The 56,757-nt window shown below is 58.4% G+C and carries 53 protein-coding genes, 3 tRNA genes and 1 other RNA gene (1 of these 57 only partly in view); 27 read left to right on the top strand and 30 right to left on the bottom strand.

The window, feature by feature from the left end; genetic code table 11:
* The 3 genes from lipB to ABRP88_RS00275 form a co-directional block, all read left to right on the top strand.
* Positions 1 to 717, top strand: the 3' portion of a protein-coding gene (lipB, locus tag ABRP88_RS00285; RefSeq protein ID WP_349835629.1) for a lipoyl(octanoyl) transferase LipB. It extends 87 nt beyond the left edge of the window; 717 of the gene's 804 nt are visible here — the last part of the coding sequence; the start codon falls outside the window, past its left edge; it ends in the stop codon at positions 715 to 717.
* A 136-nt stretch (positions 718 to 853) separates the two neighbouring features.
* Positions 854 to 1,918 carry a lipoyl synthase gene (lipA, locus tag ABRP88_RS00280; protein WP_284819338.1) on the top strand — a complete coding sequence of 355 codons (1,065 nt, stop codon included), beginning with the start codon at positions 854 to 856 and terminating at the stop codon, positions 1,916 to 1,918.
* 83 nt (positions 1,919 to 2,001) lie between these two features.
* Positions 2,002 to 2,787 carry a DUF4191 domain-containing protein gene (locus ABRP88_RS00275; protein WP_284819305.1) on the top strand — a complete coding sequence of 262 codons (786 nt, stop codon included), beginning with the start codon at positions 2,002 to 2,004 and terminating at the stop codon, positions 2,785 to 2,787.
* Between the two features lie 144 nt (positions 2,788 to 2,931).
* On the opposite strand, the gene ABRP88_RS00270 is transcribed toward ABRP88_RS00275, so the two are convergent.
* A complete protein-coding gene (locus ABRP88_RS00270; RefSeq protein WP_284819304.1) occupies positions 2,932 to 3,405 on the bottom strand; it encodes an RDD family protein in 474 nt (157 codons plus the stop codon).
* 118 nt (positions 3,406 to 3,523) lie between these two features.
* Between ABRP88_RS00270 and glnA the strand changes: the two genes are divergently transcribed.
* From glnA to ABRP88_RS00255, 3 genes are all read left to right on the top strand, one after another.
* Positions 3,524 to 4,957 carry a type I glutamate--ammonia ligase gene (gene glnA, locus ABRP88_RS00265; RefSeq protein ID WP_284769474.1) on the top strand — a complete coding sequence of 478 codons (1,434 nt, stop codon included), beginning with the start codon at positions 3,524 to 3,526 and terminating at the stop codon, positions 4,955 to 4,957.
* Positions 4,958 to 5,766: 809 nt separating this feature from the next.
* Complete coding sequence (locus ABRP88_RS11440) at positions 5,767 to 6,132, top strand: SLAC1 family transporter (protein WP_502879830.1); 366 nt, start codon at positions 5,767 to 5,769, stop codon at positions 6,130 to 6,132.
* A 31-nt stretch (positions 6,133 to 6,163) separates the two neighbouring features.
* Positions 6,164 to 6,538 carry a hypothetical protein gene (locus tag ABRP88_RS00255; RefSeq protein ID WP_284897716.1) on the top strand — a complete coding sequence of 125 codons (375 nt, stop codon included), beginning with the start codon at positions 6,164 to 6,166 and terminating at the stop codon, positions 6,536 to 6,538.
* Here the strand turns inward: ABRP88_RS00255 and ABRP88_RS00250 are convergent.
* Genes ABRP88_RS00250 through thrC form a run of 4 tightly spaced genes read right to left on the bottom strand, consistent with a single transcriptional unit; the run spans position 6,535 to position 9,527 of the window.
* Positions 6,535 to 7,080: an NUDIX hydrolase gene (locus ABRP88_RS00250; RefSeq protein WP_284769471.1), complete on the bottom strand. Its 546-nt coding sequence runs from the start codon at positions 7,078 to 7,080 to the stop codon at positions 6,535 to 6,537. The genes ABRP88_RS00255 and ABRP88_RS00250 overlap by 4 nt on opposite strands.
* Positions 7,081 to 7,110: 30 nt before the next feature.
* A complete protein-coding gene (locus ABRP88_RS00245; protein WP_349835627.1) occupies positions 7,111 to 7,902 on the bottom strand; it encodes a trypsin-like serine protease in 792 nt (263 codons plus the stop codon).
* A 28-nt stretch (positions 7,903 to 7,930) separates the two neighbouring features.
* Positions 7,931 to 8,077 (bottom strand): hypothetical protein, encoded by a 147-nt coding sequence (locus ABRP88_RS00240; protein WP_005278279.1) that lies wholly within the window; start codon positions 8,075 to 8,077, stop codon positions 7,931 to 7,933.
* 7 nt (positions 8,078 to 8,084) lie between these two features.
* The gene (gene thrC, locus ABRP88_RS00235; RefSeq protein ID WP_349835625.1) at positions 8,085 to 9,527 is read right to left on the bottom strand and encodes a threonine synthase; all 1,443 of its coding nucleotides are present in this window, start codon (positions 9,525 to 9,527) and stop codon (positions 8,085 to 8,087) included.
* Positions 9,528 to 9,565: 38 nt separating this feature from the next.
* On the opposite strand from thrC, the gene ABRP88_RS00230 reads away from it, so the two are divergent.
* On the top strand, positions 9,566 to 10,873 hold the full coding sequence (locus tag ABRP88_RS00230; RefSeq protein ID WP_349835623.1) for an MFS transporter: 1,308 nt from the start codon (positions 9,566 to 9,568) through the stop codon (positions 10,871 to 10,873).
* Positions 10,874 to 10,877: 4 nt separating this feature from the next.
* On the opposite strand, the gene ABRP88_RS00225 is transcribed toward ABRP88_RS00230, so the two are convergent.
* The 6 genes from ABRP88_RS00225 to ABRP88_RS00200 all read right to left on the bottom strand — a co-directional run bounded on the left by ABRP88_RS00225 (position 10,878) and on the right by ABRP88_RS00200 (position 17,394).
* Positions 10,878 to 11,654 (bottom strand): AAA family ATPase, encoded by a 777-nt coding sequence (locus tag ABRP88_RS00225; protein ID WP_349835621.1) that lies wholly within the window; start codon positions 11,652 to 11,654, stop codon positions 10,878 to 10,880.
* Between the two features lie 47 nt (positions 11,655 to 11,701).
* Positions 11,702 to 11,899: a hypothetical protein gene (locus tag ABRP88_RS00220; protein WP_349835619.1), complete on the bottom strand. Its 198-nt coding sequence runs from the start codon at positions 11,897 to 11,899 to the stop codon at positions 11,702 to 11,704.
* A 161-nt stretch (positions 11,900 to 12,060) separates the two neighbouring features.
* A complete protein-coding gene (locus ABRP88_RS00215; protein ID WP_284796354.1) occupies positions 12,061 to 12,528 on the bottom strand; it encodes a hypothetical protein in 468 nt (155 codons plus the stop codon).
* Positions 12,521 to 12,892 (bottom strand): Cgl2226 family protein, encoded by a 372-nt coding sequence (locus ABRP88_RS00210; protein WP_284769465.1) that lies wholly within the window; start codon positions 12,890 to 12,892, stop codon positions 12,521 to 12,523. The genes ABRP88_RS00215 and ABRP88_RS00210 overlap by 8 nt, the downstream gene beginning before the upstream one ends.
* A 97-nt stretch (positions 12,893 to 12,989) precedes the next feature.
* Positions 12,990 to 16,049 carry a bifunctional [glutamine synthetase] adenylyltransferase/[glutamine synthetase]-adenylyl-L-tyrosine phosphorylase gene (locus ABRP88_RS00205; protein WP_349835617.1) on the bottom strand — a complete coding sequence of 1,020 codons (3,060 nt, stop codon included), beginning with the start codon at positions 16,047 to 16,049 and terminating at the stop codon, positions 12,990 to 12,992.
* 7 nt (positions 16,050 to 16,056) lie between these two features.
* Complete coding sequence (locus tag ABRP88_RS00200; RefSeq protein WP_284769463.1) at positions 16,057 to 17,394, bottom strand: glutamine synthetase family protein; 1,338 nt, start codon at positions 17,392 to 17,394, stop codon at positions 16,057 to 16,059.
* Between the two features lie 195 nt (positions 17,395 to 17,589).
* Between ABRP88_RS00200 and ABRP88_RS00195 the strand changes: the two genes are divergently transcribed.
* Together ABRP88_RS00195 and ABRP88_RS00190 are read left to right on the top strand one after the other, a co-directional pair.
* Positions 17,590 to 18,630 (top strand): DUF2786 domain-containing protein, encoded by a 1,041-nt coding sequence (locus tag ABRP88_RS00195; protein WP_349835614.1) that lies wholly within the window; start codon positions 17,590 to 17,592, stop codon positions 18,628 to 18,630.
* A gap of 175 nt (positions 18,631 to 18,805) precedes the next feature.
* The gene (locus ABRP88_RS00190) at positions 18,806 to 20,563 is read left to right on the top strand and encodes a CYTH and CHAD domain-containing protein (RefSeq protein WP_349835612.1); all 1,758 of its coding nucleotides are present in this window, start codon (positions 18,806 to 18,808) and stop codon (positions 20,561 to 20,563) included.
* 70 nt (positions 20,564 to 20,633) lie between these two features.
* Here the strand turns inward: ABRP88_RS00190 and ABRP88_RS00185 are convergent, their stop codons facing one another.
* On the bottom strand, positions 20,634 to 20,828 hold the full coding sequence (locus ABRP88_RS00185) for a hypothetical protein (RefSeq protein WP_284784576.1): 195 nt from the start codon (positions 20,826 to 20,828) through the stop codon (positions 20,634 to 20,636).
* Positions 20,829 to 21,079: 251 nt separating this feature from the next.
* Between ABRP88_RS00185 and ABRP88_RS00180 the strand changes: the two genes are divergently transcribed.
* The gene (locus tag ABRP88_RS00180) at positions 21,080 to 22,354 is read left to right on the top strand and encodes a galactokinase family protein (RefSeq protein WP_349835610.1); all 1,275 of its coding nucleotides are present in this window, start codon (positions 21,080 to 21,082) and stop codon (positions 22,352 to 22,354) included.
* 3 nt (positions 22,355 to 22,357) lie between these two features.
* Here the strand turns inward: ABRP88_RS00180 and rnpB are convergent.
* The 4 genes from rnpB to ABRP88_RS00160 form a co-directional block, all read right to left on the bottom strand.
* Positions 22,358 to 22,812, bottom strand: an RNA gene (rnpB, locus tag ABRP88_RS00175) — RNase P RNA component class A.
* A 15-nt stretch (positions 22,813 to 22,827) separates the two neighbouring features.
* The gene (locus tag ABRP88_RS00170; RefSeq protein ID WP_349835863.1) at positions 22,828 to 24,003 is read right to left on the bottom strand and encodes a bifunctional RNase H/acid phosphatase; all 1,176 of its coding nucleotides are present in this window, start codon (positions 24,001 to 24,003) and stop codon (positions 22,828 to 22,830) included.
* On the bottom strand, positions 24,000 to 24,719 hold the full coding sequence (locus ABRP88_RS00165; protein ID WP_349835608.1) for a zinc ribbon domain-containing protein: 720 nt from the start codon (positions 24,717 to 24,719) through the stop codon (positions 24,000 to 24,002). The genes ABRP88_RS00170 and ABRP88_RS00165 overlap by 4 nt, the downstream gene beginning before the upstream one ends.
* The gene (locus ABRP88_RS00160) at positions 24,720 to 25,862 is read right to left on the bottom strand and encodes a Nif3-like dinuclear metal center hexameric protein (protein WP_349835606.1); all 1,143 of its coding nucleotides are present in this window, start codon (positions 25,860 to 25,862) and stop codon (positions 24,720 to 24,722) included.
* A gap of 93 nt (positions 25,863 to 25,955) precedes the next feature.
* Here ABRP88_RS00160 and ABRP88_RS00155 point away from each other — a divergent pair, with 93 nt between their 5' ends.
* On the top strand, positions 25,956 to 26,447 hold the full coding sequence (locus tag ABRP88_RS00155) for a low molecular weight protein-tyrosine-phosphatase (RefSeq protein WP_284624754.1): 492 nt from the start codon (positions 25,956 to 25,958) through the stop codon (positions 26,445 to 26,447).
* A 10-nt stretch (positions 26,448 to 26,457) separates the two neighbouring features.
* Positions 26,458 to 27,417 (top strand): SURF1 family cytochrome oxidase biogenesis protein, encoded by a 960-nt coding sequence (locus ABRP88_RS00150; protein WP_349835603.1) that lies wholly within the window; start codon positions 26,458 to 26,460, stop codon positions 27,415 to 27,417.
* Positions 27,418 to 27,500: 83 nt separating this feature from the next.
* Here the strand turns inward: ABRP88_RS00150 and ABRP88_RS00145 are convergent, their stop codons facing one another.
* The 4 genes from ABRP88_RS00145 to ABRP88_RS00130 form a co-directional block, all read right to left on the bottom strand.
* Positions 27,501 to 27,782 carry a hypothetical protein gene (locus ABRP88_RS00145; protein WP_349835602.1) on the bottom strand — a complete coding sequence of 94 codons (282 nt, stop codon included), beginning with the start codon at positions 27,780 to 27,782 and terminating at the stop codon, positions 27,501 to 27,503.
* A gap of 95 nt (positions 27,783 to 27,877) precedes the next feature.
* A complete protein-coding gene (locus ABRP88_RS00140) occupies positions 27,878 to 28,207 on the bottom strand; it encodes a hypothetical protein (RefSeq protein WP_237791676.1) in 330 nt (109 codons plus the stop codon).
* Between the two features lie 310 nt (positions 28,208 to 28,517).
* A tRNA-Val gene (locus tag ABRP88_RS00135) sits at positions 28,518 to 28,593 on the bottom strand.
* Positions 28,594 to 28,660: 67 nt separating this feature from the next.
* Complete coding sequence (locus ABRP88_RS00130; protein ID WP_284782375.1) at positions 28,661 to 29,059, bottom strand: DUF3052 domain-containing protein; 399 nt, start codon at positions 29,057 to 29,059, stop codon at positions 28,661 to 28,663.
* A 358-nt stretch (positions 29,060 to 29,417) separates the two neighbouring features.
* Between ABRP88_RS00130 and aceE the strand changes: the two genes are divergently transcribed.
* From aceE to ABRP88_RS00115, 3 genes are all read left to right on the top strand, one after another.
* Positions 29,418 to 32,162, top strand: a complete 2,745-nt coding sequence (gene aceE / locus ABRP88_RS00125) for a pyruvate dehydrogenase (acetyl-transferring), homodimeric type (protein ID WP_349835599.1) — start codon at positions 29,418 to 29,420, stop codon at positions 32,160 to 32,162.
* 154 nt (positions 32,163 to 32,316) lie between these two features.
* Positions 32,317 to 32,616 carry an acyl carrier protein gene (locus ABRP88_RS00120; protein ID WP_296090724.1) on the top strand — a complete coding sequence of 100 codons (300 nt, stop codon included), beginning with the start codon at positions 32,317 to 32,319 and terminating at the stop codon, positions 32,614 to 32,616.
* Positions 32,613 to 33,401: an HAD-IIA family hydrolase gene (locus ABRP88_RS00115; RefSeq protein WP_284830784.1), complete on the top strand. Its 789-nt coding sequence runs from the start codon at positions 32,613 to 32,615 to the stop codon at positions 33,399 to 33,401. Before ABRP88_RS00120 ends, ABRP88_RS00115 begins: the two co-directional genes overlap by 4 nt.
* Before the next feature lie 78 nt (positions 33,402 to 33,479).
* On the opposite strand, the gene ABRP88_RS00110 is transcribed toward ABRP88_RS00115, so the two are convergent.
* Both ABRP88_RS00110 and ABRP88_RS00105 read right to left on the bottom strand, forming a co-directional pair.
* The gene (locus ABRP88_RS00110; protein WP_349835597.1) at positions 33,480 to 33,896 is read right to left on the bottom strand and encodes a hypothetical protein; all 417 of its coding nucleotides are present in this window, start codon (positions 33,894 to 33,896) and stop codon (positions 33,480 to 33,482) included.
* An 806-nt stretch (positions 33,897 to 34,702) separates the two neighbouring features.
* Entirely contained in the window at positions 34,703 to 35,497 is a 795-nt protein-coding gene (locus ABRP88_RS00105) for a serine hydrolase domain-containing protein (RefSeq protein ID WP_284796359.1), read from the bottom strand.
* Between the two features lie 145 nt (positions 35,498 to 35,642).
* Between ABRP88_RS00105 and ABRP88_RS00100 the strand changes: the two genes are divergently transcribed.
* Positions 35,643 to 37,343: an alkaline phosphatase D family protein gene (locus ABRP88_RS00100; protein WP_296090713.1), complete on the top strand. Its 1,701-nt coding sequence runs from the start codon at positions 35,643 to 35,645 to the stop codon at positions 37,341 to 37,343.
* A 124-nt stretch (positions 37,344 to 37,467) separates the two neighbouring features.
* On the opposite strand, the gene ABRP88_RS00095 is transcribed toward ABRP88_RS00100, so the two are convergent.
* On the bottom strand, positions 37,468 to 38,556 hold the full coding sequence (locus tag ABRP88_RS00095) for an alkene reductase (protein WP_296090711.1): 1,089 nt from the start codon (positions 38,554 to 38,556) through the stop codon (positions 37,468 to 37,470).
* A 155-nt stretch (positions 38,557 to 38,711) separates the two neighbouring features.
* On the opposite strand from ABRP88_RS00095, the gene ABRP88_RS00090 reads away from it, so the two are divergent.
* Entirely contained in the window at positions 38,712 to 39,299 is a 588-nt protein-coding gene (locus tag ABRP88_RS00090; protein WP_349835595.1) for a hypothetical protein, read from the top strand.
* Positions 39,300 to 39,302: 3 nt separating this feature from the next.
* Here ABRP88_RS00090 and ABRP88_RS00085 read toward each other — a convergent pair whose 3' ends face one another.
* Positions 39,303 to 40,901: a mechanosensitive ion channel family protein gene (locus tag ABRP88_RS00085; protein ID WP_349835593.1), complete on the bottom strand. Its 1,599-nt coding sequence runs from the start codon at positions 40,899 to 40,901 to the stop codon at positions 39,303 to 39,305.
* A 106-nt stretch (positions 40,902 to 41,007) separates the two neighbouring features.
* Complete coding sequence (locus ABRP88_RS00080; RefSeq protein ID WP_349835592.1) at positions 41,008 to 42,063, bottom strand: trimeric intracellular cation channel family protein; 1,056 nt, start codon at positions 42,061 to 42,063, stop codon at positions 41,008 to 41,010.
* A 132-nt stretch (positions 42,064 to 42,195) separates the two neighbouring features.
* Here ABRP88_RS00080 and ABRP88_RS00075 point away from each other — a divergent pair, with 132 nt between their 5' ends.
* Positions 42,196 to 42,603 (top strand): hypothetical protein, encoded by a 408-nt coding sequence (locus ABRP88_RS00075; protein ID WP_349835591.1) that lies wholly within the window; start codon positions 42,196 to 42,198, stop codon positions 42,601 to 42,603.
* Positions 42,604 to 42,777: 174 nt separating this feature from the next.
* On the opposite strand, the gene ABRP88_RS00070 is transcribed toward ABRP88_RS00075, so the two are convergent.
* Positions 42,778 to 42,851: transfer RNA gene (locus tag ABRP88_RS00070), tRNA-Ile, on the bottom strand.
* A gap of 261 nt (positions 42,852 to 43,112) precedes the next feature.
* Here ABRP88_RS00070 and ABRP88_RS00065 point away from each other — a divergent pair.
* From ABRP88_RS00065 to ABRP88_RS00030, 8 genes are all read left to right on the top strand, one after another.
* Positions 43,113 to 43,898, top strand: a complete 786-nt coding sequence (locus tag ABRP88_RS00065) for a DUF5067 domain-containing protein (protein WP_349835590.1) — start codon at positions 43,113 to 43,115, stop codon at positions 43,896 to 43,898.
* Positions 43,899 to 43,985: 87 nt separating this feature from the next.
* Entirely contained in the window at positions 43,986 to 44,813 is an 828-nt protein-coding gene (locus ABRP88_RS00060; RefSeq protein WP_349835589.1) for a PTS sugar transporter subunit IIAB, read from the top strand.
* Positions 44,814 to 44,824: 11 nt separating this feature from the next.
* Positions 44,825 to 46,414: a PTS ascorbate transporter subunit IIC gene (ulaA, locus tag ABRP88_RS00055; RefSeq protein ID WP_349835587.1), complete on the top strand. Its 1,590-nt coding sequence runs from the start codon at positions 44,825 to 44,827 to the stop codon at positions 46,412 to 46,414.
* Between the two features lie 154 nt (positions 46,415 to 46,568).
* Positions 46,569 to 46,988, top strand: a complete 420-nt coding sequence (locus ABRP88_RS00050) for an organic hydroperoxide resistance protein (RefSeq protein WP_349835585.1) — start codon at positions 46,569 to 46,571, stop codon at positions 46,986 to 46,988.
* Between the two features lie 125 nt (positions 46,989 to 47,113).
* Positions 47,114 to 48,583, top strand: a complete 1,470-nt coding sequence (locus tag ABRP88_RS00045) for a DUF3375 domain-containing protein (protein ID WP_349835583.1) — start codon at positions 47,114 to 47,116, stop codon at positions 48,581 to 48,583.
* Positions 48,583 to 49,233 (top strand): DUF4194 domain-containing protein, encoded by a 651-nt coding sequence (locus ABRP88_RS00040; protein ID WP_284629238.1) that lies wholly within the window; start codon positions 48,583 to 48,585, stop codon positions 49,231 to 49,233. Before ABRP88_RS00045 ends, ABRP88_RS00040 begins: the two co-directional genes overlap by 1 nt.
* A complete protein-coding gene (locus tag ABRP88_RS00035; protein ID WP_349835582.1) occupies positions 49,226 to 52,597 on the top strand; it encodes an ATP-binding protein in 3,372 nt (1,123 codons plus the stop codon). Before ABRP88_RS00040 ends, ABRP88_RS00035 begins: the two co-directional genes overlap by 8 nt.
* Entirely contained in the window at positions 52,584 to 53,717 is a 1,134-nt protein-coding gene (locus tag ABRP88_RS00030; protein WP_349835581.1) for a DUF3322 domain-containing protein, read from the top strand. The genes ABRP88_RS00035 and ABRP88_RS00030 overlap by 14 nt, the downstream gene beginning before the upstream one ends.
* A 134-nt stretch (positions 53,718 to 53,851) precedes the next feature.
* Here the strand turns inward: ABRP88_RS00030 and ABRP88_RS00025 are convergent, their stop codons facing one another.
* From ABRP88_RS00025 to ABRP88_RS00015, 3 genes are all read right to left on the bottom strand, one after another.
* Positions 53,852 to 54,232, bottom strand: coding sequence for a hypothetical protein (locus ABRP88_RS00025; protein ID WP_349835580.1), 381 nt, complete (start codon positions 54,230 to 54,232; stop codon positions 53,852 to 53,854).
* 62 nt (positions 54,233 to 54,294) lie between these two features.
* Positions 54,295 to 55,464 (bottom strand): aminotransferase class I/II-fold pyridoxal phosphate-dependent enzyme, encoded by a 1,170-nt coding sequence (locus ABRP88_RS00020; protein ID WP_349835578.1) that lies wholly within the window; start codon positions 55,462 to 55,464, stop codon positions 54,295 to 54,297.
* On the bottom strand, positions 55,461 to 56,177 hold the full coding sequence (locus ABRP88_RS00015; protein ID WP_349835576.1) for a 6-carboxyhexanoate--CoA ligase: 717 nt from the start codon (positions 56,175 to 56,177) through the stop codon (positions 55,461 to 55,463). The genes ABRP88_RS00020 and ABRP88_RS00015 overlap by 4 nt, the downstream gene beginning before the upstream one ends.
* A 254-nt stretch (positions 56,178 to 56,431) precedes the next feature.
* Here ABRP88_RS00015 and ABRP88_RS00010 point away from each other — a divergent pair.
* Positions 56,432 to 56,504: transfer RNA gene (locus tag ABRP88_RS00010), tRNA-Asn, on the top strand.
* A 131-nt stretch (positions 56,505 to 56,635) separates the two neighbouring features.
* Here ABRP88_RS00010 and ABRP88_RS00005 read toward each other — a convergent pair.
* Positions 56,636 to 56,757, bottom strand: a 122-nt coding sequence (locus tag ABRP88_RS00005; protein WP_349835862.1) for an IS3 family transposase, incomplete at its 5' end; no start/stop codon positions are given.

Here is a 56,757-nt window from a genome sequence, read left to right as displayed (position 1 = left end):
ATGGATTACCAAGAGGCATGGGATTACCAGGCGGAGGTGGCGGCGGCGCGCGCGCAGGGCACGCAGGACGATGTGGTCTTAGTGGTCGAACACCCCAATATCTACACCGCGGGCAAGCGCACGCAGCCTGAGGATATGCCGGATAATGATCTGCCGGTTATCACCGTGGACCGCGGCGGGCGCATTACCTGGCATGGCGAGGGGCAGTTGGTGCTCTACCCCATCATCAAGCTGGCAGAGCCTGTCGATGTCGTCGATTATGTCCGCCGCCTCGAGGAGGCCACCATCCAGGCAGTGCGCGAGATGGGCGTGACTACCGCAGGCCGCATCGACGGCCGCTCTGGGGTGTGGGTGCCTTCTACCACCCAGGCTAAAGATCCTTCCGCCTCGCAGCGCGATCGCAAGATTGCGGCGCTGGGAATCCGCATTACCCGCGGGGTTACCATGCACGGCCTGGCGCTCAACTGCAGCAATACACTGGAGTATTACGAGCACATCGTGGCCTGTGGCATCGATGATGCAGACATCACCACGCTGTCGCTGGAACTCGGCCGCGAGGTCACAATGGAAGAAGCCGCACAGCCGCTTTTGCGGGCACTTGATGATGCCCTCTCGGGCCGCCTCATCGTTGCCGATCACAGTTTCGGTTCCGCGCCCGATCCCACGAAGCTTGCGAATGAGAAGGCGCGGGAGCGGCGTCGGCAAGCGCAGGCTTAATCGCGGTGGCCCTAGTTTGGGGCTAGCGTGGAATAGTTGCGCGCCCGCGCGCCTTGTACCAAGAAGAGCTATTAGCCATCACCATCTTTGATCGATAAAGTGAGTATTTGTGACTGTAAAGCCTGAAGGACGCAAGATGCTCCGCATTGAGAAGAAAAATGCGGAGTCGCCCATCGAACAAAAGCCGCGGTGGATCCGCAACCAGGTTCGCACCGGACCGGGCTATGAGGACATGAAGTCCCGCGTGGCCGGCGCTTCCCTGCACACCGTCTGCCAAGAAGCCGGTTGTCCGAATATCCACGAATGTTGGGAATCCCGCGAGGCAACCTTCCTCATCGGCGGCGATAAGTGCACCCGCCGTTGCGACTTCTGCGATATTGCAACCGGCAAGCCGGAGCCGCTTGACCGCGACGAACCGCGCCGCGTGGCCGAAAACATCCAGGAAATGGACCTCAACTACACCACGATTACCGGTGTGACCCGCGATGACCTCCCAGATGAGGGCGCGTGGCTGTATGCGGAAATCGTGCGCAAGATCCACGAGCTCAACCCACACACCGGCGTAGAAAACCTCACCCCGGATTTCTCTGGCAAGCCGGACCTGCTCGAAGAGGTCTTCGAGGCACAGCCGGAGGTATTCGCTCACAACCTGGAGACCGTGCCGCGCATCTTCAAGCGCATCCGCCCGGCCTTCCGCTACGAGCGCTCCCTCGATGTCATCCGCCAAGCCCACGACTACGGCCTTATTACCAAGTCCAACCTGATTTTGGGCATGGGCGAGACCGAGGACGAGGTCGAGGAAGCATTGCGCGACCTGCGCGAGGCTGGCTGTGACATTATTACCATCACCCAGTACCTGCGCCCCGGCCCGCGCTTCCACCCCATCGAGCGCTGGGTGCGCCCGGAGGAATTCGTGGCTCACTCCAAGCTGGCTAAGGAACTGGGGTTTGGCGGCGTCATGTCTGGTCCGCTGGTTCGCTCTTCTTACCGCGCTGGCCGCCTATACGTGCAGGCCATGGAAAAGCGCGGCCTGGAATTGCCGGAGAATCTCAAGCACCTGAAGGAGACCTCCCAGGGTGCTACCGCCCAGGAGGCATCCACCTTGCTGGATAAGTACGGTCCTTCGGAAGAAACCCCGGTGACCACCCGCATGGCCAAAACTCCGGCCAATGCTGATTCGGTCGCGGCAACCGTGCGCTAAACCCTCGGAGTTTTCTTACTCGGCCCTCGCCATCTGCGGGGGCCGTTTAACATTTTTGTCACCTGACCTTTAAAGTAGGAACCATGGCGAAAGATGACAAAGCAGCCCTGAAAGCTGCCAAGAAGCAAGAACGCGCGGCTAAGCGCCAAAAGCGTAAGCAAACCTGGTCACAGTTGTGGCAGGCATTCAATTTGCAGCGCAAGCAGGATAAGGCGCTCATTCCTATCATGCTGGCCGCCTTCCTCGGCGTCGGCCTATTGTTCTTCCTCATTGGCACGCTCTTTAATGGCCAGTGGTTCATGCTGATTATCGGCTTGGGATTGGGCGCGCTTTTGGCGATGTTCCTGTTTACCCGCCGCCTGGAACGCGATATGTACAAGCGCGTCGAAGACCAGCCCGGCGCCGCCGGTTGGGCCTTGGAGCAGCAGCTGCGCAATACCGTCGGCATTGTATGGTCCGTAAAGTCCGGCATCGCCGCCACCCGCCAGCAGGATCTTATTCACAGGGTCATCGGCAATGCGGGCGTCATCTTCGTGTGCGAAGGCAATAAGAACCGCCTTCGCCCCACCCTGAACCAGCTGAAAAAGCGCGTGGACAAGATTGCCGGTGGCGTGCCGGTCTATGAGGTCTACGTCGGCACCGGCGAGGACGAGGTGCCGGTTTCCAAGCTGCGCAACCACCTCATGAAGCTGCCGCGCAACTACAATAAGAACGCCACCTACGAAAATATCCGCCGCATTGAGGCCATGGACTCCATGCCGGGAACGATGCCGGGTATGCCCAAGGGCCCAATGCCGCAGCAGGCGCAGAACATGTCGGGCATGAACCGCCGCATGCGCCGCGCGCAGCAGCGCAAGGGAAAGGGCTAAATACTGCTTTAGCCACTCGCCCCGGCTAGGCTTTCGGCTCTCGCTTTGCTCTAAAGCACAAACGGTCCCTGCAACCACCCGATTGGGAAAGGTTGCAGGGACTGTCGTAGTTTTACGGTGCGCGGGACTTATCCCCGCGCACCGCTAAGAGTTAATGACGATGGTGCCGGTTGCTCGGTCGTGCATGCCGCGGCCGTCCGCGTCCACCATGGCGGCGGGGAAGATTACACCGGTAAGCAGCGTGCGCACTGCCGCGCGCCAGAAACCCACCTGCGCGCCCGGCACATCCAAGCGGGCCACGCCCATGCCGAGGATGAGCATGCCCGGGGTGCGTGCAAATAGCCAGCCACATATGATGCCCATTAATGCCCAGAGGGCGTAGCCCAAGAAGGATACGCCGCCGAGCTGCGTGGTGAACATGAGGATGAGATTGGCCAGCAGCATGCAGATGATCCAGTCAATGGCTACGGCGCCTGCGCGGCGGCCGACCGACGCCATGGACCCAGGTCCGGATTCCGGCAAGCCCAAGTGTTCACCGGGCCACCGGCCGGGGGTTCCTGCATCGTCATATTCGCCCGGAATATTGGGCCCATCGAGCCACGTGCGCTTGTCTGCCATGCTCACCAATTTAGTTGCCCCTCTCCCAGAAGTGAAACGAGGCCAATGGCCATGCCGGGTGGATAAAACTAGTAGGCTATAGGCAGATAATTCATCGGCCAACAAACAGGAGGCAATCTTGTCTTTCGAGACAGTGCAGGACATCGTCCAATTTATTCAGGATGAGGACGTAAAGTTCGTGGATGTCCGCTTTACGGACGTCCCCGGCACCGAGCACCACTTTTCCATCCCTGCCAGCGAATTTACTGAAGAAGAAGCAGAAAATGGTTTGGCCTTTGATGGTTCTTCCATTCGTGGTTTTACCACCATCGAAGAATCCGATATGACGCTGCTGCCGGATCCGGCCACCGCACATATCGATCCCTTCCGTTCGGCGAAGACCCTGAATATCAAGTTCTTCGTCCACGATCCCTTTACCTTTGAGCCTTTTACCCGTGACTCGCGCAATATTGCCCGCAAGGCCGAGGAATACTTGCAGTCCACCGGCATCGCCGATACCTGTAACTTTGGCGCCGAGGCCGAGTTCTACCTCTTCGATTCCGTGCGCTATGGCACCGATATGCAGCACGGCTTCTTTGAGGTGGACTCCGATGAAGGCTGGTGGAACCGCGATAACGAGACCAACTTGGACGGCACTCCCAATACCGGTTACAAGACCCGCGTGAAGGGCGGCTACTTCCCTACCCCGCCGTACGATAAGCACAGCGAGGTCCGCGATGACATCGTGGCCAACCTGCAAGAGGTCGGCTTCCAGATCGAGCGCTTCCACCACGAGGTGGGCGCGGCCCAAAACGAGATCAACTACCGCTTCAACTCCCTGCTGCACGCCGGCGATGACATCCAGACCTTCAAGTACGTGGTCAAGCGCACCGCCCAGGAGTGGGGCAAGGCCGCGACCTTCATGCCAAAGCCACTGGCTGGCGATAATGGTTCCGGCATGCACGCCCACATGTCCCTGTGGAAGGACGGCGAGCCCCTTTTCCACGATGAGGCTGGTTACGCAGGGCTTTCCGATATCGCCCGCTACTTCATCGGCGGCATCCTGCACCACGCAGGCGCCGTGCTCGCCTTTACCAACCCAACGCTGAACTCCTACCACCGCCTGGTTCCGGGCTTCGAGGCGCCGATCAACCTGGTGTACTCCCAGCGCAACCGTTCGGCTGCGATCCGCATTCCAATTACCGGTTCCAACCCAAAGGCTAAGCGCATCGAGTTCCGCGCACCGGACCCATCCAGCAACCCATACCTGGCCTTTGCTGCCATGATGATGGCCGGTGTGGATGGTGTGAAGAACCGCATCGAGCCGCACGCCCCAGTGGATAAGGACCTCTATGAGCTGCCGCCGGCAGAGGCTGAATCCATCCCGCAGGCACCGACCTCCCTGGAGGCTTCCTTGGAGGCGCTGAAGGAAGACATGGACTTCCTGACCGAGGGCGATGTCTTTACCGAGGATCTCCTCGAGACCTACATCAACTACAAGTACGAAAACGAGATCAACCCCGCGCGCCTGCGTCCCACCCCGCAGGAGTTCGAGCTCTACTTTGACTGCTAAGGCGTCGCTAGTTCTCAGCTAGTTTCTCCTACAAGGCAGCCACCTAAACAATGCTTAGGTGGCTGCTTTCTTTTTGCTTGCATCGGCACAGGTAAGCGTGCCCGAGAGTTTCGTCATACCCACCGCCCACTTTGACAGTGGCCGCTCCCCAGCGCGCACATGAGGGTTTTTACTAGGCAAAAAGTGGCGCAGTCTAAGTAAGAAGCTCTGGATGAAACTAGAATCTGGGTAGTGACTGATAAATTCCGCCACCTTCCCCCGCCTGGTCCGGCTTGGGCCGGCAGCCTTATGGGTACTTCCATCGTCTCGCGCATGTTGGTTGAAGAAGACATGTTTGTTGCCGCTGGTGTATTTGCTGCACTTGCGTGCGCTATCTTCGTTGTTTTGACCGCCGGTTACACCCGCTACCGCAGTCCGCGGTTTGAGCGGACCACCATGGCGGAGTGGTCTATGTTTTTCATCGGCGTCCTCGCGCTTGGGGCGGCATTATCCGGTTTGACGGGCATTGGAATATTCCGCCTCGTCGGCTTTTGGGTGGGTGGTCCCGTCACCGTCATCACGTGGGGAATTCAGCTCACTCGCTTCGATGGAGAGCCGCGCTTTACCTGGGGTCTCCCTTTGGTTGGGCCGATGATTTCGGCATCGGTGGCTGGGTGGCTTGCCCTTGATTACGGGCAGACCTACCACATCATGGGCACCGTGCTCTTCGCTATGTCTTTGCTGACGGCAGTCCCGGTATTTGCCTACGTCTACTGGGCAGCCTGGCACGGCAAGGTGGATTTAGTGGTGGAAAATCCGCCACCGCCTGGGTGCCACTGGGCGTGGTTGGGCAATCTACCACCGCAATGCAGATCCTCTACCCCGGCAGTGTCTCCGTGTACTACGGGCTTATTGCCCTGGCTATTGCCATCCCGCTATCGCTTTATGCGATGGTGACCTTTTATCCGCAAGCAGCCCGCTGGGTCTCCTATTCCCCTGCGTGGTGGGCGTGCACCTTCCCGCCTGGCACCGTGAGCATGGGCGGGCATCAAACGGCATTGGTCAATGGCTCGGAGTGGCTTGACGTTATCGCGCTGAGCATTCCCTTGCTCCTTATTGCGCACTGGTTCCTGTGCTCAGCGCGGTTCTTAGGCTGGCTCTGGGAAGGCCGCACACGCAAAGAACTGACTCACTAGGGGATGTCCTTACCTCGTCTATCATCGGGCCATGAGCTCTTCGCCTATTACCTTCATCGCCTGGGATGCTGCGGACCTTGCTGGAGTGCGGGAGGTGCTCGCCGGCTTGCGGCGCGACGGGGTCTTCTTGTACCGAGCAGGCCTAACGCTTGAAACCTCCTGGCTTGGCGATGCCGCCCAGGATTTCTATGGCACCGCCTGGGAATGGGGTCCAAAAGATAGCGAACTATTTTTTGAGCTGGCGCGCCGCGGCAAGCTGCTGATGACGATCGATGCCACGGTCATATGCTGCGGATCCGATAAAGACGCGGCGGAGGCTCAGGAGTGTGTCGCCCAAGAGTTGGTCGTAGCGAACAGCACGGAGGAGCTACGACACCTGCTTATTGACACGCAGGAGACGCGCTAGAGCCCGGGCTGCTCGCTGCGCTTCATCCAGCCCATGCGGGGAGAAAAGCCTTGCGGGTGCTTGAGATGCGCCACGGCATCCGCGATCATCAGGCGATGGCGGCGCGACAAGCTATCCGGAAGGTGGGCCACCGAGAACCACTGCGCTTCAGTATTTTCTTCATCGCTGATAACGGGCTCAGCACCGTCGGCAACAGACAGGCGCAGCGCAGTTCCCATGAACATGCATTCATCGCCATTGGGATAGGTCACTGGGCCGGATTGGCCAACGCCGAGGAGCGCTTCCACCTTGGCATCGAGGCCTACCTCTTCCTTGACCTCGCGCAAGGCGGTGGTCGTAATCTCCTCGCCAGGCTCACAAATCCCTTCCACAGGAGTCCACACGGCATTATCGGCGCGCTTTACCAGCAGTACGGATGGCACCTCCCACAGCGCCGCACCGGTTGGTACATCGCGGAGAATGATGGCACTGCACGCGGGGACGAAGATCTGATCGTGGCCGATGGATTCGCGCAGCTTCACAATATAATCAGGCGTTGGCATACCACCTAGCGTAGCCAATCTTGCCCGATGCTATGCCACGGGGCCGAGGACCTTCAGCGCCAGTGCTTGGATATCCGGTGCGGTGGTAAAGGCCACGTCAATGGTTTGTTGCGTGTCTTCACAGCTATGCCCCTCGTCCAAGGGCTCGGTAATTCCAGAGACCAGCCCCACGATGGTCTGCCGGCCATCGACATCGCCGTAGACAGGCCCGCCGGAATCCCCGACGGCGCTGCACATCTCCGCCAAGGCGGCGTTGGAATCGTGTTCTAGGCCCTGATAGTTCAGCTGTGTGGAATCCACCGAGTTTTTCACGTTCCCACAGGTCACAATGGTGGAACTGCCTAGTTTGCACACCGCATCCGGCAATTTGTCTAGCTGCGTCGCCACGGTGGTGGCTACCTCGCCTGGGGTGAAGTAGTCCGCGTCGCGGTACAGCTCGATGAAAGCAACGTCCAAGTGATTGGTCTCCTCGGCAAAGAAGTCCGAATAGATCACCTCGCCTACTGGATCGGCTGGGTAGGCAAAGTCACCCTCTTGGGTTCCGGCCCAGACCTTATCGCCAGGTTTGCCGCAATGGGAGGCTGTCACGGCGATGGTGCGGCCATCGGCAAGCGCGAAAGACCACGCCGCGGTGCAGGACTGGAAGTTAAAGTACTCGCTCGGCTGCGGGTCACTCGTGGTTAAATTCAGCGCGGCGCCTGGAGGTACCGGCACCACCGCGGGCTCATAAAATTCATTCGGCGGTGCCGGCGGTGGTGTGTCTGTGGATTGCGCAACCACTTCATCCGGCTGCTGGGCAGCATCGGTGCTACACGATGCCACCGCGAACAGCCCTGCTGCTGCCAGCAGGCTACTGGCTATCCGTACCCGCGTCACCTGCAGAGTCCTTGTCCTGTTCTTCCTTATCCGCCTCTGCTTGTGCTTTTAAATCGCGGATGAATTTTTCCGGATCGAATTCGGTATAGTGCTCCGGTCCAGCGAAGTTTTCTAATGCCATGTGGTGGCTACACCTCCGTGTTCTTGATGCTCGAGGTAATAAAGTCCTTGACCGCTGCAGCATCGTTAGGCAGATCCGCCACGTGGCGTTCCGCGTTCAGGATGTCAGCAAAACGCTCGGGTGGCTGCGGTGCGCTCCCGATGGCCTCGGTGATGGTTTCGCTGAATTTTACCGGCAGTGCCGTCTCTAAGCAGACGATGGGCGTCGTCACGCCCTCTTTTTGGGCCGCCCGCGCCACCTTGATGCCATCGGCCGTGTGCGGATCCGCCAGGTAACCATAGCGTTCGTTCACATCCTTGATGGTGGCAAGGCGGTCATCGTGGGTGGAGGAACCGGACAAGAAACCGTAGTCTTCGCGCGCGGCCGTAATGAGGTCTTCTTCAAGGTTAAACCCGCCTTCTTTGACCTTGGTGCCAAAGAGATCCGCAACGCGCGCAGCATCGCGGCCTAAAAGATCGAAGGCAAAGCGCTCGAAATTGGAGGCGCGGGAAATATCCATCGACGGCGATGAGGTGGCCATGGTTTCCGCGGCTGGGCGCGGGCGGTAGTTTCCGGTGCGGAAGAACTCATCCAAAACGTCATTCTCATTCGTCGCCACGATGAGGCGATCGATGGGAAGGCCCATGCTGCGAGCGATGTGACCGGCGCAAATATCGCCGAAGTTACCGGTAGGAACGCTAAAGGATACCTTTTGCTCGTTATTATCGGTGACCTTGATCCAGCAGGAAATATAGTAAACCACCTGGGCTAGCAGGCGCGCCCAGTTAATGGAGTTGACCGCACCGATGCGGTAGTTGGCCTTAAACTCCGCATCACTGGAAACGGCTTTTACCACGTCCTGGCAATCATCAAAGACACCGTCGAGGGCGATATTGAAGATATTCGGATCATCCAAGCCAAACATTTGGGCCTGCTGGAAGGCGGTCATGCGCCCAGCCGGAGTCAACATGAAAACGCGGATGCCGTCGCGCCCGCGCATGGCGTACTCAGCAGAAGAGCCGGTATCGCCAGAGGTAGCGCCCAAAATATTCAGCGTCTCCCCGCGGCGGGCAAGCTCGTATTCAAAAAGCTCGCCCAAAAGCTGCATGGCCATGTCTTTAAATGCAGCGGTGGGTCCCTCAGAAAGGTGACCGATAAAGAGGTCATCTCCTAGTTCAGTGACGGGGACGATCTCAGGGGAGGCAAACTTCGGGCTGGTATATGCCCGGGCGGCGATTTTATCCAGATCTTCCTCTGGAATATCATCGATAAACAGCTTGATGACCTCGGCCGCAAGGGCGGCATAGCCGTCGGTTTTAGCCACTTCACGCCACGCATCCAGCGTGGCGGAGTCCAGTTGCGGGTAGGTTTCAGGCAGGTATAGGCCACCATCGGGCGCGAGCCCTCCTAAGAGGATATCCGTAAAGGATGCGGGCTGGCCGGTGGTATCACGGGTCGAAATATACTTCACAAGATGAATCCTAGTAGTTAACGCGTAAGGTATCAGCCATGTCGCAGCCAAATCCAAGAGAAGTTATCACAACCCAGGCGTTAATGATTTGGGTGGCGGCCATGGCGGTCTACCTCGTAGCCATTACTGGGCGGTCTTCCTTCGGCGTAGCCGGCCTCGATGCTATCGAGCGCTTCGACGTCGATGCTGGGCGCATCGCGGTATTTACCTCCGTGCAATTGGGTGTCTATGCCATCGCGCAAATCCCCACCGGCATGTTGATCGATAAATTTGGCCCCCGCATCCTGCTCGTGGTGGGCGCGGTCATTATGGGCGTAGGCCAGGTCATGCTCGGCTTTACCAGCAATTACGGGGTAGCCATCTTCGCGCGCGTGCTCATCGGCGCAGGCGATGCCACGGGCTTCCTGTCGGTGATGCGCATCCTGCCCTACTGGTTCCCACTACACCGCACCCCGATGTTTACCCAGGTGACCTCCTCCATTGGCCAGATGGGCCAATTCATTTCCGCAGTCCCCTTCCTCTGGTTGCTCGGAACGGCGGGATGGACCGCGGCGTTCGTGACCCTGGGTGCAGTAGGCATCCTCGTCGCCATTGCCGCCGCAGTCGCGGTCGCTGACTCCCCAGAAAAGCTCGGGGTTATTCCGCTGGAGAAGGAGCCACCCAATTCCCAGGGCAGCAGCATCGGCGCGCGCTTGAAGGCGGTCTTTACCTCGCCCATCGCCTGGCAGGCATACTTTATTCACTACAGCGGGATGTTGCCGCTGATTGTCTTTGTCATGCTGTGGGGCATGCCCATGATGACCCAAGGCATGGAGTTATCCAAGGGCAAGGCCAGCCTAGTACTCACCCTCTTGGCGGTATTTTTGGTTCTGGTCGGGCCCTTGCACGGCCGGATTTCCTCCCGTGCGCAGAATATCCGCCCATGGGTCGCCCTCGGGTTTGTGTGCCTGCACGTGCTGACCTGGGTGCTATTTTTCGCCTTTGGCACCGGCGGGGGTCTGGCGGCCATCACCGTGGTCTCCTTTATCTTGGCGCTGTGCACGCCGACGTCGAATTATGGCTTCGACATCATCCGCGAGAGCATGGACCGCTCCGTCGTCGCCACCGCCACCGGCTTGGGTAATATGGGCGGGTTTACCTCCGGCATGTTGGGTGCGCAATTATTCGGCATGGTCTTGGACCACTCTGCCGATGCCCCCAATTACTCTATACCCGATTTCACCTCCGCCTCACTCGCCGTCCTCGCCGTATGGCTGTGCGGCATGGCTGGTGTCGTCATCACCCACATCCTGCGCCGGCGCGGCGGCTACGCGGGGCCATCCGTGCGGATCGTGGAAGTAACCTAGCGGTCTATTCGGGTCTTTCGGCCTCGTCCACCGTGGTGTCGGCCGCCTCTGCATCCTCCGCCTCTGCATCTTCTGCGTCTGGGTCCAAGATAAAGCTGATGGTTCCCACTGGATCCGCGAGGAACTCCCTAGTGGCGGCCACGGCTTCGGCCTCATCAAAGGAAATGCGCTGGAAGCCGGTGTCATTTAATTCCACGATATCGGCATTGGGGCAGCCTAATAGGATGGGTGAATGCGTGGCGATAAATACCTGCGCACCGCGGTCAACGGCCTGGGCGATTTCAGCGATCAGCGCCAATTGCCGGACGACGGACAAGCCCGATTCTGGTTCATCCAGAATATAGACCCCAGCGCCGTCTACTCGCTCATAGAGCACGTCGAAGACGGACTCGCCGTGCGAGCGGGCCTGCACATCCACCTGGATGGGCAGGGTGGAACGCCCGCCGGTTTCCTCGGGTGATTGTTCGCGCGATAGCAGGTATTCGTGGGTTTCCGCGCGCAGGAAATAGGCGCGCTGGATAAGCTCCGTGCACTCACAAGCCACCGGGCTTACTGGCAAGATTGCTTCCGGATCCCCCATCCGGCCGCCCTTGGGAGAGCACCCAAGATCCGTTGCCATGGCAGCCAAGAGGCTGGATTTTCCTATGCCGTTATCGCCGACGAAAATCGTCACCGGGCGGGTAAAGGAAAAGCGCCTTAAATCCGCTAGGTAATCGAAGGCAGGCAGGCTGCGGCGATAATCCCGCGGCATGGATTTCAAGCGAATGGCATCAACCAACATGCCTGGAACTTTAGCAGCAGCGGCGGTGCACAGTTGGGGTATGCACGCTATCTCTTCGCTAGTGCTGTTGCTACCTCGAGTGCGGACTTGAGGTGCAGGATTAATGGATCCCCGGTTGCGGCTTGGGCAATGGTCTCTGCTGGAACCGCATTTACCGCAAAGGCAATACCTAATCCCCCGCTAATAGGAAAGACTATGGCTGCGGCCACCGCCGCGGTTGTAGATAACTTATTGTTGATTGTCATCGTCTCCTCCAGTCCCTCGGTAACGCACACCTTTATTCGTTACCGTTTCGTTATGGGATAACTCTAGGGAGACGAGCTGTTAAGGCCATGCCGTCAGTCTGCCGGTTTCCTGAAACTTCTTAGGGACCATTCGCAGGCATTCCAGTGCCCATGGCACTGGCCTAATTCGCTGGGGCGCTTTCGGCCACGATGCCATCGCTGGCAGGGATGACAATCCCCTTTTCGAAGGCACCGATGATGGCCTTTTCATCTTCTTCATCCAGCTCGCCAGAGGCCACGGCGCTCTTTAACTCGCGCTCTAGATACTGCCGGACATCTGACTTTCCGGATTTATTCTGGGTAATATCGCGCGGCACCGATTCCAGGGGAATCCCCAACGCCTTTGCCAGCGACATCACGCGATTGGCCTCTGAAGACGCATCGCTTCCTACCGCACCATTCACCTGGGCGGGCGCTTCTTCTTGCACCACTCCCCCGGCTACGGCATCTCCCACGGTCATCGTCCCTTTAGGCGGGTGATGGCGACTGGTTGCCCACGTGCCAACGACGACGGCGATAATGGCCGCCACGGCGATACAGCCCCAGAGGTAGATAAGCTTCCTGCGGTGGGCTCCCGAAGATTTAGCCATGGTAATCCGAGTTTCCTCCGAAGAAGCCATAACCATTGCCGCGCGAGGAATTACCATTGCCGCGTTCATTCAAAATATCAATGAGCGAGCGGATCGTGGCCTCCCCAATGCGGTCGCCGCGCCCGCGCGAGCGGGAGTCCGCACCGCCCTCGCGGCCAAGGTCGTCTTGGTGATGCGGCGCGTCGAGATTCTGCCCGCCGCGGGATGCGCCTGTTTGTGGGGCCGAGACCTCAATGGTCAAGGTGGTGCCATCTAATTCTAGGGCGTCATCATCACGGACTCCTGCCGCGCGAGCGGCAGAAAGCAATGCGGCCAATTCTCCAACCGTGGCGGAGTCCACATCGAGCTGCAGCTGAAATGACATAACCAAAGATCCTTTCTCTAACTTATCCCTACTCTAGGGCGCGAAACTTCAACAGTTAAGGGAATTAGCGCTGTATAGACCAAGTTATGCGGCAACTTTAAGAATGCTCGAAGGATTCCTCCTCTCCCCAAAAGACTTCATCGACCACCTTGCGTGCGTGCCGGGTCAGTTTCAGGTAGGTATCTAGGAAATCCTGGTTATCCTCCGGAGTCCAGCCGGCCGCGCCGGCTACTTGAGCCAATTGCTGGCCCGGCCCAGGCAATTGATCCACGCGCTTGCCGCGCACCAGCACCAACGCGTTGCGGGCATCCGTTGCCATCAACCACGCATCCCGCAGGTCACTAGTTTGATCGGCGCTTAAGATACCGCTTTCTTCCAGCGCCTCCAGCACCGGCAAGGTTCCTGGTTGCCGCAGCTCGGGACATTCGTGCCCGTGCATCATAATCAGCAGCTGCACCGTCCACTCAATATCGGTCAGGGCCCCGCGCCCCAGCTTCGTGTGGGTGGTGCGGTCGGCCCCACGCGGCAGGCGCTCATTATCCACCCGAGCCTTCATGCGCCGGATGGCGCGAATGGTGGACTGGCTTGCACCGCTATCCGGGTAGCGGTATTCATCGATCATCTCCATAAAGCGCTGGCCCACTTCCTCGTCTCCGGCGATGAAGGCCGCGCGCAGCAGCGCCTGCATTTCCCAGGCCTCGCCCCACTCGCGGTAATAGCGCTTGTAGGAGGCAATGCTGCGCACCACAGCACCCGAACGCCCCTCTGGGCGCAGGCCCAAGTCAACGTCCAAAGGCGGATCTCCAGAGGGCTTGGCAAGTCGACGGCGCAGCTTATCGACGATCCCGATGGCCCACCGCATAGCCTCGCCTTCATCGTCTGCAGCCTCAGGCTCTGCCACAAAAAGAACATCTGCATCGGAGCCGAACCCAAGCTCACGGCCACCGAGCCGACCCATACCAATAACCGCAATGCGCGCCGGCGGTTCCGCATCCTCGTGGTCCATCCGCCAAGCCCGCACCTCAGCGCGCAGGGCGGCTTCCAAGACCGCGTTCCAGATGGTCGACAGTTCTTGGCACACCTGCTCAACGGGGATGATTCCTAGGAGATCGCCACTGGCAATGCGCGCCAGCTCCACCCTGCGCAGCGAGCGCGCGACCGCCACCGCCTTATCCGGGTGCGCATGGCGTTTGCTGGAATTAACCAGCGCCTTAGATACCTGCTCAGGCTTGGTTTCGAGCAACTTGGGGCCGGTCGCGCCATCGGAAAGCTGCTTTACCGAATCCGGGGCGCTGATAATAAGGTCCGCGGTAAATGGCGAGGTTCCTAGGATATGCATTAAGCGCTGGCCGACGATCCCCTCATCCCGCAAAATCCGCAGGAACCACGACTTATCCCGGGCGGCCTCTGAGAGCTTGCGGTAATTGAGCAACCCCATATCTGGGTCCGCGGTGTCTGCCAGCCATTCCATCAAGGTCGGCAGCAAGATGGCTTGAATGCGTGCCTTGCGCGACGTACCGGAGGCCAGGGAGGTCAGGTGCTCGAAGGCGCGCACCGGCGAGCTATAGCCCAATGCCGCAAGCTGTAGCTTTGCCGCCTCGGGCGAAAGTCTGAGCTCATCGGCGGACATGGTCACCACGGAATTGAGAAGTGGGCGATAAAACAGGCGCGAGTGCAACTCAGAAATGCGCATCCTGATGCGGCGCAAATGCGCAAGCATGCCCTGCACCGCAGACTTAGTGCCCTGCGGGGAGAACCCCGATATCACCGCGAGCCAGTTCAGGCCCGCTTCATCATCGTCTGCCGGCAGCGTGTGCGTGCGGCGGAAGCGCTCCAATTGCAGGCGGTGTTCTAAAAGGCGCAAGAATTCATAGGCCTCAATGAGCTGCGTGCCATCCTCGCGGCCCACGTAGCCTGCGGAGATAAGCGCGTCGAGGGCATCCACTGTCGAAAGCGCACGCAGGGACTCATCGGAGCGACCGTGCACCAATTGCAGCAATTGCACCGCGAATTCGATATCGCGCAGCCCGCCGACGCCCAACTTGAGCTCGCGATGTTTGAGCTCATCCGGCACATTATCTAATACGCGTCGGCGCATGGCTTGGACGTCTTCCACGAAGGAATCGCGCTGCGAGGCCGTCCAGACCATCGGCCGGATTTGCTCCAGGTAATCCTCCCCCAACGGCAGGTAGCCGGTCATCGCCCGGGCCTTGAGCAGCGCCTGGAATTCCCAGGTCTCTGCCCACCGGCGGTAGTAGGTCACGTGCGAATCCAGCGTGCGCACCAACGCCCCAGACTTACCTTCCGGCCGCAGGTTCGCATCGACATCAAAAAATGTCGTCGACCCAATCCGGTTAAACTCCGCGGCGAGCCGGGTGGCTTTGGGCGTTGCCTCGCTGCCGACGAAGATAACGTCCACATCGGAAATGTAATTGAGCTCGCCGGCACCGCATTTACCCATCGCCATGACGGCAAGCTGCGCATCGAGCGGATCGTCGCCGTAGATCTTGCGCACCGCAACGGCAAGGGAGGCGGTAAGGGCGGCATCGGCAAGCGCAGTAGTCAGCGTGGTGACCTGCCGAAAGCTTACCTCCGGCTGCGGGCGGGATTGCCCCTTGCGGGAGTGGAAGGTACCCGCCACATCGTGCGCGGCGAGCCGCATCATCAGCGTGCGGTACTGGGTCCGCATCTCCTTTTTATGCTCGCCTTCGCTCGCGCGGTACGTACCCGGCGCGCTGAGATCCTCCCTCGCTGGATCGGGAGCATCGAGCTCTGCCGCAAACGTTGCCGGCTGCGCGCCGACCGTTTCAAGCAGGCTGGTGAGCATCTCTTCTGGCTCCGGCAGGGGCTTTTTCAGCTCTTCCCACAGCTCCGGGTGGGCAGCGAGGTGATCCCCAAACGCCGTTGACGCACCCAAGAGCGCAAGAAGGCGCACCCTCACTTGCTCATTGCTGCGGATTTCCGCATCGAGGTCCGGGGCCTGCTCGTAAATGCGCACGAGGTTATTAAGTGCCAAATCTGGATCACCGACCGCAGCCAGCGTCCATAAGAGGTCAACGGACTCCGGGTTATTCCATCCCAGTTGTTCTAAGTCTTGTGCGGCATGGGACCGGCTAAGGCCCAGCGACGCCGGCGAAGGCACCGTGGCAGGACGCATTATTCTCCTAGAAATTCAGGTTGTTGCGCAGCTCGACTGTCGTAATTTGGCGCTGGTAATCGCGCCATTCTTCCCATTTGGCGCGCAAAAAGAACTCGAAGACGTGCTCGCCCAAGACCTCCGCCATAAATTCGGACTTTTCAAACTCTCGCAGGGCCTGATCCATGCTGGAAGGAAGATCCTTATACCCCATGGCGCGGCGTTCGCGGTGGGTGAGCTGGTGGACATCGTCTTCTGCCGGCTCGTCTAATTCGTAGCCTTCCCGGATGCCGCGCAGCCCGGCTGCGAGGATCACCGCATAGCCCAAGTACGGGTTCATGGAGGCATCGATGGATCGGATTTCCACCCGGCGCGATTCCTCCTTGGTCAGGCGGTACGTCGGCACGCGCACCAGGGCAGAACGGTTCTGCACGCCCCACGTAGCCGAACCCGGCGCTTCATTGCCAAACATCAGCCGCTTATAGGAGTTGGGCCACTGGTTGATAATGGGGCTCATCTCCGTAGAGTGCTCCAAAATTCCGGCGATGAACTGCTTGGCGGTGTGTGAGAGCGAAAATTCATCATCCGGATCGTGGAAGGCATTGGACTGGCCTTCAAAAAGGCTAAAGTGCGTATGCATTCCGGAGCCCGGGAGATCCTCAAAAGGCTTGGGCATGAACGTAGCCCGCACATTTGAATCCGTGGCCACCTGCTTAATAACGCGCCGGAAAGTCATAATATTATCCGCCATGGTCAACACATCGGCGTGGCGGAGATCGATTTCCTGCTGGCCCGGCGCGGTTTCGTGGTGGCTAAATTCGGTGGCGATGCCGAGTGATTCCAGCGCCAGCATGGCGCGGCGCCGGAATAGCGGCGCGGTATCGTGCGTCGCTTGGTCGAAATACCCGCCATTATCGGTGGGGACCAGGTCTGTCAGTTCCTTGCTGTGTTCCAGCAAATAGAACTCAATTTCTGGCGAAGCCATACAGGTAAATCCATCATTGGCCGCCTCGGTAACCTGGCGGCGCAGGATATGGCGCGGATCCACCACGGAAGGCTGACCATCCGGCTGCGCAATATCGCAGAACATGCGCGCCGTTTGCAGGTCCGGCTCGTTGTCATCAAAGGGCAAAATTTGGAAGGTGGAGGGATCCGGCAGCGCAATGGTGTCCGATTCAGAGATGCGGGAAAACCCTTCTACCGAAGAGCCATCAAAGCCAATCCCCTCCTCAAAGGCGGATTCGAGTTCGGAGGGGCTCATCACTACGGATTTGAGGGCGCCCATGATATCCGTAAACCACAAGCGGATAAAGCGGATATCGCGTTCCTCAACGGTGCGTAAGACGAATTCGTGTTGGCTATTCATGCCCTAAACCTTACCGGCTCACCGCTAGGCAGTGTGCAGTTCATTAGTCAATTTCCACATGGTCAGATTCGCAGGTCGCCAGAGTATTCAGGGGGTAGCTAGCGGGGGTTAATGCAGCAGGTACGGCTTCGCGCACGTGATTTGCTAGTGGGGCAAGCGAACACCTGTACAAGCTTTCTAAAGGAAGAAACAAGTATGACCTCCCACGTTGATGAACTTTCTGCCAGCGTTATCGATGCCGTAGTGACCGCCGCCCAATACGGGTGGTCCCCGGACGATTTACGCCACATCCTTGGTTCTTATTCTTATCCCCTCATCTACCGCGCTAGCCCGCACGTACCTGCCCGCATCACCTCACCCGCGCTGCGCAAAGCGTGGTTGCAATTAGAAGCCCCGCAAGAAAACTTCATTCCCCGCGATAAAATGCGCGCCATCATGAAAGAGCTGGTGCACCTGCCGCGTTTGCGCGATACCGAACTTTTAGCAGGCGGCGAGTTGAGCCAGGCTGGTGACCCTAGCGATAAGCAGGATAAAATCCGCCACAAGGTCTTGGGGCTATTACGCAAGGCAGAATCCACGTCCTTTGCAGAAGAGGCAGAGGTACTCATTTCCAAGGCGCAGTCGCTGCAGCAAAAATATCGCATCGAAGATCTCTTAACCGTTGACCAACCGCGTCTCATTTCCCACCGCGTGCACGTTCACCCGCCGTATATCAAGCATCAGGTCACCTTGTTAGGCACCATCGCCAATGCCAATGGGTGCACCACCCTCCTCATCCACGAAAAGGGCATTGCCTGCATCATCGGCGCGCCCGAAGACGCCGCGCACTGCGCCGACCTTTTCTCCTCCCTGAACCGCCAATGCGATTGGTACATGCGCAATAGCGAGGGTGCCGAGTTTGCACGCGCGACACAGACCACCGCGTCCTATCGCCGTAGCTTCCGCCTTTCCTATGCCGCCCGGATCGGGGAGCTGCTGCAGCTGGCCAATGAAGACGGCATCGAAGAAAAACTCGATGAGTCTCCCTATTGCAGCCACCACGCGGAGCTCATCGCCACTCAGACGCTGCCTGCGCTCCAAGCGCGCACCGATCATGCCGAGGAAACCCGAAATCGCCTATTTCCCAACCTGACCACATCCTCGCTATCCATGAATAGCCTGCATGGCATCACTGATGGCATCACGGCCGCGGATAAGTCTCACTTGGGTGGACCTGCCACTGGCATCGATTCTTAATACCGGCGGCCCCCTCACCCCGCGGCTTCTTCTACCCGCTTTCAGCCCATGGTGCCGGCTGCGCATTTCTACCTGTGCGCACAGCAAACGCTGCGAAATTTTTCAGGCGCGTGCTGCGCGTCACGGGTAGGATCACAGGTGAAATTAATTGTTGTAAAAGCTTAAGGGTATGTGAATGTCAACACAGACTTTTCTGGAAGTAGAAGCGAAATTCGCCGTAGCAGAATCGACTCAACTACCTGAACTCACTCGACTCGAATCCGTTGACCATATTGCAGAAACGCGCCACCACGCTCTATCCGCCATTTATTACGACACGGAAGATTTGCGTCTAACGCACTCCAAAATCACCTTGCGCCGCCGCACCGGCGGCAATGACGATGGCTGGCACATCAAAATCCCAAGCGAGGGCGGCCGAACTGAGATCCATGCCGAACTGGGAGAACCGGTAGACGGCAAATACGAGGTGCCCCAAGAGCTTGTAAAGCAAGTGCGCTCTATCGTTCGCCACAAAGAGTTAAGCCCCATTGCGCAAGTGGATAATAACCGCACCGAGATGCTGCTTGCGAACGAGCACAATAATCCCGTCGCGGAATTCTGCGATGACCACGTCACCGCCTTTTCCTTTCTTCCCGGCGGGCAGCAGCAATCCTGGCGCGAATGGGAAGTGGAGCTTGCCGGTGAGCTTCCAGGCACCGAAGAAGGAAGCCAGTTCATCCGCCGCGCGACTTCACTTCTCATCGGCGCTGGGGCTCGCGTTTCTTCGTCCCCGTCTAAGTTGAAGTCGGCCTTGGGAGATTCCTACAACAATGCTCCCCTACCGCCCGCGCTCGTAACCCCGAATGTTGATGAGGATTCCCCGGCAGCAGCGGTGATTGCAGCGCTGCAGGCTAACCGCGACAAGCTCATTGATTACGATCCGCGCGTTCGCCGCGATGAGTGGGACTCGGTGCACCAAATGCGTGTGGCCACCCGCGAGCTGCGCAGCCACCTACAGACTTTTCACGGCATCGTCGTCGGCCCACAGATTGAAAAAATCGAAGCCGACCTCAAAGAGCTCGCCGGCATTTTGGGCGTAGCCCGCGATGCAGAGGTCGTAGAAGAGCACTGGCAAGAACTCCTGGAATCCGAGGACTCCGATACCTTAGATGCCGCCACCCGCGAACACATCTCCCGCGACATGGGTACCGCCTACCGGCGGGCGCACCGCAAGGTTATCGCCGCGCTAAATTCTGAGGAATACCTCGAATTACTCGAGTCCCTCGACCGCCTATTGGCGGATCCCCCTACGTCCGGTTCCCAGTCCGCAGAAGATACCGATAGTGATGACGATTCCGCTGTTGTGGACGCGACTGAGGAAGCGGCTGGGGATACAACCGATGATTCAGTCGAAGAATCCGCACAAGCGCATGCTGCAGAGGAAAAATCGGCCGTTGAAAAGAAGACGGAAGAACCGTCTAACGCTGGCGACGCGGAGGCCGAGGACGTCGATGCCGTAATGGCACGCCACCTAGAAAAGGCCTATAAGAAATTGGTCAAGCGGCATAAGAAGGCCGTGGACAATTGGGATAACGCGGAGCTTTCGCTGCACGAGCGCGAGGATTATTTCCACGATATGCGCAAGGCTGCCAAGAAGCTGCGCTACGCAGCAGAGGCAGCTGGTTCAGCAACGAAGCTAAAGACCAAGCGCCTGTACAAGGCCTGCAAAAAGATGCAATCGGTCTTGGGGGATTTCCAAGACTCGGTTACCTCGCGGGATAAGTTGCTCGAGCTATCCCAGAACGCGCACCGCCGCGGGGAAGATACCTTTGGCTACGGCCTGCTGTATCAGCGCGAACGCGCTATCGGCCTTTCTGCCTTGGATGATTACAACGAGTCTTTCAAGGACATCAAGGCCGCGTTTAAACCGCTGCGCAAGAAGCTGAAGAAGTAGCGCTGCCGCGGCACCAGCTGTGTCGCGTTAGGCCGCATGAAGCGCAGTCAGATGGTGGTTGAGAAATTAACTAGTCCCAGCCATCATCTTCCTTTTCTGCGGCATCGGCTGCCTTGGTGCGAGCGCGCGCGATTTCTATGGCGTGCTCGGCCTCTTCGCGGGTGTCATAGGGGCCCATGCGGTTTTCCCAGCCGGATACTTTTCCTTTGCTGACTTCTTTGGTGGAGGGGTCGTAATACCATTTCTCATCTGCTGTAGTCGCCACGGTAGTCCCTTTCGTCTATATACTCTGGGCAGCACGTGTGCGCCGCCTGTTTGTGGTTGGTGCCCACACTACCCATGCACGAAAACACACGCCCGCTAGAATATGAGGGCAGTATTTCTTTTGATGCCTCCCCTGCTCTCTCACGCGGAGCGAGGGAGCCGCTTTATCGGCTACTTTGTCCATGGCGCTAGCCCGCGCCACGTAGCCGCGTGATTTTTATCCGCCGAATTGGAAAAGGAGCTTTTGCCTTCATGCCACTGTGGTCGACGCCTAAGTCCCCTATTGCTGAGCGCGTTGCACAACAACACGCCTCTATCGTGGGAACGGAGCCCACCCATGTCGCCAGCGCGCCCGCGACCTGGCCACTTATTGGCGAGCATATCGATCACTATGGGGGCATCGTCGCCGCAAGCTTGTCGGATCTCCGCGCAGCAGCGGCCGTCAGTTCGCGCACGGATGGCATCGTTTCGGTCCACTACATACCGGCTAGCGGGGAGCCTGCGCACGATTCCATTGGACTCCAGGAGGTGGCTGCGCTCGCTGCGGCCCAACAACCCACGACGGACTCTGAGGGCCAACCGGTCATCCCGCCCGCACCAGAAGGAGGTCTGGCCGCGCGCATCGGCGGCATCGTGCACACCATGGTCAACCGCCAGTTACTATCCCGGGAAACGGCTGGGGCGGATATCACCATCGTGAGCGATATCCCTGCCAATATCGGGTTAGGCGCTGCATCGGCGGCGGATGTTGCCGTAGCTCTTGCCTTAATGGGCCCAGCCGATAACCTCGATGCGCCGCTGCGCGTGCGCATTGCAGATGTCTGCACCCAGGCGGTAACCACCTTTGCCCATAAGCCCGCCCTTCGCGCGCGCCACACCGCCGCGCTGCGCAGCAGTGGTGACGGCGTGTGCATCATCGACTATGCCGATGGTTCGGTCACCCACGCGCCCCATATGATGGGCCAGGACGTGGTGGCCTTTGCCGTGGCGGTGCCCGGGGACGTTGCGCAAGAACAGGAACAGGCAATTAGTGACATCCGCCAGCGCCAGCAGTTTATTGATGATGCCTGCCATTCCTTCGGCACGGAGTCGCTGCGTTTATTGCCTGATGCACAGCAGCGCGTGGTGGAGTGGCTCAAAGCCGTACACAAGGTCTACGGCGAGGACGGCCGCCCCAGCATCAATGCGGCTACTGAGTGGATGGCATTTTATGAGGAAGAAACCACCCGTGTGGAGCACTTTGTGCGCTACCTGCGCTCACACCGCCGCAACGAGCTTTTCCCCATTGTCTTGCAATCGCAGGCCTCGCTGACCAATATTTATGGCTTCGATTCCGCAGAAAAGCTCGCGGAGCTGGTCACCGTCCGCGGCGCGGTAGCCGCGCGCTCGGCGCACGCGGGACTATCTAGCGCCGTTATTGCTTATGTCCCCAGCAACCGCGCAGAAAGCTTCGCGGCAGACCTAGCAGACGATGGGTTCCTGCTGGTGAAGCTGGCCGCTGGCGAGCCAGCCAAGGTAGAAGATTAAGGGCGAATGAGCCGGCCTATAAGCCGGATTCTGTCTAACCGCGGCGCCCCAACATGTGGAGATGCCGCGCGGCGAACATCCATCTAGACCAACCGTTGCCAGTTGGTTCCAGCAGCTACCTTCAGGCTCGGGCGAGCAGCCTTAAAACGCCTGATCGGGCCCTGCGACGTGGCAGGGCCGTGATGCCTTGCTCCCGGTGGGGTTTACCCAGCCACCGCCATCGCTGACGGTGCTGGTGCGCTCTTAACGCACCGTTTCACCCTTACCTTGTGGTCCCAACTTGGGTGGAAGCGCAAGTGGAGCCACAAGGCGGTCTACTTTCTGTTGCACTTGCCCGCGGGTCACCCCGGGTTGCCGTTAGCAACCACCGTGCTCTGTGGAGTCCGGACTTTCCTCGGCGCCCACGTAGCAGCACCAACGCTGCCCGTTTGCGGCGACGCGATCGCCCGGCCGGCTCATTCGCGCTCCTTAGTCTAGCGCAGCCCCTCCAGGTGTCCCACATCGTTGAATCCATGCACCATAGAGCCACCGTCCCAGAACTCGACATCCGATAGCGCAGCCAGATCCAAAAACAGGTGTTGGAAAGTGGCCGGGCCCGCGTTCAGGGCCTGGCAGAGGAAGGATTTTATGGGGTTGACGTGGCTGACAATCAGCACCGTCTTGCCGCTATAGCGCCGCTGCAATTCCTTGCGGGCTGCGCGCACGCGACGGTTAACAGCCTGCAGCGATTCCCCGCCGGGGCACGGTGTGGCGGCATCGTGCAGCCATTGCTCGTGTATCTCCGGGTCGCGCTGGTGCGCTTCGGCTGCGGTTTTTCCTTCCCACTCGCCAAAGTCCACCTCGCTCAGGCCCTCTTCGGTCACCACGTCGATATCGCGGCCATGCGCGACGGCGGCCGCCGTTTCCTGGCAGCGCTTCAGCGGCGAGCACACGATGGCGTCGATGGTGGTACCGGCAAGAGCCTGTGCGGCGGCGAGCGCCTGCTTTTTACCCAGTTCAGTAAGCTCCGGATTGGCGCGCCCTGAGTATTGCTTGGCGGCAGACATTTCGGTTTGCCCATGGCGCAGCAGAATGAAACGGGTCTTATCGCCGCGCTCGCCTAGCCAGTCGGAAGGGTGCGGCGCGGAGGTATCCCACTCTTTCTCGCCCTCGGCAGGCGTTGAGTCACCCGGCGCGGCTGCGGACGAAGGCTCGGCGGCAGGCTCATCGGCATCGCTCTTGACGATGCCCACCTTGTGCCCCGCCGCGGCCGCGTCCATCGCATCATTGGATAGCGCATCCGCCACCTTGTTTTTTGCGCGCGGGACCCAGTTCAGGCTGAAGGAAGAAAACCCGTCGATATGCGTGCGGGCCTTAAGGGCCAGCTTTTGCATATCGGGGTGCTTGATTTTCCAGCGCCCGTTGATCTGTTCCACGACGAGCTTGGAATCCATATAGAACTCCACCTCGCTGGCACCTAGCTCGGAGGCTGCCTCGAGCCCGCGCAATAAGCCGTGGTATTCAGCCACGTTATTGGTGGCCTTGGCACCTACCACATAGACGATTTCACGCAGGGTGGTTGCGCCATCCGCGGCATAAACGACGGTGCCTGAACCGGCTACTCCAGGATTGCCGCGCGAGCCGCCATCGGCGTAGATGATGACCTTCATGATGCCAGGCGCACCAGGTAGGAACCGCAGTCGCTGCACTGTGGCAGCTCATCGGCAGGCGCATTGCGCACGGCGTTTTTATCGGCGGGTGGCAAGACGATGAAGCAGCCGCCGCAGGCCCGGTTGGCCTTAAACTGCGCGGCGCCAACGCCGTTTTCTTGCCGCTGCGCGTCGTATTCCTCCAGGACATCGGAGGGCAGCTGTTCGCGCAAATCCGCAATGCGCACGGCGGGGTCGGGCTGGTTATCCGCGGCCTCCTGCGCGGCGTCGGCGGCGCGGCGCAGCATGTCCAGCTTGCGCTCGGAATCCGAGACGCGCGCGCCGTGGACGTCCAAGTTGGAGCGCAGCGCGTGGATCTCGTTGTGGGCTTCTTGCAGCTCACTCATCAGATCCGCGATGCGGGACTTGGTGGCGTAGAGATCGTGCTCGATGTCCTTGCGCTTTTCGGTATCCAATTCGGCACCGAGCTGGCCCTTGTCATCGCGTTCGCGCCTGCGCAGCTTGCGCTCATCGGCCTGGATGCGCAGGATTTCATTTTCCATGTCATCGACTGCCATCTGCGCGGAGCCGGAGGCATCGAGCAAGCGCTTGTGTTCCTGCTGCGCCTTGTCGTACTCGACCTTTTCTGGCAGTTCCTTATCCCCGCCAATGCCTTGCGAGCGTTCCAGGTTGGCCAATTCCAGCAGTACCGGTTGTAGTTCTTGCGATAATTTCACTTATGACTCCTTTGGGTGCGCGGAGATAGTCCACGGATCAGTTCGCAGGCTAATAATTTCCGTATCTAGTTCTAATGCTGCTTCTACGATATCGCTTGCTTGCGCCGTCCAGGGAAATTCGCTGGCCCAGTGGGCTGTATCGATGACGGCTGGTCCCCCGGCGCGCAAATGCTCATCCACCGGGTGGTGGCGCAGATCAGAGGTAACATAGACATCGACTCCCAGCTTTGCCGCAGCCGCAAGGAAGGAATCCCCGGCGCCGGACGATACCGCCACGGTGCGCACTGTCTGCTCTGGGTCGCCCGCGGCTCGGATGCCCCATGCGGTCTCCGGCAGGGCGTTGGCCACCTGCTGTGTAAACGCCCGCAGGGTCATCTCGCGGGGCAGTTCGCCCACGCGCCCCAGGCCCAGCGCGGTATCAAGATCGCCGTTTCCGGCCGTTTCCACGATGTCATAGGCGGGCACCTCATACGGGTGTGCCTCGTGCAGCGCTACAATCAGCGTGGACCGCAACGAGGCGGGAGCCACGAACTCCACCCGTACCTCGTCGCCGCGGTGCAGCTTGCCGATGTCCCCTTCTACCGGGTCCGCGCCCTCCTCCGGCTGGAATTGGCCTGCGCCCGCGATATCGAAGGAGCAGTGCGAATAGGCGCCGATGTGGCCCGCGCCGACATCGAAAAGCGCCTGCTTTACCTGCTCCGCACTGCCTGCAGGAATATGCACTCCCCACTTATCGATGGTCTCTGGGGCCTCCGGCACGATGGGCCGGCCCGGAGTAATGCCCACGAGCTCCGCGAGCTTATCGTTAACCCCTGGCCGGGCCTTATCGGCATTGGTATGGGCGGCAAAAAGCGCCACGCCATTTTTAATCAGGGTATGGACAACCTTGCCCTTGGGCGTATCGGCAGCCACGGATTCCACGCCGCGCAGGAGCAGCGGGTGGTGGACTATCAACATATCCGCGCCGAGCTCAACCGCGCGGTCCGCTACCTCTTGCGTGCAATCTAAAGCAAAGGCGACGGTACGCACCTCGTCTGTGGGATCGCCGCAAATAAGGCCTACGGCATCCCACTTTTCGGCCAAATGAGGCGGATAGGCCTTGTCCAAAACGCGGCGCACATCGCCCACTCGCACAGCAGACATGGGGATACTCCTTTATGCTCGATTCTTGTAAATTACGCTAGTGCTATATCCTGTCTCCCGCACTACAGTACTATCTGCGCAAAGGGTTTTCGCATGACTGAATCTTCTTCTCACTCGGGTCTCTACCTCGTCTTTGTGTGTACCGGCAATATTTGCCGCTCGCCCATGGCCGAAATCATCGTTCGCGATGAAATGGAAGATGACATGCTCGATCTCCTCGCCACGGTGGATTCCTGCGGGCTCGGCGGCTGGCACGTGGGGCAAGGCGCGGATGAGCGGGCAGTGGCAGAACTGCGCCGCGCCGGACACGATGGGGCCTCCCACCGCGCGTCCAAATTGGGCGAAGAACACATGGACGCCGACCTATTCATTGCGATGGATTCCGGGCACTATGATTCGCTCATCGATCTAGGCATCGAGCCTGCCAAGGTTCGGCTGATGCGCAGCTTCGATCCCAATTCCCCGGAAGGCGCCGAGGTCGCCGATCCCTACTACGGCAGCGAAGAAGACTTCGAAACCGCGCGCAAGAATATCGAAGCCGCCGTCCCCGGCCTGCTGGATTGGATTCGCGAAAACCACGACTAGACTTGGGGGCATGCTAAAGACGTTCCTCAAGCCTGTCTGGGTACTCATGCTGCTTTTCGTGGTGGCATTTTCCTACCTGGCCTTTAGTGTCCTTGCCCCGTGGCAACTGGGAAAGGACGATGACATTGTGGAGCGCAATGAAAATATCACCCACGCCTACGAAGCCGATCCGCAGCCGATTGACCAGGTCGTAGACGATGATGGGGCCATCGCTGGCGATGAATGGTCCCGCACCACACTGAAAGGTCACTACCTGCCCGAGGATGAGGTGCTGCTTCGCCTGCGCCCCGCCGGCTCCGGCCCGTCCTATCAGTCCTTGGTTCCTTTCCGCACCGATGCGGGCCTGACCATGCTGATTAACCGCGGTTGGGTCAGCGCCGAGGAGGGCAACGCGGTGCCGGATATTCCGCCCGCCCCCTCCGAAGAGTTAACGATTACCGGCATGGTGCGCTCAAATGAGGCCGAGCACCAGACCGCCCCCATCACGCAGGAGGGCTACCAGCAGGTTTACTCCATCCACACCGAGCAGGTGGGCTCGCTTATCGGTGCCGACTTAGGCCAAGACTATATCCAGCTCTCTGAGGATCAGCCGGGCGTGCTCAACGCCATGCCCGTCCCGCAACTCGATCGCGGCAACCACCTTTCCTACGGCTACCAGTGGATTGCCTTTGGCATCATGGCCCCGCTGGGTTTGGGCTACTTTATTTGGTCCGAGATCCGCGAGCGCCGCCGCCTGCGCGAGGAAGAAGCCGCCATGCAGGCTCTCAATGCGGACGCAGAATCGCTTGCCGATGCCCCCGTCTCCAGCCCCTCCGCCCACGGCGAGCCTGGCACCGAGGCTGCTACCACCGCCGCTGCTGAATCCGATACCGCATCTCACGCCGCCGCACTGCGCAACCGCTCCCGCTACGGCGATTCCAAGCCGGACCACTACGCCAAGCTGAAAAAGCGCCGCCGCGAGCGCTACTAACTTTCCTAGCCCTCCTGACCTGCTTTCGATTTTGTAGTGCTGGCAGACCGGTCCCACATGAGTAATGCGAAGCCCGCTGTTATCTAGGCCGCGAATACCCACCACGCGTGTCCTGCGCCTTGACCATCAAAATAGGACAAGGAACGAACGAGGTACCCCGTTGCGCCAATGGGCATCCGCTGCCCCAATGTAGCCCAGCCAGCAGGGAGCAACCATGGTCCGGTGGCTAGGCCCGAGAGTGGGTTGCCAAGGAAGATAGTAAACACCGCGCCAATTCCCACACCTGCGGTACCGATCACCGCAGCTAGGCCTGCCGTGAGCAATGAAGTGGAAAGAATACCCAGCGCGATGGCCAACCATTCCATACCAAAATTGAAGTGCCCCGAGTTTGAGAGTGTCTAATGGTTTGTGTGTAGGTTCCCAACCTGCATAAGGAGATAAGCCGAGCAGGGACCTTCCGTTAGTAAACATTTGACTCGGCAACTACTTCATCAGAATCGGGACCAAACAAAACAATTCTTTGTTCTATGGAGCTAGCAACTACTTCAAAAAGTCGCGCAGCCGCTCCAGTATCAGTTTGTTCATAAACATCGACAACCGTTTCATATTCGTCGATATCTGGTTTCAAATCCCAAAACGCAGTTACATAAGCACCACTAGGAGTGTTAAATCTGTAAGTTTCCTGGGAATCATCATCAGATTTTAGGTTAAGGCACTCTCCAGCTGTATCGAGAATCTTAATTACTCTAGCCAGCCGAGCATCAGTAACAAAAGCTATACTTTCCGCCACGTTTCCGTTTCACCGCCTTATTATCCTGTGAAACAGTAATTATTTCCTAAACGCGATCATACGGTCCTGACCCCGGAAAGTGGACACACCAAGCAGCACAAGCCACCAACGGCCATGGAGACGACCGACCAGCATGTTTCAACAGCGGCATCGACTCTAGCTACAACCACTCTATGGGAATATACAAAGGTCACATGCTCTAAACCACACACCCCACCAACACAAAATGTCATTTAGGCCGGATGCCGCATGGTTGTAGTAAAAATATTAAAGACCCCCTCTTCGATTTCTCGAAAAGCGGGGTCTAATTTGGTGCGGCCTGAGGGGATCGAACCCCCGACCTATTGGGTGTAAACCAATTGCTCTTCCAGCTGAGCTAAAGCCGCATGCGCCCTTGCGCTGTTATGTACAGTAGCGCAGGATTGTGAAGCTACACAAATCAGCTGGTGAAGGCTATTTTTTGGTGTAACCGCGCGGTACCAGGCAGGAACCTTGCCACTCGCCCAAGCGCTCAGCTTTGGTCTGCACCAAGCCGGCGAGCTGTGCCGATTCAGAAATGAGACCAGGCTCAATAGTGCCAGGCTTGCCAGCGCCTGGGGTCAGCAACCATACGGAACCGTTATCCGCGAGCGGGCGGATGGCATCCACCAAGCCGTCCACGAGGTCGCCGTCTTCCTCGCGCCACCAAAGAAGGACTACATCGCACAGCTCATCATTTTCCTCTTCGAGGAAATCCTCACCGAGTACGGCTTCGATAGATTCAGAGATTGTGGTGTCACAATCCTCGTCCCAACCAAGCTCTAGAGCGATTTGCCCTTCCTTGATTCCGAGCTTGACTGCAGCGTCAGCCACTATGCATTTCCTTCCTTATTCGGTGAATTCTTGCTCACGCCCGGCCCGCGCTCGGCGGAGAGGGCGTGTGTTATTACATGTAGTTTAACGTCCCAGGGCGTCTTTTACTTGCTATAGCACCCCTTTCCCCCAATTTGCAGGCCCTTTTCTGCTCACACCGGCGCCTGTTTTGTGGGAGAACTAGCGCCGTTTAGGGGCCTACTACCCACGTTTGCACGCCGAGCTAGGAAAGCAAACCGCAGGTTATAGGGGGTGCATCGGAAAGCACGGCGTTTTATCCGGCCTAGACCCCCACTCGCGATCTGGGAACGCGTATCGTAGGGGATAAACTCTGCAGACCCTTAATTAGGAGGTTTACATGGCCGAGAAGGACCCCGCCAAGGGCGATTCCAACTTCCCGCTTATCCGCGATGGTGTTGCATCGTACCTTCACGACAGCGACCCAGAAGAAACTCGCGAGTGGATGGATTCCCTCGATGGTCTGCTGGACCATTCTGACCAAGAACGCGCACGCTACCTGATGCTGCGCCTTCTGGAGCGCGCCACCGCCAAGCGCGTGGAGCTTCCCTCGTTGACGTCGACGGACTTCGTCAACACCATCCCCACCAACATGGAGCCAGAATTTCCTGGCGATGAAGAACTAGAAAAGCGCTACCGCCGTTGGATCCGCTGGAACGCTGCCATCATGGTGCACCGCGCGCAGCGCCCCGGCATCGGCGTGGGCGGCCACATCTCCACCTACGCGGGTGCCGCCCCGTTGTACGAGGTCGGCCTCAACCACTTCTTCAAGGGTAAGGACGATCCTTCAGGCGGCGACCAGGTCTTCTTCCAGGGACATGCCTCCCCGGGCATGTACGCCCGCGCTTACATGGAAGGTCGCCTTTCTGAAGAGGACCTCGATGGCTTCCGCCAGGAAGTCTCCCTTGGTGAAGGCAAGGGTCTGCCCTCCTACCCGCACCCGCGCCTGATGCCATGGTTCTGGGAGTTCCCCACCGTGTCCATGGGCATTGGCCCGATGAACGCCATTTACCAGGCACGCTTTAATAAGTACCTGGAAACCCGCGGTATCAAGGACACCTCCAAGCAGCACGTTTGGGCTTTCTTGGGCGATGGCGAAATGGACGAGCCAGAATCCCGCGGCCTGCTGCAAACCGCTGCTCTGTACGAGCTGGATAACCTCACCTTCGTCATTAACTGCAACCTGCAGCGCCTCGACGGTCCAGTGCGCGGTAATACCCAGATCATCCAGGAGCTGGAGTCCTTCTTCCGCGGCGCCGGCTGGGACGTTATCAAGGTCATTTGGGGCCGCGGCTGGGATAAGCTGCTGGAAAAGGACACCGAAGGTGCCCTCGTCAACATCATGAACACCACCTCTGATGGTGACTACCAGACCTTCAAAGCCAATGACGGCGCTTATGTGCGCGAGCACTTCTTCGGCCGCGATGAGCGCACCGCAAAGCTGGTAGAAGACTTCTCCGATGACGAGATTTGGGCGCTGCGCCGCGGCGGCCACGACTACCGCAAGGTCTACGCAGCGTACGCCCGAGCACTGGAGAACAAGGGTTCCGGCAAGCCGACCGTCATCTTGGCCCACACCATTAAGGGCTACGGCTTGGGCCACAACTTCGAGGGCCGCAACGCTACCCACCAGATGAAGAAGCTGACGCTGGAGGATCTCAAGAACTTCCGCGATAAACAGGAAATCCCCTTCTCCGATGAAGAGCTGGAAAAGGATCCCTACCTGCCGCCGTACTACCACCCGGGCAAGGATTCTCCGGAGATCAAGTACATGCTGGAGCGCCGTAAAGAACTCGGCGGCTTCCTGCCCGAGCGTCGCACGGACTTCACTCCATTGGAAGCACCTTCCTTGGACAAGCTGCGCTCCGTGCGCAAGGGCTCTGGCAAGCAAGAAGTCGCTACCACCATGGCCTTGGTGCGCACCTTCAAGGAGGTCATGCGCAATAAGGAACTGGGCAAGCGCATCGTGCCCATCATCCCGGATGAGGCTCGTACCTTCGGCATGGACTCCTGGTTCCCCACCATGAAGATCTGGAACCCGCGCGGCCAGAACTACGTGCCGGTGGACCACGACCTGATGTTGTCCTACCGCGAGGCCACCGATGGCCAAATTATGCACGAGGGCATTTCTGAGGCCGGTGCGGCAGCATCCTTTACCGCCGCCGCTACCTCGTATGCCACCCAGGGCGAAGCCATGATCCCGCTGTACATCTTCTACTCGATGTTCGGCTTCCAGCGCACTGGCGATGCCTTCTGGGCCGCCGGCGACCAGATGGGCCGCGGCTTCATCATCGGCGCTACCGCCGGCCGCACCACCCTGACCGGTGAGGGCCTGCAGCACATGGATGGCCACTCCCCTGTCTTGGCAGCCACCAACCCTGCGGTCATTTCTTATGACCCGGCCTTCGGTTTTGAGGTTGCACACCTGGTAGCGCGCGGTATCGAGCGCATGTACGGCGAGGACAATGAGCCGGTCATGTACTACCTCACCGTGTACAACGAGCCAGTCCACCAGCCGGCCGAGCCGGAGAACTTGGATGTGGAGGGCCTGCACAAGGGCATCTACCACTTCAATACCGCCGAGAACGGTTCCACCCCGGCCAATATCCTGGCCTCGGGCGTCGGCGTGCACGAGGCTCTTCGCGCACAGAAGATCCTGGCTGAGGACTACAATGTCAAGGCATCGCTGTTCTCCGTGACCTCCTGGAACGAGCTGGCCCGCGACGGTGCTCGCCGCAATAAGGAAGCGCTGCGCAAGGGCGAAGAGCCCTCCGAGGCATTCGCTACCTCCCAGCTCAAGGACTTCGAAGGCCCATTCGTGGGTGTCTCGGACTTCACCACCGAGCTCCAGGAGCAGATCCGCCCCTACGTCCCAGGTACCTACATCACCTTGGGCGCAGACGGCTTCGGCTTCTCCGATACGCGCGAGGGTGCCCGCCGCTTCTTCAATAACGACGCGGAATCCATCGTCGTCGCCGTGCTCGATGGCCTTGCCCGCGACGGCAAGATTGAGCGCTCCGTTGTAGAAAAGGCGGCCTCCGAGCTGAAGTTGGACGATCCAACTGCACCTAATAGCGGCGAGTAATATCGCCCGCACCTCCGCAATGGAGATGTAGCTCAGGCGCTTCCGGCTTATTGCTGGAAGCGCCTGAATTATTTTTCGCCCCATTCCCCCTAACCAGTACCGCGTGAGCCTATTTCTCCTATGCCACGCACCAATCGCTACTACACTGGTCATTATGGCAAATGACCTCAGTGCCCAATTGCAGGCAAAGTTTCAGGGTTCTGACCCAGATAAGGACCACGCCCCGGATCGGGATACGCTGGGCGAGCTCATCGCCCTCATCATCAAAGTCACCGGAATCGAGGCCGAACTTGGCAGGGACACCGCGCTTTCCGATGTCGGCGTGGAATCCCTCGAGCTTATAGAGCTCACCGTGCGTGCAGAAGAGCTCTTTAAGGTGCGGCTTACTGAGGAAACAATGCTTAACTGCGAGACCATCGGCGATATCGCTGACTATTTGGAGGACCACCAATGATTTCTTATCTATCCGATATGGACGGCGTACTCATCAAGGAAGGGGAAATGATCCCCGGCGCCGATAAATTTATTCAGGCGCTAAAAGATAATGACATTGAGTACATGGTGCTGACCAATAACTCCATGTCCACCCCGCGCGACTTGGCGGCGCGGCTGCGCAATACCGGCCTGGATATTCCGGCCGAGCGCATCTGGACCTCCGCTACGGCGACGGCAAACTTCCTGGCTACCCAGGCCAGCTCCAGCAAGGCTTACGTCGTGGGAGAATCCGGCCTGACCACCGCCCTGCACGAGGCCGGTTGGATCCTCACCAACGATGACGCCGATTTTGTGGTCCTTGGTGAAACCCGCACCTATTCCTTTGAGGCGATTACCACCGCCATCAACCTCATCCGCAATGGCGCCCGCTTCATCGCCACCAACCCTGATGTTACGGGTCCCGCTCCCGAGGGCGTGCTTCCTGCAACCGGCGCGGTGGCCGCATTGATCACCGCCGCCACCCACCGCGAGCCTTACTACGTGGGAAAGCCCAACCCGGTCATGATGCGTTCGGCGCTTAACCACATCGGCGCGCACTCTGAAAACACCGTCATGATCGGTGACCGCATGGATACCGACGTCAAGGCGGGCCTCGAGGCCGGCATGCGCTCCATTCTGGTGCGCTCCGGCATTTCCGATGACCGCGAAATCTCTCGCTACCCTTACCGCCCGACCGCCGTGTTTAAGTCGGTTGCAGATATTCCCGATAAGATCATGGATCCATTCGCCGACGAAGAATCCTAAAAAGGGCGCCCAGCCGCGCGGCCTAGCTCGTGCGGCTCAGCTCATGTGGCCGCGCTCGAGCCGATTCGCTCGAGCGGCTTAGCTAAAACGCACGGTGGCGCTAAAGCCATAGCGCTGCGCTAGGTAGCACACCGCGCTCTCGAGCGCGGCAAGCTCCGCCTCGGTTCCGGTGAGCACCTGATGGCAGCCAATGCCGATGCCGGAATCAATCTCCGGCCCCGTGGCCTCACCTCGCACGAGTGCCTCCATAGAGATCTCATCGCGGTACCACCGAGTACACCACTGGGCGGTCAGCGGGTCATCGCCTGGGACGATGAACTCCGATTCGGTGCGAATGCACCGATCCATGGCGCGCTCTACTTCCGGGCGCAGCGCACGCGGCATCCCAGAAATTTTCAGCACACCAGTGACCACGACGGCCGCGCCGTTGCGGCTGGGCCACGTGTAGTTGGAGGCCGGTTGATCAACCGGCACTGTATTGACGCAAGTATTCATAGCCGATATCTCCCTCGACAAATCACCACTGCGAACCACACGCATGGCATGCGGCGCAGTGCAAGACGAGCTTCGTCTTCCCCAACGAACTGTCTTTTGCGTCTGCACCCAATTTTCCTGCGTCACACCACCCTCTACAACCCTCAACTTTCACTTCAACCCCCAAGTTCTAAACCTCAACCCAAAGTCCAGACTGTGATTAAAGTGACTAAAGAAATTTGAGTTACAACAGTGAAATTTGAGAGATTTACCCCTCAAACCATTCGCCCCGAAGCGACTTCCTGACAGAAGCCGTTCACACGGCAGGTACCAGCAGAAACGCTTACCCAATAGCGCTCATCCCCTGAAACATCGGCCGAAAACTACCGCAATTCCGATAGAAGCCAAGCCCTCCAAAAAGCCCTGGGGCGTAAACCCACAGCGGGGGTAGCTAGGCGCCATACCCCACTCTCATCCCCTGCTTTAAAAAGAGACACACAGCCCCATCGGCGGAGTGGTCGATATACATTTATTTTGTGTTAAGAAACGGTTTGACACCATCCGCACACGCTGCCTATACTGAGATAAATTCAAACAATCCGGTTTGAATCCCCCCTACTGAAAGGAACCCCCTATGTTTGATCTTTCTTCTGCTCTCGGATTCCAGCTTCTCTCCCTCGTTGACGGCATCTTCACCCAGTTCGCCATGTTCCTCGAAGGCCTTGGTCTGCAGGTGTTCTAAAAAAGAGCAGCTTTAAGCTCCCCACTCCACTGGAATGGGGAGCTTTTCCCGTTTTCCTATTAAGGAAAACCTGCGAAGAAGCCTCTTATAGCGCCTGCCAGATCTTCGTATTGGTTTCATTCCACAGCGGCTTTGCCCAATCGCCAAAATCTCGGTCCGTTAATGCCACCATGGCGTAGTCGTCGGCCAGCCAGAGGTAGGTTCCGGACATGCCGAAGTGCCCGGTGGCATCGGCAGGCAGTGCTCCCATCCAGTGGTCTTTCTCGCCACGGATCTCAAATCCAAGCCCCCAGGTGCAATCCTTAAAGCTCCCGTAACCGGGCACAATGCCGCGCAAACCAGCAAAGTGAACGCGGCGCATATCGGCCACGGTGCTGGGGTGCAAGAGCTGCGGGTCGTGGACCTCGGCAGCAAATGCAGCGAGATCCTCCACAGTAGAAACCAAGCCGTGCCCAGCCGAGCCCTCTAAGCGGGTGGAGGACATTCCAAGCGGCTCGCACACACCTTCGCGCAGGTACTCTGCAAACTCGATGCCGGTGGCTTCTTCTACGATCTCTGCCGCCCATTCATAACCGGCAGAGGAATAGATGCGCCGCTCTCCCACTGGTTTTTGTTGCTCGCGCGAATCGAACTTCACGCCCGAGGCGTGCGCGAGCAAATGCTCGAGGGTAGAACCTTCCGGACCGGCGGGCTGCTTCAAATCCACCGCACCTTCTTCCACTGCCATCATCACCGCGTACGCCGATACCAGCTTGGTAACTGAGGCAACCGGAAACTGGCGCGAAGTATCTCCTACCGTATCTATCGACTCACCGCTGTGGATTAACGCTCCAGCCACGGTATCTACGGGCCATTGACTTATCTGCTGCAACTCGCTCATGGCTTCCAGCCTACTGTGCTCTAGGCCTCAGAATAAGGTGTGCCGATCGGTGCGGAGGTAAACCCGTGGTTACTGATTAAGGAATTTCTGGTGTAATGCAGCCTGAGCGGTTGCAGGCCCTTTCTATCTAAGAAACCTTATGAATATGACTAGCAGAAACCACAGCACGCAACCAGAGATGTCTCATGTCAATCGCCGCAAATTCCTCCAAACCAGCGGCACAGTCGGCGCCGCCCTGGCGCTGACCACCACTGCCAGCACGGCCAACGCCAGCACCGCTCATGCACAAAGCAGCCTCTCCTCGCACCCAGAACCACACATGGTAGAGCCCACGCTCGGTGAACGCCCCTTCCTGCACGGCGTAGCCTCCGGAGATCCCATTCCAGATTCCGTTGTTTTATGGACACGCGTGACACCAGATGCAGATGCGATGCCTGGCTCCGGTGCGGGCGCGCCTACCACCGTGGAATGGGAAATTGCGCGGGATGAGGAGTTTAGGGACATCGTCAAGCACGGCGAAGTCACCACCGATCCTGCACAGGATCACACCGTCCACGTGGATCCTCACGGCCTCGAACCAGAAAGCGTGTATTACTTCCGCTTTCATGCCCAAGATAAAATCTCCCCCGTAGGTCGCACCAAAACCGCACCGGCGGTTACGGCATCCCCAGAGGAGCTAACCTTTGGTGTGGCCAGCTGTGCCAACTGGGAGTCCGGTTTCTTTCAAGCCTATGGTGATATCGCACAGCGCGGACGAGCCGGGCAACTAGATTATATGGTCTTTCTAGGAGACTATATTTACGAATACCCACAGCGCGAGTACGCCGGTTTCGGTCCAGTGCGCCTGCACCACCCCGCGCACGAGATTACGACGCTGGAAGATTATCGCACGCGCCTTGGCCGCTACCGCACCGATGAAAATCTCCAAGCGGCGCATGCTGCCCTGCCGTGGATCGCGGTCTGGGATGACCACGAAACCGCAGATAATTCTTGGAGGGACGGCGCCCATAACCACACGGAGGGGAAAGAAGGCGCTTGGATCGATCGCCGCAACGCCGCGATGCAGGCCTACTTTGAATGGATGCCGGTACGGGCAAGCAATCCTTCCAATGATGGCCATCTCTACCGGTGCTTGACCTTTGGCGATCTCGTGGAACTGACCATGATGGATCTGCGCACGTACCGCGATAAACAGATACTCTTTGGACCTGCCAGGATGGCTGCAGAGGGGCGAAGCATGCTCGGTTCGGAGCAGTACGACTGGCTGGTCAACAAGATCGATACCTCCGCCGCCGCGTGGAATATGCTGGGCAACTCCGTCATGTTCTCCCCCATGAACCTGGCTACCCTGCAGCGCGACGACAAGCTAGCACCCGTATCATCCTCACTGTCATCCAATATCACCGGCATTCCCGTCAATGGCGACCAATGGGATGGATACTCGGCAGAACGCCGGATGCTTATCGATGCCCTTGCGAAGCACGACTCCCATGCCCTCTTTGTTACCGGCGATATCCACTCCGAATGGGCGCATAATATCAGCAAGGATGGGCACATCTTCGGGGCCGAAATGGTGTGCTCATCTGTCTCCGCGCCCAATGTCAACGAACAGCTTCACTTACCCGAGGACAACGAGCTTTCCAAGTTGGCAGAGAGGTTCCTTTTGGAGGCAAACCCTCATACACGCCACGTAAACCTCGATCACCACGGATATAGCTACGTCACCATCCGCCCGGATTCTGCGGAAATGCACTGGCTGCGCGTTGAGGATCTCCTCAATCCCGCCGCACCAGTAAACGAAGCCGTCACGCTGACATGGCGCCCGGATCAGGGATTTAATTCTTAATTTTTAGCGGGCAGTTGTTAACGCTCGCTGGGTGCACGTTCGATATAGAGAGTGAAAGATCCTCTCTGGGATATTTCACTCTCTATCACTCGCGCTCTCCCCCCTACCTGCCGCGGACTACGGGTTAGTCCGCGGCAGTTTCATAATCAATGTAGCCGCGCTCGCCACCGACGTAGAACGTGGCCTGATCTGGCTCATTAAGGGCCAGACCTTCTTCCCACCGGCGTACCAAGTCCGGGTTAGCAATGAGCTGACGACCCACGACAACGGCATCCACGTGGTCCAATTCCAGCTCGCGCTCGGCATCTTCCTTAGTGGTGACAGTACCGAAACCATCATTCATCAAGACCTTGGTCTCGCCATTGGCACGAGCCTTCTTTGCCAAGGCCGAGATGAGATCGCCTTCCGGCTCGGCGTGCAGGAAGGATACATAAGCCAGGTTCAGCGGGGCAATGGCGTCCAAAAGGCCGCCGTAGGTGGCCAGCATGTCTGCCTCGTCGTCTTCAACAATGCCTTGTACAACGTGGGCTGGCGAGAAGCGCACGCCCACGCGATCAGCACCAATTTCATCTACGACAGCACGAATAACCATCTCTGGCAGGCGCCACCGGTTTTCTGGGCTGCCACCAAATTCATCGTCGCGCTGGTTGGCAGATGGTGCCATGAATTCGTGCAGCAGGTAGCCATTCGCATTGTGGATCTCTACACCGTCAACGCCCGCGTCGACGGCCCGACGTGCGGCAGCACGGAATTCTTCAACGATGCGCGGGAGCTCATCGGCTTCTAGGGCGCGCGGTACCGGTGCATCCATCTTGCCGGCAAAGCCGCGAACCTGGCCGTCCCAATCAAGCGCGCTGGGGGCCTCTGCCTGGGCGCCATCAATGAGATCCGGGTGGCTGGTACGGCCGCCGTGCATAATCTGCATGAACAGCACGCCGCCCTTGTTATGTACTTCGTCAGCTACCTCGCGCCAACCAGCGGCTTGCTCGTCATCGACGATGCCCGCCTGACCAGGGAACGCGCGGTTGGTCCATGCGGGGAAGGTTCCCTCGGTCACGACGAGACCGGCGCTAGCGCGCTGGGAATAGTACTTTTTGTGTAGCTCGCTGGGTACACCACTGTGACCTGCACGCTGACGAGTCAGCGGCGCCATGGTCACGCGGTTGTTCAACGTATAACGGCCAAGTTCCAAAGATGTAAATAATGATGTCATGTCTACTGAAACAGCCCGTGGTTTAAATTTGTTCCACCTTTCGCCGCATTTCCTATAAGTCCGCAGCTAGATACCGGTTTAAGTGCTAAAGTTTTCACCATTCACACCGTCGATTGCTACCAGTTTTTATGATGATGAAACGCCACACTTCCTTAATGCTTGCCGCCTTGTCCCTCACCATGCTCAGCGCCTGCGGTACCTCCGATGATTCCGATTCTGCCGATCCCGAACCTGACTTTGTGCCCAGCGAGGCTTCCACGGCTCCTACGACCGTGACGGAAACCCTGGAGAATACTCCAGACTCCACCGAGGAAAAGGGCGATAAGGAAGGCGACGAGCATGGCGATGCCGGCTCGGATGATGACGCTCCCCCTGCTGGAAATCACACGCTTTACGCCGGGAAAATTGGCGGCGACTGCGGATATACCAACCAGGGAGACACCATCCACGCAGGCGAACATACATCCTGCAAATTTACCGGCCCCATTTTTGATGAAGCGCTCAAGCACACTTATACATTCCAGCAGCGCGATCCGAGAGCCAACGGCGCGTATAGCACCGAAATTTCCGTTGCCAGCCCTATCACCGGTAAGACCTATGACCTTCGCTGTTCAATTGGATCAGATCGCCGCGGACTCATCTGCGGGAAAGACGGAGACAATAGCTTAAGTGCCATATACCACGCCGAGGAACTCGATCGCTTCTGGACGGACCGCCTCGAGGTAAGCGGCGGTCCTCAGTAGAATCTAGTGGGGTTCTGAAGGAATCGCGGTCTGTTGGCTATCCGCCGCCCCGCTATTTCCGTCTGCGCCGGAGTCTCCATCTCCAGTCCCTTGGCCATCACCAGAACCGCCGTTCGAGTCACCTGGGCCATCTTGATTGCTGCCGTGCCCGTCCCCCGAATTAGGAGTGGAATTGGGGTCCTGGCTGAGGTAGCTAGGAACGGTCGGCGTATTGGTGGTCGTCGGTGTTGAGCCAGCATCCGTTGGTTCGGTTGGGGTGCCGGTAGTAAGAGGGTCTTCCGTGGGCGCATTCCCTTCAGATTCCGTTGGTGCCTCTGAAGAAGATTGCGTATCTCGTTCCTTCCAATAGTCCGGCGATAACCAGCCAGCTTCCCCTTCCTCTGGATTGCTTGCCGCGAGGATGAGCAGGCCAACGACGAGGAGAGCCGCCACGAGGCCAGTGGTGGAGGCACGCACGCGTCCGCCGATGGTGGAGACCTTTTGGAATTGGGTATTGGTCTGGATGGTGCGCCAGATCTTTCTGCGAGATTTATCATCGTCGTCTGCGGCATCTGCGTCCGCTTCATCCGTGACTGCTTGTTCATCGACCTTGGTCTGAGCAAGCTCGACTTCCTCTGGAACCAGTTCCTCTTCTACCGTGGGGTCATCCACGGGCGTATTGGGGCGGGAGCCTTCCCCAGCATCCAAGGCGTCTTTGGCCGACTGCGCCACGGCATGCTTTGGGTCCGCCGGCTTCTTCTTTTTCTGTTCCTGCAGCTCATCAAAGTCGATGGCGGAACCGTAGTGGTCCCAGAATTCCGAGAGCAACGCCGAGCGGATAGCTCGCTCCACGGACCACTGGCGGGCGGGATTGACAGTCACCATGATGCGGTAGCCCACCTGCCACGGCTGACCAGCAACCTGCGGGCTGACCAATTGCGTGGCGGGAAGAACCGTGAGCTCGCCGGCGACATCGACAGAGATCTCTGGGGCTTCAATAGCGTGCTCCGAAATCTCTTTGACGCGGCTCGTAATCTCCGGCAAGGATTCACCCTCATGCACTGGGACGTTGATATTGACCACCGCGCGGGACCATTCCTTGGAATAATTCGTCACCACACCCGCGGAGCTATTGGGGATGGTCACCAGCTCACCGCTTGGGGTGCGCACCTTGGTGGTGCGCAGGGTCAGCGTCACCACATCGCCTTCCACCCCAGGAATGCCAGCAAAGGAGACATAGTCACCCACGCCGAATTGCTTTTCCGTCAGGATGAAAAATCCGGAGAGGAAGTCCGAAATCACGGACTGGGCACCAAAACCAACCGCCGCGGAAACTATCGTCGCAGGCACCGCAGCACCCAGCGCCGGTACGCCGAGGTTGGTCAGCGCGGCCGCGACCAATAGGAAGTACGCAACCGCTTGGACGATGTAGACCAATGCTCCGGTCAGAGCCAGCCGCGCTTTCGTGGATTCTTCTTGCTCATCCAAATTATGTTCAATAATCCGGATGGCTAGGCGCCCCATGCGCGGCAGAAGAATGCCGATTATCACGAATGCGATGAGCGGCAAGCCGTGGTCAACAATGAGGCCCCACAGCTCAAAAAAGTAATACCTCAAGTTCATGATTCAAGGATATGGCACCTAGCTGAGAAATTGATGCCAGTTTTCTGCCAGAAATCCGGACTCAGGTGTTTAATTTAGGGGCATCGGCAAGCAGCCGCCTAGAAACCTAGTCGCGCGATTGGTAGCGGTCCATCAGGCGGTCAATCAATTCATCGGTAAGTTTGTCATCTTCCAGAATCGTATCGAGCAGCCGCTGCGATTCCTCGCTGGAGGCCTGCTCCTCCGCCTCATAGGAATCGCCGCTAAAGTCCACTCCAAAGTCCATATCCTCGGACTCAGCTGAGACACTACTCAACTGATCAACATCTGATTCGAAGGACTGCAAAAACTCGCTCGCCTCCTCCGCCGCATCCTGGCGGCGCTTGCCGGAGCGCACTTCCTTTTCGATGCGCCGCTGCAGCGCCTCTTCCATCTGCCGGTGGCGCCAGGAGCGCACGCGGTGCGGCTCCAGCTTGCGCCCGACCGCGCGGCTCTTGTTCTCAGCCTTCTTCGCCAGCACCTTAACCTGCGCAGCCGTATCATTAATCGGCGCCCACTCCTGGTTCGCGGGCACGCGCCAACCGGCCCAAATACCCAGCAGCGCCAAGAAAATGGACACCAACGGTCCCACGATCATGCCGACGGCCAACATATCGAAGTGGTTTCCCACCAGCACGATCACCGCACAGGCGATGGCCGGAATCACCGTCGGCTGATTATCGCCAAAGACGGCGGGCTCGCGCCCCATGGCGATATCGCGAATCATGGAACCGCCTGTAGCGGTAAACACGCCCATCATGATGCACGGAATCGGCGGCAGACCATAGGTAATGGCCTTCACGGCACCGGTGCCGGCCCACAGGCCAGAGACCACGGCATCACCATGCGCCTGGATATAATCCCAGGTCTTGCCTTTGAAGTAGACAAAGCGCGCAATCAACGCGCCAGTAAACGCCAGGTAGAGGTACTCCGGCTCGCTCATCGCCGCCACGGTGCCGCGATTGATAAGCACATCGCGCACCATGCCCCCGCCCAGGGAAGAAAACATCGCAATGAAGAAAAACCCGATGATGTCATACCCGCGCTTGCGCGCAATGGTGCCGCCGATAATTCCCATCAGCAATACACCGCTGACATCGGACCAGCGATAGAGGGACTCAATGAGCGGATCTACTTCTGTCATGCCGTTTATTAGACTGCACTGCTCACCCGCGCGCAATTCGCCTGCCCATATGCACTGCGGTGCTGCACTTTCCTACTCAAATGCCCCTTCTATCTCTCCCCTACATTCCGCATAAAAGAGATTCTCGCGCTCTTGCCGGCGCTCCTGCTGGTTAGCTGCTCGTCCACCCCCGCAGACGACGAGCCCAGCTTCACCGATACCACCCCGCACAGCACCAGTTCAGACAGCGGTACGTTTGCCGATGCCGACACCAATACTGATTCCACGGCTTCCGCTTCTTCTGCGCCTGCCGCACCTTCCAAGCTGCAGAAAGCAGAGGAAGACGATGACTCCGCGCTCGCTGCGCAGGTAGGCGGTATTTGTGGCATCCGCAATTACGCACAAATCATCGCCGACGACGCCACCGATTGCGCCTTTGCCCTGGACATTTATAAGCATGCAATGGATGCCACATACAGGCTCGAAACCCCCGATCCGACCGTTACTGCAGCCTGGCAACGCGATATTACTGTGAAGGACCCAAACTCTAGTGACAGCTAAGATCTCCACTGCATCATGGCCACGAATCAAAAATCCGTCCATTACAGAAACCCAGACGACGCAAATATCGGCACCCGCATCGAGCTGACCGCTAGGCCGATTTTCTCCGAGCGCGTGCACACCGAATACTAAAAAAGAGGCGCCAGCACTGCTTGCCGACGCCTCCTTCTACCGTGGGGCCACCGGGGCTCGAACCCGGGACCGACGGATTATGAGTCCGGAGCTCTAACCGACTGAGCTATAGCCCCACACGGAAGTCATGTCGTAAGACACGACACTCCGCTCCCAAAAGATTAGTCAATAGCTCGCGAAAGACCAATTTCCTCATCTCTCCCGCGCTGATCCCCCTCCCCACCCCCTTAGGATAAAACTTTTATATGGGAAAACTATTACCTTCTCTCGTTCTTGCTTCTGCTCTTGTCCTCACAGCATGCTCGAGTCCTGATGATGAAAACGGATCATCACAACAAGACCAGCATGCTAAATCTACTGAATCACAATCCCAATCCGTGATCGGTACGTGGAAGCAGGAGGACAGCGCCTCCGAAGATGGCTGGATGGAAGCCAGCATCACTGATGACGTCATTACTGTGGAATGGACGTTTGATAATGGCAAGAATCGCTCGATCTACTGGATAGGATCATTTGACGCTGAAGCCGCCGCAGCTGGCGAAACGATCACTTCGAAACGAGACATCGTAGCAACCGATACTGCACTCATGGCAGCCTCAGCTGACGAAAAAGATTTCAAAGTGGACGGCGATACGTTATCCTTCGATGTTGCTATTCAGGACGTCACCCTTACAGCGATTTTGAAAAAGATCAGTGACGACCCAACCACCGTCAACTCCCTAAAGGGCACAGACTCCAACCGGAGCTTCAAGGACAATGTGCTCGAGGTGCCGGCAGCTACGATCAAGATCACAGATCACCGCATAATCCCCACCGGTGAGCCGGGCAATGAGGATGGAGAGAAGCCACTCATCGTCTTTTATTATGACGTCACTAATAAATCGGATGCAGAGCTTTCAGCCTTGGACTTCGTCCAGTACTTTACCGCTATCCAAGACAATAACTCCGATACCGTAAACGAGCTCGAGGTCGGATCATTTTATGATCCAGAGCTCACCGATTCCCTGCTCGAGAAGATTAAAAAAGACGGTACCGCTTCTGGCGCGGTCGCCTACGAGCTCGATGATGAATCCACCCCAGTAGAGCTTGTAGCTAAGGACAATTTTGGCCAAAACGAAATTGGGCGCCAAACGTTTGAGCTGGACTCTTCTGTCAAGAAGTAAGCATTTCCATTTACCTTCCTTCTCACGCGCTTTAAAATAAGGAGTGCTTTTTCTTCATAAACCCTAACTATGTGATGGGAGAAATAAATGGCTACAGTGGACTCTTTATTGGCGCCGGGTGCTGTGGATCTTCACGGCACTGCCAATGACTGGAGGGAGGCTATCCGGCTGGCGGGCACGCTTTTGGAAGAAGCCGGCACAGTAACTTCTGACTACACGGAATCCATGATCCAATCTGTCGAGGACAATGGGCCCTATATCGTGGTCGCACGAGGGTTCGCTTTCGCCCATGCGCGCCCATCAGAGGCGGTAAAAGAAACCTCACTGTCGTGGGTTCGGCTTTCAGAGCCAGTGGAATTTCACCATGCGTCCAACGATCCCGTACATCTAGTAGTTGGGTGCGCGGCCAAGAGCTCCTCGGAGCATGTGGAAGCGATGAAACAACTGGCCAGGCTTTTGGCGACTAAACGCGAAGATCTTGACCGCGCGGAGACTGAAGAACAGCTACGGAAGGTCATCACCTCAGATACCCCAACTCAAACATCTTCCTCTGCTCCAAGTCGTACTACTTCCGCGGCGACAGCCCCTTCAGAAACCACCCACGAAACCGCAGAAGACTCAGTGGCATCCAAGGGCAAGATTCTAACGGTCTGTGGCAACGGGCTGGGAACCTCGCTTTTTCTCAAAAACACTTTGGAGCAGGTCTTGGATGAATGGGGCTGGGGTCCCTACCTCACCGTTGAGGCAACCGACACTATTTCGGCGAAGGGCCGAGCTAGTGAAGCGGACTTTTTGCTTACCTCGGGTGAAATCGCTGCCACTCTGGGCGATGTCGGCGTTCCCGTATACGTCATCCAAGACTTCACTTCCACTTCCGAACTAGATGGGGCTCTACGCGAGCTCTATGACTTTTAAGGAATAACGCCATGGATATTCTTCTCGCCATAGCCAACTTTCTCGTCAACGAAATCCTCGCTGTACCCGCTTTCCTCATCGGCATCATCACCGCAGTCGGCCTAGCTGCCATGGGGCGCGGCGCCGGCAAAACCATCGGCGGCGCGATTAAAGCCACGCTAGGCTTCCTCCTTATCGGCGCCGGTGCTGGCCTAGTATCCGATTCGCTAGAACCGCTGGGTGCCATGATCACCGGCGCGACGGGTGCACAGGGAGTAGTGCCGACTAATGAAGCCATTGTCGGTATCGCCCAAGACCAGTTCGGCAGCCAAGTCGCCTGGATCATGATTTTGGGGTTTGTTGTCTCCCTCATCTTGGCCCGTATTACACCGCTTCGTTACGTCTTCCTCACTGGCCACCACGTACTTTTCATGGCCACATTGCTGACGATGGTACTCGTTGCCACTGGATATCCTTCGTGGGTCATCGTCGCCTTTGGTGCGGGACTGCTTGGCATTTTGATGGTGTCTTTGCCCGCTATAGCCCACCCCTTTACCCGCCGCATTACCGGCGATGATTCCGTGGCAATTGGGCATTTTGGCACGGCGGGGTACTTGGTCGCAGGTGGCGTCGGCAAGGCCGTAGGCGGTAAAGGCGATAAAGTGTCGCCTTCGTCTGAGGATCTCAAACTCCCAGAAGGCTTGCGCTTCCTGCGCGATTCGATGGTGGCGACGGCCCTTTCTATGGCGCTGATGTACCTCGTGCTCGCCGTATTATTTATTGCGCGCGCAGGCTCTGATGAGGCTTTCACGGCCTTCCCGGATGGCGCCACCAATGTGGGCAATTACCTCATGCAATCTATAACTCAGGGTCTGCAATTTGGCGTGGCCGTTGCCGTCATTCTTTTCGGTGTCCGCACCATTTTGGGTGAGCTTGTCCCCGCCTTCCAAGGTATCGCGGCAAAGATAGTTCCCGGCGCAATCCCAGCGCTCGATGCCCCGATTGTCTTCCCTTACGCTCAAAATGCCGTGCTCATTGGGTTCATTTTCTCCTTCACCGGCGGGCTCGTCGGCTTGGCTGTGCTATCGCTATGGCTCAACCCGGCTTTTGGTGTCGCCCTCATTTTGCCGGGCCTCGTGCCACACTTTTTCACTGGTGGCGCGGCCGGCGTGTACGGCAATGCCACCGGCGGGCGCCGCGGCGCGGCTTTGGGTTCTTTTGCCAATGGCTTGCTCATTACTTTCCTGCCCGCCTTCCTGCTTAGCGTGCTCGGTTCCTTCGGAGATGCCAACACCACCTTTGGCGATGCCGACTTTGGCTGGTTGGGTCTTTTGCTCGGCTGGTCCATCCAGGCTGGCGGTGTATGGAGCGGCATTCTCATCGCAGTGATTGGCCTGGCCATCCTCGCGGTGGGTTGGATGTGCCAGCGCAAGCTTGTCGATACCCACTGGGATCCCGCACCCAATCGACCTTCTCCGGCAAAGACGGCCGACGTAGTCGGTGCCACTGCGCCCACCACTGGCGGTACCGCCGAGAGTGCTGGGAAATCCAGCCAATCGAAGCGCTACTCCAAGGTACTTCCGCCCGAAGGAGCGCCCACTCCCCCGGCGCGGGTTGAGTAGGCCTGCGCCGCACACTTGAGCCGTACCACCTTTCCTAGCGCGTCCTTTCGCTTCTTAGGTCGCTGACCTCGAAAAACACCGATAACAATTCTGAGTACAATCGGCGGCTGTACTCACTACTAGTACGAAAACCACTTTTAGAAAAGGAGTAATCATGGATACCCTCTACACCACTGAAGCACTCGCTACCGGAGCAGGCCGCGATGGCCGCGCCGTAGTGCAAAATTCTGACCTTGACTTCAAGATGGCCACTCCGAAGGAAATGGGCGGCGCTGGCAACGGCGCCAACCCAGAGCAGCTCTTCGCCGCTGGTTATGCCGCGTGCTTCCACTCTGCCCTGCAGGCGGTAGCTCGCAGCGAGAAGGCTGAGTTGGGCGACTCCTCCGTGGGTGCCCGCGTGTCCATTGGCAAGGAAGGCGAAGGCTTCAAGCTCGCCGTTGAGCTCGAGATCATCATCCCCGCCCAGGAGCATGACAAGGCACAAGAGCTTGCCGATGCCGCTCACCAGGTCTGCCCCTACTCCAACGCCACCCGCGGCAATATTGACGTCAACGTCACCGTTGCGCAGGACTAAGAAGGACTAATACAGTCTCTTAGTCCTCGGCCCCCAAGGGCCACCATGCGCGGGCGGATCCACCGAATCGAATAAGTGAGTCAAACTACGCTGCATGTGTCCGGCGTAGCTGGCAAAATCGAATCATGTCTGTTGAAGCTCGCGCCCTTTCACTGCGGCGGTTATTACATGATTCCGCGGCAGTGCGGCTGCTGGCGGCCGATAATGCCCCGGTGATTTTGGCGCTAATTGCTGAGTATTTTCCCCGCGGCACTCGGGCGCGGCCGGCGGCAGAAGTATATGAGCTGATGGTCACCGATTTCGAGGTGCTCGCCAGTGAATTCTCCATGCCGCGCACACCGCAAAGTTATTGCAATGACTGGGTAAAGGCTGGTTGGCTAGTCCGTAAATCTGGCAAGAGCTCGCGCGGGGAAACCTTGGAACCGAGCGAGGAAGCACTATCCGCGCTCGAGGCCGTTGAGCGTTGGGAAACACCGGTTACTACGGTCACGGCATCGCGCGTGGAATCTATCGGCTCGGCGCTACAACGCTTAGCGCGAGATACAAATGAGGACATTTCGAGCCGCGTCGCCAGCTTAGAGGCGGAGCGAGACCGCATTGACCGCGAAATTGAAAAGGCTCATTTAGGGCAGTTTGAAAGGCTGACTGCGGCAGAGACGCAGGAGCGCGTCCAAGACGTGCTGAACATGGCTATGGCGGTGCCAAGCGATTTCGCCAGGGTGCGCCATGAACTCGAAGCCCTCAATCACAGGCTACGCCGGCAGCTTTTGGATCCGGAAGGGTACCGTGGCGAGGTGCTCGAGGAAATCTTCAGCGGTGTAGACCACATCGCGGAATCGGACGCGGGGCGTAGCTTTCGCGGATTCTATTCCTACCTCATGGATAGAGAACGCAGCGCGTGGCTGGACCAGTGGATTAAGCAGGTTCTAGAAAGCGACGTTGGACAAGAGCTGGCGTCAGAGAACCGTCGGCAGCTGCGGAATCTCTTCCGCGATATGGAAGAAACGAGCTTCGAGGTCAATCAAACGATGACTGGCCTGGCGCGCAGCTTGCGCAACTATGTCTCTTCGGAACAATTCGCAGAAGATCGGCGCATGATTGAGCTACTGCGTGAGGCACGGGGCATGGCCATTGATGCAGCGCAGGCATCGGAGCTGAAAGCCTTTCACCGCATGGAAACTCCCCTGCAGCGCATCGGCATGTCCATTCATTCCGTATCGCGCATCCACTTGGCCAACCCAGGACGCGAGGTCGTGGAGGAAGCACCAGAGGCCTTCCAGCCAGGCCAGGAGAACGCCGAGGCGTTGTATGAGCTGGTGCGCGAATCAGAAATTGATTTTGAGGAATTGCATGGGGCGATTCGCGGGGCCGTCGGCAAGGCGGGCCCGTGCACGATTGGCCAGGTATTACAGGCGTGCCCTCCCACGCAGGGCCTGGCCAGCGTCGTGGGTTTGGTACACATTGCAGACCAGCACCCGCTACCGGCTTTGCACGATGATCATGAAAAGGTCACCTGGACCGAAGAAGATGGGACCATTCGCGCGGCGTATATCCCTACTATGTATTTCGATAGCACCACCGTTGAGGAGTTGTAGTGAGCGCTACTGATAACCACCGCGTCGATTCCGCGCATGAGCCCCCACTGTGGGAAAGCGATAAAGGATCGCTGACCTATAACTCACGCCGCGCGTTGGTGCAGCTCTTGAAGGGGCCGCTCGTGCGAGCACACAAGGAACCTGTCTTATGGTCCGCCATCATCTCGGACGAAGACAACCTGCGCGCCCGCCTGCATGAGGTATTCCTCGAGCTGGTCGTCGATGAAGCGGAAGGGTTTGCGTTTACCCGGATGGTAGAAGAAGAAACGCTGCCTATCCCGCAAGTGCTGCGCACGGATAAGCTTAAGCACATCGATACCGCCATCCTGCTGAACCTGCGCCAGGAACTTGGTTTGGCGCTGCCGGGTGAACGCGTGATTGTGGATGTAGAAGACCTCCGGGAGGGCATTGGCTACGTCCGCGCGGTTGATAACCGCGATGAGGCCGGGTTCAATAACCGCTTCAATGCGGCGATTAAACGCATCCGCAATGAATACTCTCTGCTGAGTGCCACCGAGACTGAGGGGCGCTACGAGGTATCACCCGTCTTGCGTCAGCTTTTCGATGCCGCCACGGTCACCGCTATCCGGGATGAATACGCCCGCCTCGCAGAATCCGAGGGCGACCAGGAGGAGGCTTCCGATGACTAACCTGTATCCAGGCCAATTCCGCATCAGCCGTATCCAGCTCATTAACTGGGGTACCTTTCACGGCTACTTTTCCATCCCGGTAGCCCGCAAGGGCTTCCTCATCACCGGCGGATCCGGTTCGGGCAAGTCCACGCTGCTTGATGCGATGTCAGCGGTATTGGTGCCGCAGAAGGACCTCAAGTTTAACGCGGCATCGCAGCAGGACCTCGGGCGCCATAATGGGCGCAACCTCGTCTCCTATATTCGCGGGGCGTGGCGGCAACAAGAAAATGCGCACACGGGTGAAATCGCCCCGGAGTATTTGCGTGAGGGCGCAACAAACTCGGTGGTGGCGTTGACCTACGATAATGGGGCTGGCACGCAGCACACCCTCATCGCCATCTTCCGTCTCAACGGCGGTGAAAATTCGGTGAGCCAAATTAAACGGCTCTATGGGGTGGTGCAGGGAGATGAGGACATCGATAAGCTCAGCCCCTTACTCACCCGCAGCCTGGATACCCGCAAGATTAAGGCCATGTACAAGGGGCCGGGAGCGTCATTTACGCCGACGTACACCACGTTTGCGGATCGCTTTCGCAAACGCCTGGGCATCAAGAGCGAACAGGGGCAGGTCCTGCTGCACCGCACGCAGTCTGCCAAGTCTCTATCCAGCCTGGACCAGCTCTTCCGGGACTATATGCTGGATACGCCGTCTACCTTCGAGCGGGCTGAGGAGTCAGTGGAGCAATTTGAGGATCTGCGCCAGGCATACCTGCGGGTAGAGGACGTCAAGGCCCAGATTGAGACGCTGGCACCCCTGCCCCAATTACACTCCCAGCGCACCACCGCAGAAGCGGATAAGCACAAGGCCGAGGCGATGAATGAGGCGCTGCCGGCGGTGCGCGCCCGCTTGGTGGCAGAAGAACTGGACTATCGCATCCGCGCGCTAACCGCCCAGCAGGCAGAGGCGCAGTCAGCGGCCGAGGCACTCCAAGCGGAGGTCACGCACCTTGACGATGCCGAGCGACGCGCCGCTGTAGCCGTCTCCCAACTCAGTGCCGGCGAGCTGGCCGCCCTAGAAGCCAAGATAGAAACCGCGGAGAAGGAAATTGAGCACCGCTCCAAGGAGTTTCACCACCTTGCCGCTGCCGCTGACCAGTGGACCGATCACTTTGAGCTCAACCCGCACGGCTTTGCTGAGCTGCAAGCAAATGCCCGCCTGCGCATCGCGGACTTCGAGGCCGACTCGGCCCAGCTTACTGAGCAGCAACAAGAAGCCGGAGTGGCCGCCCGCGATGCCGCGACAGCATCCGCGTCCTTAGAAAGTGAGCTGCACTCATTTAGCTCGCGGCGCACCAATATCGATAAAGCCCTCGTAGAGCTGCGCACCCAACTCGCGCGGGATACTGGCTATGCCGAATCGGAGCTTCCCTTCGCTGGCGAGCTACTGGATATCGCCCCGCAGCAGGCGGAGTGGGAACCAGTGATCCAAAAACTGCTGCACGGATTCGCCGCCACCCTGCTCGTTCCGGAAACCGCGCGGGAAGCCATTAACCAGTGGGTCAATTCGCGCAATGTGGGCACCCGGCTCGAATACCGCACTATCCCCGAGTTTGCTCCTGCGCCCGCGCCCGCGCGCAGCCCGCAACAGCTCATCCACAAATTGGAGTTCCAGGATCACCCCATGGCGCCGTGGGTGCGCCACCATATTTCAAGCCGTTTTAACTACGAATGCGTCAACTCGGTGGCCGCGCTCGAACAGGTAACCAAAACCCCAGCCGTCACGCGCGATGGCTTGGAAAGCCGGCCTAAGGACAAGGATGGATCGACGCGCTTTATCAAGGATGATCGCACGCGTTTTAAAGGCACGCGGTGGTACCGAGTAGGTTCTACCAATACCGCCAAGATTGAGCTCCTGCGTTCCCAATTGAATGAAGCGAAAGCCACTGCTCGTGCCATGGCGAAACAGGTCCAAGAGCTCAACCGGAAAATGGATATCCTGCGCACGCAGCGCGATAAATCGCAGCGCGTACTGGAGACTAAGTTCCAGGATATTGATACCGCTTCCGCTGAGGCGCGCAAGCGCGATTTGCAAGAACAGTACGATTCTTTGGCTTCCTCCCCAGAGGCGCAGGCCTTAGCCACGGCGCACGAGCAGGCAAAGGAAAAGCTCACTGCCGCCCGCGCCCAACTGAACCAAGCACAAAAACACCTCGGCAACGTAGAGGGTGAGCTGAACCGCTCCACCCAGCGGCGCCAAAGCATCGGAACGGTGCCCACGGTGGCCGATCAGGGCATCGCCAAGGCGGTCGAAGAGGCCCTGCACAAGGGCAGGAGAAAACTCACCATCGATGACATCGATGCCCGGCGCGATGAGGTGCAGGCCAGCTTGCAAGAAACCGCGCGTAGGGCCGCACGCCGCATCGAGGAGACGAATGCCAAGATTGTCTCCGTCCTGCACAAGTACCTATCACAGTGGCCGGCGGAAGCGGCGGATTTGGAGCCACAGGCGAGCTTCGCCGGCGAAGGCATGGAGAAGCTGAAGTTCCTGCGCGCGGACCGCCTGGCGGATTTTCGCGCTCATTTCTTGGAGCTGCTCAATGGCACGACGGTGCAAAACCTATCGCACCTCGCCTCTTCGCTTCGCCATGCCCGTAGCGATATCGAACAGCGCATGGAGTTTATTAATAAGTCACTGGAGCGCACGCCCTTCAATGGGGACCGCGCCCTGCGCATTGATGTGAAAGATGCCCGGGGCCAGGTGGTGCAAGACTTCCAGCGGGATCTCGATGCCGCAACGTCCCATAGCCTGGCGGAGATTAGCGCCGATGAGCCCGAAGCTGCGGTAGCGCGCTACCACGCCTTGGACAAGATTCTCAGCCGCTTGGGCTCGTCTGAGCCGGAGGATATTCGGTGGCGCAACCTGGTTCTGGATACCCGCAAGCACGTCAGCTTCATCGGCCGCGAGTGCTACCCCGATGGCACGACCGCGAATACTTATCAGGATTCCGCCTCTCTTTCCGGCGGCCAGGCCCAAAAGCTGGTGTTCTTCTGCTTGGCTGCGGCGCTGCGCTTCCGCCTGGCGGAGCCGGATCAGGACGTTCCCACCTACGGTTCCATCATTTTGGATGAGGCCTTCGACCGCGCTGACCCAGCCTTTACGCGCACCGCCATGTCCGTGTTTGCGTCCTTTGGTTTCCACATGATTTTGGCAACGCCATTCAAACTCATCCAGACGCTATCGCCGTACGTGGATGGCACCATCGTGGTCAATTACGATGAGCCCATTATCCAGGGCCGCCCGCAGGCGCGTACGGGCTATTCGCTTATCGATGCCACTTCCTACCCCCAGGAATCCCCGGAGTCCCCCAATGCGGATGCCTAGTGACCTGCACGCGCGTGCGGCAAAATACCTGCGCAACCACTTTGCTGAGGCCTTAGCCGCCCCGGATTCGCTGAGTATCGATTGGCCGCTTCATCCGCCTACAGCCGCTACCGCCGCGCGCAATGTCGCCGCCACCCAGGAGTTTATCCGCGCCTGGCAGCGCTGGCCATACCAAGAAGAGATCCACTACGAACAGCGCAATTGGTCCCGCATGGGCCTGGGCACCAATTCCGTTCCCACCCGCGCGGTACTTACCGGTGCGCCCCGCATCGCCGCGGCCGCAGGCCTCAGCGCCAAATACTCCCGCGCGCTACAGCGCGCACGCGACATCGCCGCGATCTCCCCCGACTCCCCTGCATTCGCCGACGCCGTGTACCGCACCTATGCCCAGTGGAAGGACCTAAGCGCATACGATCTGCGCTGCTTAGCACCATGCTTGACCTGGCTGCGCGCCCATCCGAATTCCGGCGAGTGGGAGCGCGCCGTACCGGTCGAAGGCGTGGATGGCAAGTGGATAGGCACCCACCGCCGCCTGCTGCTCGCGCTGCTTTCGCCCTTCGGCATCACAGATTTGGGGCTGCGCCGCACCGATGCCCGCCTGCGCCTGCGCTACCTCAACCACGCCCCAGCGCTGTCCGATATCGAGGTTCCCCTTTCCCAGGCTGCACAACTCTTTCCCACCGCTCCCCCGCGCGTTCTCATCGTAGAAAACAAGCAGACCTTCCTAGCCCTGCCCCTGCTTTCCGATGCCGCCCCACCCACCATCGCCATCCTCGGCGCCGGCAATGCCGCCCGTCAGCTCCACGCCCTCGACTGGCTCCACGATGTCGAAATCACCTACTGGGGCGATCTTGATGCCGCCGGCTTCAGCATCCTCAACGGCGTGCGCGCCCATTTTCCCCACACGGAGTCTCTCCTCATGGATACCGCCACCGTCACCGCGTTCCGCCACCTCGCGGTCCCCGATCCTGGTGATGGCTCCGCCATGCTTAGCCACCTCACCACCGAAGAGCAGCGCGCCTATTCCCTCCTCTTCACCGAAGGCAAGCTACGCATCGAACAGGAGCGGATTCCGTTCGCGCATGCAAATGACGCAATTCAATCTACGTTTCAACGCTAGGTTCTAAGCTTTCGAACTAGAACCTCTGCTAGTTGTTCCCGTATTCTTCTTTCTCCGCAGCAGCAAGACGAACGCGAGTAAAAATACCTATTGAGCCCTCAGCTAGTAAAACCTTGCGGCGGCGTCTCTATCTCTCACTGCATCGCGGTCCACTCGATGTCTTCAAAGCCCCAGTCGGAGAAATGCCAGGTGATGGTCTCGGTGGCATCGATAAGCGCGTGCTCCATTGTCTCTTCATCGTCACCAGTAACGGAGAGCTCGAGCATCACTGAAGTATCTTCTTCGTCCAATAGCCCCACGTCCAAGGGGCCGCCATCATCGAGGCCGGACACAAAGCGCGCAACCCAATTATCACCGCCAAAGAGACTGGAGTCATCCAGGGAGTACTTTTCCTCCAAGTCCCATATGGCTTCAATAATGTCCCAGTTGCCGGTAATCGCAGCGGATAGCTCGGCGTCACGCCCGTACAGCACCAGCTCGTGGAGCCACGAATAGTCAATGATGAAGCTGCTCATAATGCCTGCCAGTGTATGCGACGAGAACCCCATTCCTTAGACGCACTCACCGAGCGTTTTACTTATAAACTCAGCTGTTCAAGTTCGGTACAGAGAGCATCGATTTGCGCCCGCGTATGGGTTGCCATGAGGGTGACGCGGAGAATCGCCGCGCCTCGTGCAACAGTGGGCCACCGGATTGCCGGGACGATAAATCCATTATCAAGCAGCACAGCGCTGGCGTCCATCGCGGCGGCCTCATTGCCCACATGCACGGGGATAATGGGCCCTTGCTGCGGCGTAGTCCCCCGTGTGTGATGCCAATAAGAAATATTGTCCTGCAGTTGGCTAACCAGGCTGGGATCAGACTCAATGAGCTTTAGCGCCGCAAGCACGGCGGCAGAGGTGGCTGGCGTGGGCGAGGTAGAAAATACGAAGGACCGGGCTTGTTGCCGCAATAGCTGCGCCACCGGCTTACTCGTTGCTACGACCCCGCCTTCAGCGCCAAGCGCCTTGCTAGCGGTAATAAGTTGGATATCGGGCTGGACGCCGAAATATTCTGGCAGTCCAAGGCCGCGGTCGCCGACGGTGCCAAACGAGTGAGCATCATCGACCATAAGCCAAGCGCCGTGTTCGCGTGCCAGCCGCGATAGCTCAGGCAAGGGCGCGAGCACCCCGTCCATGGAAAAGAGGCCATCGGTAACCACCAAGGCATACTTGGTGGTCCTGTTAGCCAAGGCATCTTCCACAGCGCGGGTATCGCGGTGCGCCGTGACGACGAGGGAGGCGCCACTCGCCTTTGCGAGCCGGCAGCCATCGATGATGCTGGCGTGGTTGCGCGCATCGGAAATAATGGTGAGTTCGGGCGAGGCTAAAGCCTGCAACGTCGATAGATTGGCTTGGTACCCGGTTGCAAAAAATACCGAGTCTGGATACCCAGTCAGCCGGGCCGCAGCGGCTTCTACCGCAACGTGTAATTCAGACGTGCCGGTGGTCAAACGCGAGCCGCCTGAACCTGCGCCGTAGTGATCAACGCTGTCCTTTACGGCGTTTTTAATCTCCGGATGCTCTGCCAGGCCCAGGTAATTCGACGAGCTAAAAAGCACCGCGTCTTGGACTGTCTTCCCAGCGGCCGTCCGCAAGGAGCTTTCCGGCACTTGCCCACTTCCAAAGACCGAAGGGCTGCGCCACAGGCCGTCTTCTCGCCACTTATCCAGGCGCGCAGATGCGACTTTCTCTAGGCTCTCGTTCACTGTTCTGCCTCAAAATCCACGACCACGGCGCGGTTTTCCAGATAATCTATCAACGCTTCAACATCGGCCCCTGGTTTGATGATGAACGCCCTCGCCCCCTCGTCCGATCCTGGTTCTTTAATGTGCGGCAGGCGGTGGTACGTGCCATCTATGCAGACATAGCCGGTGGTATACGCCGGGTCATCAGACACACAGACTTCGGCTAAGACATCGGGATGCGCGGCAACCTTGCTCGCCAGAACGATGGCTTCACGGGCTGCATCCTTGCCTTTGAATTCTTCCTCTGTAGCACCGTACGCGTCCATGTGGCTTACGCGGACGCCGCGCTGTGCGTCTGGCTCGCAGCGCTTACCTGTATCGGCCGCAATGAGCATCGCACCGCGCATATTCCTAGCGGTAAACGTCCCTTCAATGACTACCTGGGAATAAGCGGTCATGGGGCGCAATAGTTCCTCGATGATGTCCCTAGCTTGTGACGGCGATTGCACCGCTCCTTCTTTTACACCTACGGCAGGGACATGCAGAATATCGGACTCGGCCAAAGCCTCCACCGTGATGAAGATATTTTCCGCCATTTCCTTCGGGTGCGCCAAAGCACGTTCGGACAACGCAGCGCAGACCGCCGGAACTTCATATTCCCTGACGATTCGCTCTGCACCCGAAATGTGCTGGCCTGCGGAATCCGCACGCATTCGCACTGAGAAATAATTCATAATCTGAGGGTACCGGACGCATTGAACGATGTTCAGGAATAGGGAAAATTAGCGGGACTCGGCCAAACTCCAGGTCTTGGTTCCAACATAGGAACGCACAAGCAATGCGCTTGCCGATGTCTCCTCCCCCTCACCCCACGTTCCACACCCCTATTTTTCCTGCTAACCAGGCGATTTGTGTGAAAACGGCGTTAGGCTATATAGTTAATTCTCGTTGCACAGAGAACGACACGTTCGAAGTACAACATGGATATTCCTCCATAGCTCAGTTGGCAGAGCATTCGACTGTTAATCGAAGGGTCACTGGTTCGAGCCCAGTTGGAGGAGCAACACAAACCCACTGGTAACGGTGGTTTTTTACTTGTTCCGAGCGTCATCGTTGTATCGCGTGCTACAAACGTGCCACTTGATGGTTGGGTTAAGTAGCAGAAGGGGATGCGGACATTTTTTAGGACTATTCAGAGTAGCAGCTTGCGTCGGCGTTGATTGATGCTTAATCCGCCGAACTCAAGCTTGATTCTTCGTTCGTTGTAGAAGTCGACATATTCATGAATCGCTTTCTCTAGTTCCTCACGATGGC

The organism is Corynebacterium sp. KPL2734 (genome assembly GCF_040225595.1).
Taxonomy (GTDB): domain Bacteria; phylum Actinomycetota; class Actinomycetes; order Mycobacteriales; family Mycobacteriaceae; genus Corynebacterium; species Corynebacterium rhinophilum.
Note: the sequence above shows the minus strand (reverse complement) of the source record. Positions and strands in the feature narration are given on the sequence as shown.

Coding starts and splice junctions, on each gene's coding strand:
- lipA (WP_284819338.1), top strand. CDS start 854: ATGCTCCGCATTGAGAAGAAAAATGCGGAGTCGCCCATCGAACAAAAG.
- ABRP88_RS00275 (WP_284819305.1), top strand. CDS start 2,002: ATGGCGAAAGATGACAAAGCAGCCCTGAAAGCTGCCAAGAAGCAAGAA.
- ABRP88_RS00270 (WP_284819304.1), bottom strand. CDS start 3,405: ATGGCAGACAAGCGCACGTGGCTCGATGGGCCCAATATTCCGGGCGAA.
- ABRP88_RS00255 (WP_284897716.1), top strand. CDS start 6,164: ATGAGCTCTTCGCCTATTACCTTCATCGCCTGGGATGCTGCGGACCTT.
- ABRP88_RS00250 (WP_284769471.1), bottom strand. CDS start 7,080: ATGCCAACGCCTGATTATATTGTGAAGCTGCGCGAATCCATCGGCCAC.
- ABRP88_RS00240 (WP_005278279.1), bottom strand. CDS start 8,077: ATGGCATTAGAAAACTTCGCTGGACCGGAGCACTATACCGAATTCGAT.
- ABRP88_RS00230 (WP_349835623.1), top strand. CDS start 9,566: ATGTCGCAGCCAAATCCAAGAGAAGTTATCACAACCCAGGCGTTAATG.
- ABRP88_RS00225 (WP_349835621.1), bottom strand. CDS start 11,654: ATGTTGGTTGATGCCATTCGCTTGAAATCCATGCCGCGGGATTATCGC.
- ABRP88_RS00220 (WP_349835619.1), bottom strand. CDS start 11,899: ATGACAATCAACAATAAGTTATCTACAACCGCGGCGGTGGCCGCAGCC.
- ABRP88_RS00215 (WP_284796354.1), bottom strand. CDS start 12,528: ATGGCTAAATCTTCGGGAGCCCACCGCAGGAAGCTTATCTACCTCTGG.
- ABRP88_RS00210 (WP_284769465.1), bottom strand. CDS start 12,892: ATGTCATTTCAGCTGCAGCTCGATGTGGACTCCGCCACGGTTGGAGAA.
- ABRP88_RS00205 (WP_349835617.1), bottom strand. CDS start 16,049: ATGCGTCCTGCCACGGTGCCTTCGCCGGCGTCGCTGGGCCTTAGCCGG.
- ABRP88_RS00200 (WP_284769463.1), bottom strand. CDS start 17,394: ATGAATAGCCAACACGAATTCGTCTTACGCACCGTTGAGGAACGCGAT.
- ABRP88_RS00195 (WP_349835614.1), top strand. CDS start 17,590: ATGACCTCCCACGTTGATGAACTTTCTGCCAGCGTTATCGATGCCGTA.
- ABRP88_RS00190 (WP_349835612.1), top strand. CDS start 18,806: ATGTCAACACAGACTTTTCTGGAAGTAGAAGCGAAATTCGCCGTAGCA.
- ABRP88_RS00180 (WP_349835610.1), top strand. CDS start 21,080: ATGCCACTGTGGTCGACGCCTAAGTCCCCTATTGCTGAGCGCGTTGCA.
- ABRP88_RS00170 (WP_349835863.1), bottom strand. CDS start 24,003: ATGAAGGTCATCATCTACGCCGATGGCGGCTCGCGCGGCAATCCTGGA.
- ABRP88_RS00160 (WP_349835606.1), bottom strand. CDS start 25,862: ATGTCTGCTGTGCGAGTGGGCGATGTGCGCCGCGTTTTGGACAAGGCC.
- ABRP88_RS00155 (WP_284624754.1), top strand. CDS start 25,956: ATGACTGAATCTTCTTCTCACTCGGGTCTCTACCTCGTCTTTGTGTGT.
- ABRP88_RS00150 (WP_349835603.1), top strand. CDS start 26,458: ATGCTAAAGACGTTCCTCAAGCCTGTCTGGGTACTCATGCTGCTTTTC.
- ABRP88_RS00145 (WP_349835602.1), bottom strand. CDS start 27,782: ATGGAATGGTTGGCCATCGCGCTGGGTATTCTTTCCACTTCATTGCTC.
- aceE (WP_349835599.1), top strand. CDS start 29,418: ATGGCCGAGAAGGACCCCGCCAAGGGCGATTCCAACTTCCCGCTTATC.
- ABRP88_RS00120 (WP_296090724.1), top strand. CDS start 32,317: ATGGCAAATGACCTCAGTGCCCAATTGCAGGCAAAGTTTCAGGGTTCT.
- ABRP88_RS00115 (WP_284830784.1), top strand. CDS start 32,613: ATGATTTCTTATCTATCCGATATGGACGGCGTACTCATCAAGGAAGGG.
- ABRP88_RS00110 (WP_349835597.1), bottom strand. CDS start 33,896: ATGAATACTTGCGTCAATACAGTGCCGGTTGATCAACCGGCCTCCAAC.
- ABRP88_RS00105 (WP_284796359.1), bottom strand. CDS start 35,497: ATGAGCGAGTTGCAGCAGATAAGTCAATGGCCCGTAGATACCGTGGCT.
- ABRP88_RS00100 (WP_296090713.1), top strand. CDS start 35,643: ATGACTAGCAGAAACCACAGCACGCAACCAGAGATGTCTCATGTCAAT.
- ABRP88_RS00095 (WP_296090711.1), bottom strand. CDS start 38,556: ATGACATCATTATTTACATCTTTGGAACTTGGCCGTTATACGTTGAAC.
- ABRP88_RS00090 (WP_349835595.1), top strand. CDS start 38,712: ATGCTTGCCGCCTTGTCCCTCACCATGCTCAGCGCCTGCGGTACCTCC.
- ABRP88_RS00085 (WP_349835593.1), bottom strand. CDS start 40,901: ATGAACTTGAGGTATTACTTTTTTGAGCTGTGGGGCCTCATTGTTGAC.
- ABRP88_RS00080 (WP_349835592.1), bottom strand. CDS start 42,063: ATGACAGAAGTAGATCCGCTCATTGAGTCCCTCTATCGCTGGTCCGAT.
- ABRP88_RS00060 (WP_349835589.1), top strand. CDS start 43,986: ATGGCTACAGTGGACTCTTTATTGGCGCCGGGTGCTGTGGATCTTCAC.
- ulaA (WP_349835587.1), top strand. CDS start 44,825: ATGGATATTCTTCTCGCCATAGCCAACTTTCTCGTCAACGAAATCCTC.
- ABRP88_RS00050 (WP_349835585.1), top strand. CDS start 46,569: ATGGATACCCTCTACACCACTGAAGCACTCGCTACCGGAGCAGGCCGC.
- ABRP88_RS00045 (WP_349835583.1), top strand. CDS start 47,114: ATGTCTGTTGAAGCTCGCGCCCTTTCACTGCGGCGGTTATTACATGAT.
- ABRP88_RS00035 (WP_349835582.1), top strand. CDS start 49,226: ATGACTAACCTGTATCCAGGCCAATTCCGCATCAGCCGTATCCAGCTC.
- ABRP88_RS00030 (WP_349835581.1), top strand. CDS start 52,584: ATGCGGATGCCTAGTGACCTGCACGCGCGTGCGGCAAAATACCTGCGC.
- ABRP88_RS00025 (WP_349835580.1), bottom strand. CDS start 54,232: ATGAGCAGCTTCATCATTGACTATTCGTGGCTCCACGAGCTGGTGCTG.
- ABRP88_RS00015 (WP_349835576.1), bottom strand. CDS start 56,177: ATGAATTATTTCTCAGTGCGAATGCGTGCGGATTCCGCAGGCCAGCAC.